Source organism: Pseudomonas sp. NPDC098740 (assembly GCF_044760065.1).
GTDB classification, from domain to species: Bacteria; Pseudomonadota; Gammaproteobacteria; order Pseudomonadales; family Pseudomonadaceae; genus Aquipseudomonas; species Aquipseudomonas rossensis.
Window position 1 is genome coordinate 453,635 of record NZ_JBIWAM010000001.1, and the last position, 56,022, is coordinate 509,656.

53 protein-coding genes and 1 pseudogene (1 of these 54 running past the window's edge) are annotated in these 56,022 nt (G+C 60.1%); 27 read left to right on the forward strand and 27 right to left on the reverse strand.

The features are described from left to right. Positions 1 to 33: 33 nt before the first annotated feature. Positions 34 to 1,842 (reverse strand): monovalent cation:proton antiporter-2 (CPA2) family protein, encoded by a 1,809-nt coding sequence (locus ACIQU2_RS02260; protein WP_403138169.1) that lies wholly within the window; start codon positions 1,840 to 1,842, stop codon positions 34 to 36. Positions 1,843 to 1,998: 156 nt separating this feature from the next. Between ACIQU2_RS02260 and ACIQU2_RS02265 the strand changes: the two genes are divergently transcribed. After that, positions 1,999 to 2,307, forward strand: a complete 309-nt coding sequence (locus ACIQU2_RS02265) for an RcnB family protein (protein ID WP_403138171.1) — start codon at positions 1,999 to 2,001, stop codon at positions 2,305 to 2,307. Between the two features lie 12 nt (positions 2,308 to 2,319). On the opposite strand, the gene ACIQU2_RS02270 is transcribed toward ACIQU2_RS02265, so the two are convergent. From ACIQU2_RS02270 to ACIQU2_RS02280, 3 genes are all read right to left on the reverse strand, one after another. Next, positions 2,320 to 3,393 carry a diguanylate cyclase domain-containing protein gene (locus tag ACIQU2_RS02270; protein ID WP_403138174.1) on the reverse strand — a complete coding sequence of 358 codons (1,074 nt, stop codon included), beginning with the start codon at positions 3,391 to 3,393 and terminating at the stop codon, positions 2,320 to 2,322. Between the two features lie 103 nt (positions 3,394 to 3,496). After that, entirely contained in the window at positions 3,497 to 3,820 is a 324-nt protein-coding gene (locus ACIQU2_RS02275) for a protealysin inhibitor emfourin (RefSeq protein ID WP_347805139.1), read from the reverse strand. Beyond that, positions 3,817 to 4,881 (reverse strand): M4 family metallopeptidase, encoded by a 1,065-nt coding sequence (locus ACIQU2_RS02280; protein WP_403138176.1) that lies wholly within the window; start codon positions 4,879 to 4,881, stop codon positions 3,817 to 3,819. The genes ACIQU2_RS02275 and ACIQU2_RS02280 overlap by 4 nt, the downstream gene beginning before the upstream one ends. Positions 4,882 to 5,027: 146 nt before the next feature. Between ACIQU2_RS02280 and ACIQU2_RS02285 the strand changes: the two genes are divergently transcribed. Next, positions 5,028 to 5,366 carry an FKBP-type peptidyl-prolyl cis-trans isomerase gene (locus tag ACIQU2_RS02285; RefSeq protein WP_347805141.1) on the forward strand — a complete coding sequence of 113 codons (339 nt, stop codon included), beginning with the start codon at positions 5,028 to 5,030 and terminating at the stop codon, positions 5,364 to 5,366. A gap of 104 nt (positions 5,367 to 5,470) precedes the next feature. Here the strand turns inward: ACIQU2_RS02285 and ACIQU2_RS02290 are convergent, their stop codons facing one another. The 3 genes from ACIQU2_RS02290 to ACIQU2_RS02300 all read right to left on the reverse strand — a co-directional run bounded on the left by ACIQU2_RS02290 (position 5,471) and on the right by ACIQU2_RS02300 (position 8,198). Further along, the gene (locus ACIQU2_RS02290; protein ID WP_347805142.1) at positions 5,471 to 5,806 is read right to left on the reverse strand and encodes a hypothetical protein; all 336 of its coding nucleotides are present in this window, start codon (positions 5,804 to 5,806) and stop codon (positions 5,471 to 5,473) included. Further along, positions 5,803 to 7,044: an S-type pyocin domain-containing protein gene (locus tag ACIQU2_RS02295; protein WP_403138180.1), complete on the reverse strand. Its 1,242-nt coding sequence runs from the start codon at positions 7,042 to 7,044 to the stop codon at positions 5,803 to 5,805. Before ACIQU2_RS02295 ends, ACIQU2_RS02290 begins: the two co-directional genes overlap by 4 nt. A gap of 122 nt (positions 7,045 to 7,166) precedes the next feature. Beyond that, entirely contained in the window at positions 7,167 to 8,198 is a 1,032-nt protein-coding gene (locus tag ACIQU2_RS02300; RefSeq protein WP_403138182.1) for a D-cysteine desulfhydrase family protein, read from the reverse strand. Positions 8,199 to 8,337: 139 nt separating this feature from the next. On the opposite strand from ACIQU2_RS02300, the gene ACIQU2_RS02305 reads away from it, so the two are divergent. Beyond that, the gene (locus tag ACIQU2_RS02305) at positions 8,338 to 8,820 is read left to right on the forward strand and encodes a LysR family transcriptional regulator (protein WP_347805143.1); all 483 of its coding nucleotides are present in this window, start codon (positions 8,338 to 8,340) and stop codon (positions 8,818 to 8,820) included. Between the two features lie 81 nt (positions 8,821 to 8,901). Further along, entirely contained in the window at positions 8,902 to 9,378 is a 477-nt protein-coding gene (locus ACIQU2_RS02310; protein WP_403138186.1) for an MEKHLA domain-containing protein, read from the forward strand. A gap of 133 nt (positions 9,379 to 9,511) precedes the next feature. Here ACIQU2_RS02310 and ACIQU2_RS02315 read toward each other — a convergent pair whose 3' ends face one another. Next, positions 9,512 to 10,666: a cytochrome P450 gene (locus ACIQU2_RS02315; protein WP_403138189.1), complete on the reverse strand. Its 1,155-nt coding sequence runs from the start codon at positions 10,664 to 10,666 to the stop codon at positions 9,512 to 9,514. Between the two features lie 82 nt (positions 10,667 to 10,748). Here ACIQU2_RS02315 and ACIQU2_RS02320 point away from each other — a divergent pair, with 82 nt between their 5' ends. After that, the gene (locus tag ACIQU2_RS02320; protein WP_403138191.1) at positions 10,749 to 11,513 is read left to right on the forward strand and encodes an ArsR/SmtB family transcription factor; all 765 of its coding nucleotides are present in this window, start codon (positions 10,749 to 10,751) and stop codon (positions 11,511 to 11,513) included. On the opposite strand, the gene ACIQU2_RS02325 is transcribed toward ACIQU2_RS02320, so the two are convergent. Beyond that, on the reverse strand, positions 11,510 to 12,118 hold the full coding sequence (locus ACIQU2_RS02325) for a LysE family translocator (protein WP_347805147.1): 609 nt from the start codon (positions 12,116 to 12,118) through the stop codon (positions 11,510 to 11,512). The genes ACIQU2_RS02320 and ACIQU2_RS02325 overlap by 4 nt on opposite strands. A 105-nt stretch (positions 12,119 to 12,223) precedes the next feature. On the opposite strand from ACIQU2_RS02325, the gene ACIQU2_RS02330 reads away from it, so the two are divergent. Then, positions 12,224 to 13,138 (forward strand): LysR substrate-binding domain-containing protein, encoded by a 915-nt coding sequence (locus ACIQU2_RS02330; protein ID WP_403138193.1) that lies wholly within the window; start codon positions 12,224 to 12,226, stop codon positions 13,136 to 13,138. Between the two features lie 100 nt (positions 13,139 to 13,238). On the opposite strand, the gene ACIQU2_RS02335 is transcribed toward ACIQU2_RS02330, so the two are convergent. The 5 genes from ACIQU2_RS02335 to ACIQU2_RS02355 form a co-directional block, all read right to left on the reverse strand. Further along, a complete protein-coding gene (locus ACIQU2_RS02335) occupies positions 13,239 to 14,258 on the reverse strand; it encodes a branched-chain amino acid aminotransferase (protein WP_403138195.1) in 1,020 nt (339 codons plus the stop codon). A 308-nt stretch (positions 14,259 to 14,566) separates the two neighbouring features. Next, on the reverse strand, positions 14,567 to 15,949 hold the full coding sequence (lpdA, locus tag ACIQU2_RS02340; RefSeq protein ID WP_403138198.1) for a dihydrolipoyl dehydrogenase: 1,383 nt from the start codon (positions 15,947 to 15,949) through the stop codon (positions 14,567 to 14,569). A gap of 17 nt (positions 15,950 to 15,966) precedes the next feature. Next, positions 15,967 to 17,238, reverse strand: a complete 1,272-nt coding sequence (locus ACIQU2_RS02345) for a dihydrolipoamide acetyltransferase family protein (protein ID WP_403138202.1) — start codon at positions 17,236 to 17,238, stop codon at positions 15,967 to 15,969. Next, complete coding sequence (locus ACIQU2_RS02350; protein ID WP_347805151.1) at positions 17,239 to 18,297, reverse strand: alpha-ketoacid dehydrogenase subunit beta; 1,059 nt, start codon at positions 18,295 to 18,297, stop codon at positions 17,239 to 17,241. 1 nt (position 18,298) lies between these two features. Beyond that, positions 18,299 to 19,534 (reverse strand): 3-methyl-2-oxobutanoate dehydrogenase (2-methylpropanoyl-transferring) subunit alpha, encoded by a 1,236-nt coding sequence (locus ACIQU2_RS02355; RefSeq protein WP_347805152.1) that lies wholly within the window; start codon positions 19,532 to 19,534, stop codon positions 18,299 to 18,301. A 185-nt stretch (positions 19,535 to 19,719) separates the two neighbouring features. Between ACIQU2_RS02355 and bkdR the strand changes: the two genes are divergently transcribed. Continuing rightward, positions 19,720 to 20,205, forward strand: a complete 486-nt coding sequence (gene bkdR / locus ACIQU2_RS02360) for a Bkd operon transcriptional regulator BkdR (RefSeq protein ID WP_046048920.1) — start codon at positions 19,720 to 19,722, stop codon at positions 20,203 to 20,205. Between the two features lie 115 nt (positions 20,206 to 20,320). Here bkdR and ACIQU2_RS02365 read toward each other — a convergent pair whose 3' ends face one another. Beyond that, on the reverse strand, positions 20,321 to 21,184 hold the full coding sequence (locus ACIQU2_RS02365; RefSeq protein WP_403138206.1) for an MBL fold metallo-hydrolase: 864 nt from the start codon (positions 21,182 to 21,184) through the stop codon (positions 20,321 to 20,323). 159 nt (positions 21,185 to 21,343) lie between these two features. Here ACIQU2_RS02365 and ACIQU2_RS02370 point away from each other — a divergent pair, with 159 nt between their 5' ends. From ACIQU2_RS02370 to nahK, 4 genes are all read left to right on the forward strand, one after another. Beyond that, positions 21,344 to 22,150, forward strand: coding sequence for a sulfite exporter TauE/SafE family protein (locus tag ACIQU2_RS02370; protein ID WP_347805154.1), 807 nt, complete (start codon positions 21,344 to 21,346; stop codon positions 22,148 to 22,150). A gap of 209 nt (positions 22,151 to 22,359) precedes the next feature. Next, positions 22,360 to 23,544, forward strand: a complete 1,185-nt coding sequence (locus ACIQU2_RS02375; RefSeq protein WP_403138209.1) for a porin — start codon at positions 22,360 to 22,362, stop codon at positions 23,542 to 23,544. 311 nt (positions 23,545 to 23,855) lie between these two features. After that, positions 23,856 to 25,019: a nitric oxide-sensing protein NosP gene (gene nosP / locus ACIQU2_RS02380; protein ID WP_403138212.1), complete on the forward strand. Its 1,164-nt coding sequence runs from the start codon at positions 23,856 to 23,858 to the stop codon at positions 25,017 to 25,019. Beyond that, positions 24,988 to 27,582 (forward strand): hybrid sensor histidine kinase/response regulator NahK/ErcS', encoded by a 2,595-nt coding sequence (gene nahK / locus ACIQU2_RS02385; protein ID WP_403138315.1) that lies wholly within the window; start codon positions 24,988 to 24,990, stop codon positions 27,580 to 27,582. Before nosP ends, nahK begins: the two co-directional genes overlap by 32 nt. A 113-nt stretch (positions 27,583 to 27,695) precedes the next feature. On the opposite strand, the gene ACIQU2_RS02390 is transcribed toward nahK, so the two are convergent. The 6 genes from ACIQU2_RS02390 to ACIQU2_RS02415 form a co-directional block, all read right to left on the reverse strand. Then, positions 27,696 to 28,358: a response regulator transcription factor gene (locus ACIQU2_RS02390; protein WP_008149733.1), complete on the reverse strand. Its 663-nt coding sequence runs from the start codon at positions 28,356 to 28,358 to the stop codon at positions 27,696 to 27,698. Positions 28,359 to 28,414: 56 nt separating this feature from the next. Continuing rightward, positions 28,415 to 28,972, reverse strand: coding sequence for a PQQ-dependent catabolism-associated CXXCW motif protein (locus ACIQU2_RS02395; RefSeq protein WP_403138215.1), 558 nt, complete (start codon positions 28,970 to 28,972; stop codon positions 28,415 to 28,417). Between the two features lie 115 nt (positions 28,973 to 29,087). Further along, on the reverse strand, positions 29,088 to 29,879 hold the full coding sequence (locus ACIQU2_RS02400; protein WP_403138218.1) for an ABC transporter permease: 792 nt from the start codon (positions 29,877 to 29,879) through the stop codon (positions 29,088 to 29,090). Next, complete coding sequence (locus ACIQU2_RS02405) at positions 29,876 to 30,607, reverse strand: ABC transporter ATP-binding protein (RefSeq protein ID WP_134421671.1); 732 nt, start codon at positions 30,605 to 30,607, stop codon at positions 29,876 to 29,878. The genes ACIQU2_RS02400 and ACIQU2_RS02405 overlap by 4 nt, the downstream gene beginning before the upstream one ends. Further along, positions 30,604 to 31,578: a YVTN family beta-propeller repeat protein gene (locus ACIQU2_RS02410; RefSeq protein ID WP_403138221.1), complete on the reverse strand. Its 975-nt coding sequence runs from the start codon at positions 31,576 to 31,578 to the stop codon at positions 30,604 to 30,606. Before ACIQU2_RS02410 ends, ACIQU2_RS02405 begins: the two co-directional genes overlap by 4 nt. Before the next feature lie 40 nt (positions 31,579 to 31,618). After that, on the reverse strand, positions 31,619 to 32,803 hold the full coding sequence (locus tag ACIQU2_RS02415) for an ABC transporter substrate-binding protein (protein ID WP_403138224.1): 1,185 nt from the start codon (positions 32,801 to 32,803) through the stop codon (positions 31,619 to 31,621). Between the two features lie 276 nt (positions 32,804 to 33,079). On the opposite strand from ACIQU2_RS02415, the gene pedF reads away from it, so the two are divergent. The 13 genes from pedF (at position 33,080) to ACIQU2_RS02480 (ending at position 46,706) form a co-directional block, all read left to right on the forward strand. Then, a complete protein-coding gene (gene pedF, locus ACIQU2_RS02420) occupies positions 33,080 to 33,541 on the forward strand; it encodes a cytochrome c-550 PedF (RefSeq protein WP_403138227.1) in 462 nt (153 codons plus the stop codon). 3 nt (positions 33,542 to 33,544) lie between these two features. After that, positions 33,545 to 34,420: a substrate-binding periplasmic protein gene (locus ACIQU2_RS02425; RefSeq protein ID WP_403138230.1), complete on the forward strand. Its 876-nt coding sequence runs from the start codon at positions 33,545 to 33,547 to the stop codon at positions 34,418 to 34,420. Beyond that, complete coding sequence (locus ACIQU2_RS02430) at positions 34,420 to 35,181, forward strand: quinoprotein dehydrogenase-associated SoxYZ-like carrier (RefSeq protein ID WP_403138233.1); 762 nt, start codon at positions 34,420 to 34,422, stop codon at positions 35,179 to 35,181. The genes ACIQU2_RS02425 and ACIQU2_RS02430 overlap by 1 nt, the downstream gene beginning before the upstream one ends. 16 nt (positions 35,182 to 35,197) lie before the next feature. After that, entirely contained in the window at positions 35,198 to 36,136 is a 939-nt protein-coding gene (locus ACIQU2_RS02435) for a quinoprotein relay system zinc metallohydrolase 1 (protein ID WP_403138235.1), read from the forward strand. A 315-nt stretch (positions 36,137 to 36,451) separates the two neighbouring features. Beyond that, complete coding sequence (locus tag ACIQU2_RS02440) at positions 36,452 to 38,230, forward strand: PQQ-dependent methanol/ethanol family dehydrogenase (RefSeq protein WP_403138239.1); 1,779 nt, start codon at positions 36,452 to 36,454, stop codon at positions 38,228 to 38,230. Positions 38,231 to 38,478: 248 nt separating this feature from the next. Then, entirely contained in the window at positions 38,479 to 39,999 is a 1,521-nt protein-coding gene (locus ACIQU2_RS02445) for an aldehyde dehydrogenase family protein (RefSeq protein WP_129444854.1), read from the forward strand. 259 nt (positions 40,000 to 40,258) lie between these two features. Next, positions 40,259 to 40,330, forward strand: coding sequence for a pyrroloquinoline quinone precursor peptide PqqA (gene pqqA, locus ACIQU2_RS02450; protein WP_003253598.1), 72 nt, complete (start codon positions 40,259 to 40,261; stop codon positions 40,328 to 40,330). A 55-nt stretch (positions 40,331 to 40,385) separates the two neighbouring features. After that, positions 40,386 to 41,300 carry a pyrroloquinoline quinone biosynthesis protein PqqB gene (pqqB, locus tag ACIQU2_RS02455; RefSeq protein ID WP_403138242.1) on the forward strand — a complete coding sequence of 305 codons (915 nt, stop codon included), beginning with the start codon at positions 40,386 to 40,388 and terminating at the stop codon, positions 41,298 to 41,300. Between the two features lie 145 nt (positions 41,301 to 41,445). Next, positions 41,446 to 42,198: a pyrroloquinoline-quinone synthase PqqC gene (gene pqqC / locus ACIQU2_RS02460; protein ID WP_403138246.1), complete on the forward strand. Its 753-nt coding sequence runs from the start codon at positions 41,446 to 41,448 to the stop codon at positions 42,196 to 42,198. Continuing rightward, complete coding sequence (pqqD, locus tag ACIQU2_RS02465) at positions 42,195 to 42,467, forward strand: pyrroloquinoline quinone biosynthesis peptide chaperone PqqD (RefSeq protein ID WP_403138249.1); 273 nt, start codon at positions 42,195 to 42,197, stop codon at positions 42,465 to 42,467. Before pqqC ends, pqqD begins: the two co-directional genes overlap by 4 nt. After that, positions 42,445 to 43,587, forward strand: a complete 1,143-nt coding sequence (gene pqqE / locus ACIQU2_RS02470; protein ID WP_403138252.1) for a pyrroloquinoline quinone biosynthesis protein PqqE — start codon at positions 42,445 to 42,447, stop codon at positions 43,585 to 43,587. Before pqqD ends, pqqE begins: the two co-directional genes overlap by 23 nt. A gap of 244 nt (positions 43,588 to 43,831) precedes the next feature. After that, complete coding sequence (gene ercA / locus ACIQU2_RS02475; RefSeq protein ID WP_283184275.1) at positions 43,832 to 44,995, forward strand: alcohol dehydrogenase-like regulatory protein ErcA; 1,164 nt, start codon at positions 43,832 to 43,834, stop codon at positions 44,993 to 44,995. Next, entirely contained in the window at positions 44,979 to 46,706 is a 1,728-nt protein-coding gene (locus ACIQU2_RS02480) for a NahK/ErcS family hybrid sensor histidine kinase/response regulator (RefSeq protein WP_403138256.1), read from the forward strand. Before ercA ends, ACIQU2_RS02480 begins: the two co-directional genes overlap by 17 nt. A gap of 80 nt (positions 46,707 to 46,786) precedes the next feature. On the opposite strand, the pseudogene ACIQU2_RS02485 reads toward ACIQU2_RS02480, so the two are convergent. The 3 genes and pseudogenes from ACIQU2_RS02485 to copC form a co-directional block, all read right to left on the reverse strand. Continuing rightward, positions 46,787 to 47,051 (reverse strand): annotated as a pseudogene (locus ACIQU2_RS02485) (SMP-30/gluconolactonase/LRE family protein); the annotation flags it as partial. A 320-nt stretch (positions 47,052 to 47,371) separates the two neighbouring features. Beyond that, positions 47,372 to 48,232, reverse strand: a complete 861-nt coding sequence (copD, locus tag ACIQU2_RS02490; RefSeq protein WP_403138259.1) for a copper homeostasis membrane protein CopD — start codon at positions 48,230 to 48,232, stop codon at positions 47,372 to 47,374. A gap of 3 nt (positions 48,233 to 48,235) precedes the next feature. After that, positions 48,236 to 48,601 carry a copper homeostasis periplasmic binding protein CopC gene (copC, locus tag ACIQU2_RS02495; protein WP_347805911.1) on the reverse strand — a complete coding sequence of 122 codons (366 nt, stop codon included), beginning with the start codon at positions 48,599 to 48,601 and terminating at the stop codon, positions 48,236 to 48,238. 140 nt (positions 48,602 to 48,741) lie between these two features. On the opposite strand from copC, the gene ACIQU2_RS02500 reads away from it, so the two are divergent. Then, complete coding sequence (locus tag ACIQU2_RS02500) at positions 48,742 to 49,362, forward strand: TetR/AcrR family transcriptional regulator (protein ID WP_347805912.1); 621 nt, start codon at positions 48,742 to 48,744, stop codon at positions 49,360 to 49,362. 107 nt (positions 49,363 to 49,469) lie between these two features. Here ACIQU2_RS02500 and preA read toward each other — a convergent pair whose 3' ends face one another. The 3 genes from preA to hydA all read right to left on the reverse strand — a co-directional run bounded on the left by preA (position 49,470) and on the right by hydA (position 53,722). Further along, a complete protein-coding gene (gene preA / locus ACIQU2_RS02505) occupies positions 49,470 to 50,744 on the reverse strand; it encodes an NAD-dependent dihydropyrimidine dehydrogenase subunit PreA (protein ID WP_403138262.1) in 1,275 nt (424 codons plus the stop codon). Beyond that, positions 50,745 to 52,112 carry an NAD(P)-dependent oxidoreductase gene (locus ACIQU2_RS02510; RefSeq protein ID WP_403138265.1) on the reverse strand — a complete coding sequence of 456 codons (1,368 nt, stop codon included), beginning with the start codon at positions 52,110 to 52,112 and terminating at the stop codon, positions 50,745 to 50,747. It abuts the gene before it with no gap. A gap of 170 nt (positions 52,113 to 52,282) precedes the next feature. Then, a complete protein-coding gene (gene hydA, locus ACIQU2_RS02515) occupies positions 52,283 to 53,722 on the reverse strand; it encodes a dihydropyrimidinase (RefSeq protein WP_403138268.1) in 1,440 nt (479 codons plus the stop codon). 552 nt (positions 53,723 to 54,274) lie between these two features. Between hydA and ACIQU2_RS02520 the strand changes: the two genes are divergently transcribed. Together ACIQU2_RS02520 and ACIQU2_RS02525 are read left to right on the forward strand one after the other, a co-directional pair. Continuing rightward, positions 54,275 to 55,759, forward strand: a complete 1,485-nt coding sequence (locus ACIQU2_RS02520) for an NCS1 family nucleobase:cation symporter-1 (protein WP_403138271.1) — start codon at positions 54,275 to 54,277, stop codon at positions 55,757 to 55,759. Between the two features lie 166 nt (positions 55,760 to 55,925). Further along, a protein-coding gene (locus ACIQU2_RS02525; RefSeq protein ID WP_347805916.1) for a Zn-dependent hydrolase crosses the window boundary here: on the forward strand, positions 55,926 to 56,022 show its 5' portion. The gene runs 1,187 nt beyond the window's last position; only the first 97 of its 1,284 coding nucleotides appear in the window; the start codon lies at positions 55,926 to 55,928; its stop codon lies beyond the right edge, outside the window.

Below are 56,022 nucleotides of genomic sequence, written 5' to 3' on the forward strand. Positions count from 1 at the left end.
ATCGTTCCCACGCAGAGCGTTGGGAACGATCAGTTACGCCTTGCCTGATTCTTCTTCCAACTGATCCGACTCAAACAGCCTCGCCAGTTCCGCCCGGGCTTCCTGCGCCGTCTGCAAGACCTTCGCCGCATCGTCATAAATCGCATGCTGGGCCTCAAGCACCTGCTCGTCGTGATGCTTGAAGCGCTTGATTCGCGCATCGGCCTGGGCCTGGGTCAGCCCCAGGCCGACCAGCGTGCGCCGGCTCATTTCCAGACTCGAATAATAGGTTTCCCGAATGGCCTCGGCGCCAAGGTCCACCAGCCGATGCACATGCTGACGGTTACGGGCCCGGGCGATGATTTTGATGTGCGGATAGAGTTTGTGCACGATTTCGGCGGTCTTGATGTTGGTGTCCGGGTCGTCGGTGGCGATGACAAAGTATTCCGCCTGCTCGACCTTGGCCGCACTGAGGATCTCCGGGCGCATCGGGTCGCCGTAGAACACCGGCACACCGCCGAAGCTGCGCGACAGTTCGATGGTTTCCACCGAGGTGTCGAGGGCGACGAACTTGATGTTCTGCGCGCGCAAAATCCGCGCAACGATCTGCCCCATACGGCCCATGCCGGCGATCACCACGCGCGGCGTGTCGGTATCGATCTCGCGGAATTTCTCCGGCACCACCACCGGTTGAACCTTGGGGCTGACCAGTCTTGCGCACACCAGCAACAGCAGCGGCGTCACCGCCATGGACAAGGTGATGGTCAGCACCAGCAAGTCGTACAGGCGCGGCTCGAACAGTCCCTGGTCGCGGCCGATCTTGAACACCACAAAGGCAAACTCACCACCGGCGGCCAGTACGATGCCGAGGCGAATCGCACTGACCTTGCCCAGGCCACCGGCCAGCCGACCGACAACAAACAGCAGCGGCAGTTTGATTGCGATCAGCAACAGGGTCAGGCCCAGCACCGTGATCGGCGCGCTCAGGAGCAGACTCAGGTTGGCGCCCATGCCGACGCTGATGAAAAACAGCCCCAGCAGCAATCCCTTGAACGGCTCGATTTGCGCTTCCAGTTCGTGGCGGTATTCGGAGTCCGCCAGCAGCAACCCGGCGAGGAACGCCCCCAGCGCCATGGACACGCCGACCAGGTCCATCAGCCACGCCGTGCCGATCACCACCAGTAACGCAGTGGCGGTCGAGACTTCCGGCAAACCAGTCTTGGCCACCACCCGGAACACTGGGCGCAGCAGATACCGCCCACCGATCACCACCACCGCGATGCTGCCCAGCACGCGCAAGCCGTGATTGAGGCCTTCGCCAGCGCTGCTGGTGTGATCGCCGCCCGCCAGCAACGGCACCATGGCGATCAACGGGATAGCGGCGATGTCCTGGAACAGCAGAATCGCGAACGCCAAGCGCCCGTGGGGGCTGGTCAATTCCTTGCGCTCGGCCAGGCTTTGCAAACCGAACGCCGTGGACGACAGCGCCAGGCCCAACCCCAGCACGATCGCGCTGCTCAACGGTTGGCCGAACACGAACAACGCCAGCACACCAATCACCGAGCCCGTCAGCAGCACTTGCGCCAGGCCGACGCCGAACACCGATTTGCGCATCACCCACAAACGTCGCGGCGACAGTTCAAGACCAATGATGAACAGCAGCAACACCACCCCGAGTTCGGAAATGTGGCTGACGCTTTGCGGATTGCCAATCAAGCCCAGCACCGACGGCCCGATAATCACGCCGGCAAACAGATAACCCAGTACCGCCCCCAGTTGCAGGCGCTTGGCCAAGGGAACGGTGAGCACGGCCGCGAACAGAAACACGACAGCGGCTTGCAACAGGTTGCCTTCATGGGGCATGGCTTACTCCAGAACTCGGTACGGCGGGGGCGCTCAGGATAAAGGCTTGAGATGCATGCGTCAGCCAATGCAATCGCAATCATCGCAGCAATAAGGAATGATTCAGCGCCAGCGTAGTCGGACTTCAGGTACCAAGACATTAATGGAGGTTCACCGATGAACAACAAGACCTTTATCGCCTGCCTCGCCCTTGTCGCAGGCATTGCCGGTATCAGCCCCATCGTTCAAGCGGATGACCCACCGCAAAAAACCGTTCAGCCTGGGGTCGACAACAACCGTCAGCTGGTGGTCGGTGACCGCGCCCCGGACGTTTACCAGCGCAGCGAAAAGGCCCTGGTCAACTGGAAGCAGAAAGGTCTGAAAGCCCCGAAGGGCCAGGCGCAGTGGGTGCAGATCAACGACAAGTACATGATGGTGATGATTACAAACGGGACGATTGTGGATATCACGCCGGTGGAGCGGTAAACCGTCGAAGGGCTATTCGCTGTGAGCGCGTACGGGGCTTTCAGTGCCCAACCGATACTGATTATTCCCACTGCGCTTCGCCTCATACATCGCCAGATCCGCAATATGAATCAACCGGTCCATGCTCGGCGCATGGTCCGGGAACACCGCGACCCCCAGGCTGGTGCCGATGTGGCGTTGATCATTACCGATGGTCACCGGTGGCGACAGTTCGACGAAGATTTTCTGGCAGATGCTGCGGGCTTCGTCCTGCAGGCTGTTGCCCTGGGTCAGGCCTTGAAGGATGACCACAAACTCGTCGCCACCGATCCGGGCGACGGTATCGGTTGAACGCAGGATTTTCTTCAGTCGGGTGGCGGTGGTGATCAGTACCCGGTCGCCGGCGGCATGGCCGTAATGGTCGTTGATTGCCTTGAAACCATTGAGGTCGACAAATACCAGCGCAACCCTCGTAGCGCTGATGCGCGCCTGTTCCAGCGCTTCGGACAGACGCTCTTCGAGCACCAGACGATTGGGCAGACCGGTCAGCGGGTCGAAGTGCGCCAGGTGTTGCAGGTAGCTGGCGGAGGCTTTTTCCTCGGTGATATCGCGGACCACGCCCATCATCTTGATCGTTGCATCTTGGTCGTTCTTGACCACATTGCCGGTTTCCCGAAGCCAGCGGATCGTGCCGTCGGGCCAGACCACCCGATATTCCTCGTCATGGTTGTCGCCGGTTTCCAGGCAACGCAATTCCCCGGCCCGGACCTTGGCCCGGTCGTCCGGGTGAACACATGAGCAAAACAGCGCGTAGGAAGGCGTTACTTCGTCGATCTTGAAGCCAAACATGCCGTAGATCGCGTCCGACCAGTAGAGCTTGTCGGTGTCGACATCCCAGTCCCACGTGCCGATACGGGCGAAGTACTGGCTGCGCTTGAAGCGTTCGGCGTCACCGTCCTGACGGATGTTTTGTCCGTCAGTCAGGCTGGTGATCAGCACGCGATACTCGGCCAGCTGCTTTTGTAGCGAGCGCTCGCGACAGATCAACGCGACGATCAGGGCAAGCATCACTGAGCCGATGGCGGCGCTGGTCCAGTCCACATTCATTCAGGTTTCGCCATCGTGGCGTATCAGCCGCATCGGGAGAGGTGTGCCTATGTTAGTTCACACGGCCCTCGATCATCAGCCTCTATTACGAGGGGCGCCAAACTTATAGCAGTTCACCTTTGTCCCACAGATGCACCAATTCCCCAGGCGCCTGATCTTCAGGCACCTTCATCACCATTCGGTCGTCCTGTTCGCCGCTGCGGTAGCGCACTTCGATTTGATAGAAGCGCTGATCGCCCCGACCGGCGGATGAACTCGTCATAAGCAGGCAACCCTCGAGCAACGAACAAATGCGGGTTCGTTGGTCGGCATTGCATTGGGCGAATTCGATCTCTCGGGGGCGGGTCAAGGTGTGGATCGCCGCCACGCCGCCCTGGCGGGAGACACAGACCACCGCGTTATCGTCCAGTGTTGGCAACGTTTTCATTGTTCCTCCGGCGTCAGGTCGACGCCCACTTCAGACCAGCCGTGTCGCACCGCCTCGACTGCCTTCGCGTCGAATCCTTGCCGGGCATGCTCGACGGTCAGTTGCGCGAAGGCACTGAATGTCGCTTCGCTACTCAGGCGTTTGTCGCACAGCGCGTCGTACCAGATGCGGCCGGTTCTTTCCCAGGCAAAGCCGCCCAGAGCCATCGCGGCCAGATAAAACGCCCGATTGGGGATGCCCGAATTGATGTGCACACCGCCGTTGTCTTCCTGGGTGATGACGAACTTGCGCATGTGATTCGGTTGCGGATCCTTGCCAAGCAACGGGTCGTCATAGGCCGTGCCCGGGTGGGCCATCGAGCGTAAACCGATACCTTTGATGCGCGGTGCCAGCAGGTCGGCGCCGATCAACCAGTCAGCCTCTTCGGCGGTCTGGCCCAGCACATGCTGTTTGATCTGTACCCCGAAAACGTCCGATATCGATTCATTCAATGCCCCGGACTGGCTGGCATAGACCAGACCGGCTTCGCTTTCAATCACACCGTGCGTCAACTCGTGGCCGATCACATCCAGAGAGCGGGTGAAGCGCTCGAAGATTTCGCCATCGCCGTCGCCGAACACCATTTGCGCGCCGTTCCAGAACGCGTTCTGGTAATCCAGGCCGTAATGCACGCTGCCGATCAGGGCAAAACCCTTGTTGTCGATGGAGTCCCGACCCAGCACCTTCCAGAAGAAATCATAGCTGGCACCCATTGCGTCGTAGGCCTCGTCGACCGCCGGATCGCCGGTTGCCGCCTGGCCTTCAAGTCGCACAGGCATACCCGGCAGAAGCATTTTGCCTTGCGCGTCATGAATGCTGCGTTGCGCCAGACCGGGGCGGCCGGGCTGCGACAGGATCGCTTTGGCGGGTGGGCGCGATGGCGGGCCGGGATTGTGCCGCAGACGGCGTACATGGATCAGCGTGGTCTGCGCGCTGGAGCGCTGACGGTCGGAACCGTGGGCGATGATTCGGTTGAGGATGTAGGGCGGGATGAAACTGTACAGCGGTGATGAGTCGGTCATCAGAGCATCCTTTCCTGAATACGAAGTCGTTATTCATGTGAGCCGGATGACGGTCTTTCGGTTCCGTGGATTGCCTTGCGCGCCGGTTTCTGCGAAAACCTCCGTCCGCGCCCCAATCACTGGGCGACAGTGAACGAGTAGGAATCATGAACGACGAGTTGCAAATCATTGACCTTGAGCCGGGCGACGGCAAAGCCGCCGTCAAAGGCGCGCTGATTACCACCCAATACCGCGGCTGGCTGGAAGACGGGACTGAATTCGATTCTTCCTACAGCCGGGGTAAACCTTTCCAGTGCGTGATTGGCACGGGTCGGGTGATCAAGGGTTGGGATCAGGGGATTATGGGCATGCAGGTCGGCGGCAAGCGCAAGTTGCTGGTGCCGGCGCATCTGGCCTATGGCGAGCGGACGATGGGAGCGATCACGCCGAATTCGAACCTGATCTTCGAGATTGAATTGCTGGAAGTGCTCACGCGAGATGATTGATTTGTTGGATGTGGGCTGAAATGGCGAACCCCGCCATCTCTGTTAGAAGAAATGGTGGGGTTTTTATTTGTTGGGAGGGTGATTTCTGGTTTTGATTTAGCGAGTCAGGTGAACATTTCAATATCGTCGAGCGTGTCAGCAACTGTGGCTTCAAGTGCAGGAAATTTTCCTTTTACGGAATCAAGGGCGGGCATCACGGCTTGCATTTCAAGCTCACCGAATCTGCGGGCTACATGGCCGAGTGCGGTGATTGCTGCCGCAGCCACCGACTGAGTACCACTCTCGAGATGTTTCAGGCAAATGGTCTGAGCCCAGGCACTGTCTTGCTCATTTAATCCGATGGAAATCAGCGCGGTGACAATGTTCCTTTCTAAGCCGCTATCAAAGAGATTGATTGCTTCGTCATGGCTAATCGACGGATCGTGGTAGATAAGACTCACTGTTTAGCTCCCAGGATGTTTCCCTTGGTGTCGGCTTTTTTTGCCTTGATCAATACATTTTTCATATCTTGATGGAGTTTGTTCCATGCTCTGACATGTCCGTGGTAGTCGTCCCCTCCCGTATGATCAAAGACGACAAACTCGTTGGTTTTGGGGTCAATACCAATCCTGCGTTCCGATGTAGGTTTTACCTGTACCGAATTATCCAATGCTTCCTGGCCATTCTCGGGACCCTTACTTTTAACTGGTGTATCCGTCTTTCCATGGTACCTGGCAGCATCGAATCGCAGGGAAAAGACAACGTAAAGAGGCTTGATACCGGAATCAGCCGGGAAAACAAGGATGAAGTCCTTGTACTCAGGCGGGTAAATCGGGTTGACGATGATGTTATCTGCCTGGTCGGTAGGCGGATAAATCCAGATGTGCGGGGCTTGTGGGGCACCTTCTAGCGGTGGGATTCCCGAAGTGCGGGACGGGTCAACGGCTGGCGTCCATATCAACGTTGTCCCATTGCCGAAGTCAGCCACTTGCTGAGTACCTTGAACTACGAACTGCACTACAGGAATCATTTCCCAATCGCTGCGCTTCTGGGTGTTGTATCCGTATCCCTTCAAGGTGCCATCGGCCTGTTGTTCGACATGCAATCGGACACGTGTACGGCCTTCCTTGATCGACTTGAGCTGTTCTTCGGTATACAGGGAACTGTCCCCCAGATTCGACGGCCAGAGTAGTGCAACCAATCCAGCCAATGCGCCTGCAGCAACACCTCCCGTTACTACGCCTGCACCACCAACAGCACTTGTGCCGGTGCCAGCAGCACCAACCCGACCTAAGAGAAGCGTTCCCAATGCAGCAGGTAACGCGTTACCACTGATTTTTTTGAGAGGGATGTTTCCCGCTGCATCCCTTTCGCGACCACCCAGCAGCGAGAATTTTCCGTAATCGGCCAGTTTCTCGGTAGGGACAAACCCGGCTGGGTTGTCGTGATTGATTACGCCGTCCGGGAGGTTGCAGCTTTTGGCGAACACGCACCCGCTGTAGCCGGGAGGGTCCTGTTGTTGAGGTTGTCTGACGAAACGGTCTTCATATGCCTGTTGTCGGGCCAACATGTCGTCATATTTTTTTTGTCTGGCGTCCCGCTCTGCCAGTTCGGTGGCGTTCATGTAGCGGCTGGTGACGTGGTGCCCGTCGCCTGACGGTGGGTTTTGAATCCTGGGTATGCCTGTTTTGCGAGCCATGAGCGTCCTTGTTTCATCTTTTGAAAACGATGCGGACGCTATATCAAAGGACATTTGATAGATGTAGGACGGGTCTGAAACTCTATGAGTTACTGGAAGTACTGCCCCGCGATGATTGATCGCTAAGACTGAAAGGTTTCCCGGTAGGCATAAAGGCCCGGTGTTCCACCAGTCATCACGAACAGCACATTGTCCCCGGAACGGACGCGTCCTTGCCTGAGATCGGCCAACAGTCCAGCGAACGCTTTGCCGGAGTACACCGGGTCGATCAACAGGCCTTCGGCGCGAGCCATCAGGCGCACCGCTTCCTGCATGGCTGGTGTCGGCAGACCGTAACCGTCGCCCAACTGACTGCCGTCAATGGCAATTTCTTCAGCCTGAACGACGGCGCTGCAGCCCAACAGCGCCAATGCGTCCTGGGTCAATTGCCGGGTTCTGGCCGCTGACGTGTCTCGATCGGACAAAACCGAATAGGATTTTACGATCGAGGTGCCTCGGCCCAGCAACTGGAAGCCGGCCGCGAGCCCGGCGTGGGTGCCGGCGCTGCCGTTGGGCACCACGACTTGATTGAAGGTGAGGTCGAGTTCCGACTCCTGCTGCGCGATCTCCGCCGCACAGCGCGCATAACCGAGACTGCCCAAAGGCGTTGAGCCACCGGTGGGAATCACCAGCACGTTGCGCCCCGAATCCCGAAGTTGCGCGGCCCGTTTCTCGGCCTCGGCGAGTGAGTCGCTACCGCCGGCAAGCACTTGTATGTGCGCGCCGAACAGCTGGTCGAGCAGGACGTTGCCGTTGAGTTCGTAATCTACATCGGTTTTGGGTACCACGCGGGTCAGGATCAGTTCGCAGGCAAGGCCCAGGCGCGCACACACCGCGGCGGTCAGGCGCGCATGATTGGACTGAATGCCTCCCACGGTGATCACCTTGTCGACTCCGGCCGCCAGGCCTACGCCGATATGGAATTCGAGTTTGCGCAGTTTGTTACCGCCACCGCCAATCAGCATATGATCGTCGCGCTTGAGAAACAGGCCGATTCCCTGCGGCTTCAAGCCCAGCAGTTGTTCGAGGCGTTCGGCGTGCTGAATGGGCGTGGGGCCTTGCAGGAGCTCTGCCCGCGCAAAAGAACTCAGTGACGTGTCCAGTAGGGTTTGCATCAATGGAGCCTCGTTGTTCACATTTATAATGTGACTCTATGGAGAACGCCCTTCGTGATAAACGCATTGCCGGTTATTACACCTTTAACCTGATGTACTTAATCAAGCGTTCCGTTTCCTCCCTTCACAAGGCATGGTCATGAGCAAACTCAGGCAAAGGGAAGTTTTCGTCGCCGTGGTCGAGGCGGGCAGCTTCGCCGATGCGGCCAGTGACATCGGGATGTCGGCGGTCATGGTTGGACGGCATATCCAGAGCCTGGAGAAAACCCTCAACACCCAGCTGATTCAACGCACCACCCGGCGGCAATCCATCATCGGGGAAGGGCGGTTGTTTTATGAAGAAGCCAAGCGGGCACTGGAGCAGGTGAAGTACGCGTTCAGCCGGGTGGAGGCGTCGAGCCCGGAGCCCAGTGGCCTGTTGCGAATCACCGCACCGATGACCCTTGGTGTGTCATTGGTCGGTCCTCTGGTGTCGGCCACGCTGGCCAACGGCGAACTCGTGCGGATCCTGGACGCCTATACTCCACCGACCAAGCCGGTACAGATGGTGTATCCGCGCTCGCGTAAATCACTGCCCAAAATGAAAGCCTTTATCGATTTTGTTGCGCAGCGACTGGCGTGACCGTTGCGGATGCGAATTTTTCAGCAGGGTTTCGATAGGCTACGGCGCATCAAAAACCAACGCCTTTGCGTGGGAGGGCGCGTGTCGTCAATCAACGAATATGTAGCTGCGGTTCAACTGCTGGACGAAGCTTACCGGCGCTGGACCGGCCAAAGCCTGCCAGCCCCTGAGTCGCTGAGCGGACCTGAGCGCTTGCACTGGTTGCACGCGCACGCGCCTTACAGCCTGCTGGCCCACGGCACTGAAGCCGATCCTTGCTTCTTCTACGCCAATGAACAGACGCTGGCCTGTTTCAAATACCCTCGCTCGCAATTCCTCGGCATGCCGTCACGGTTCAGCGCTTCGCCACTGGACCGAGCCATGCGCCAGACGTTGCTGGAGCAGGTCACGGCCAACGGGATTGCTCACGGCTACAGCGGTTATCGGGTGGATCGGGATGGCAATGCCTTCATGATTCACGAAGGCAAAGTCTGGACGCTGATCGATCAGCACGGTGAGCATCGGGGGCAGGTGGCACTGTTCTGGCCGGATGCGGAGCGTGTTGGTCGGGTTGATTGATTTGGATGTAGCCTGCTGGGCACGTAGGAAATGAAGCATCGTTTGTCAGGCCGCCTTCGTCGGATCGCCGCCCGGAGCAAGCTCGCTTCCACAGGGGATTCTTGTCGATCACGAATACTGTGTGCGACACCCATCAACTGTGGGAGCGAGCTTGCTCGCGATGAACGATGACGCGGTCGCTGAAGAGCGGAATGCGGCCGTTGAGGGAACGGCGGTAGTGCCATTCCAATTGGTCTAGCGCGGGTTTCATTGCCAGAATCTCCCTCAACGTGGCGCTGGCAATACTCAACGCCAACAACTGCCCCGGACATTGATGCCGTCCCGCACCAAAGGTGAAGCTACGCCGGTCTGGACGATCAAGAAGAAAGACGTCGGGATGGTCATTGAGCAGCGGATCACGATTAGCCGAAGCCAGCAGCACCAGAATCACGTCGCCGGGGTTCAGGCTCACCCCCTCGATTTCACAAGGTGCAGCGACAAACCGGCGGGTGTTCTGCACCGATGGGTCGAAGCGCTGAACTTCAGCGATCAAGTCTTCAACGGGTGTCGATTCGCTGTGCAACGACGGGTTTTGAATCAACGCCAACAGCGCATTGCCGATCAGCCCGGCGGTGGCTTCATAGGTCTGGGAAAACAACCCGATCAGGTTGGCGATCAACATTTCAGAGTCGCTAGAGGTTGCCGCGAAGCGCTCGCGGATCCCGGCGAGCAGGGCGCTCTGATTGCTAGGGTCATCCAGCAGCTCAACGAAATAGCCGCTCAAGTGTTCCGCCGCAATGTGCGCTGCATCCCATTGCGCCTGATCGCCAAGGGGCGACAGGCACGTGACGAAGTCCCCGGTCAGCTCGCTGATAGCCCGGCCCTGAGCCGCAGAGAACCCCAGCAATGCAGCCACCACGCAAACCGGCCCGCGGAACATCGCCTTGTACAACCCATCGGCGCCGGGAGTGATCAGACGCGCACCGACCAGCGCATTGACTTCAGCGACATCAATCAACGCCAACCCCGGTTTAATCGCCGACCTCGGGCAACGCTGTCGTTCGCCCTCATTCATCCGCATCAACTGACCAAAGACCTTGCCGGCCATCCCGCCAACAATCGCCTTGGGCACCGGTTCGTGGGACGGCCGGACATGACAGTCAGGATGCGCCAGCACGGCCGCAACGGCTCGGGCGCTACTCGCCACCCACACTTTCAGTCCTTGGTGAAAAACCAGCCCGCCCTCCGCGCGCAGTTGCGCGTAATAGGGATCAGGATCGGCATGAGTCGCAGCGATGATCGGGTCCATGGGTCGCAGCCTTGTTCGTGGTTGGAAAAGTGTTGCTACTATCTCCAGTCCGAAAGGGCCTTGATTCGTCCGGGAACGAAATATGAACGTAGAACAACACGACATCGGCATTTCTCAAGTCGCCGCGGCCATCGCGGAACCGGCCCGGACGAAGATCCTCTGTTCGCTGATGGACGGCCACGCCCGCACCAGCACCGAGCTGGCAGCGATTGCCGAGGTCAGCGCCTCCACCGCCAGCGCGCACCTGGCCAAACTCAAGGAACTGGCGCTGGTGCGTTTGCATGTGCAGGGCCGCCATCGCTATTACAGCCTGACAGACAAGCGTATCGCCCAGGCGTTGGAGGCGTTAATGGTGATCGGCCAGAACGCCGCACCCACCTTCAACCCGCGCACCCCGGATCGCCTGCAATTCGCCCGCACTTGCTACGACCACATGGCCGGCACGTTGGCGGTGCTGCTGCATGACCGGATGATCGAAGCGGGGTGGCTGCTGGAAACCGATGAACAGGTCTATCAACTGAGCGACAGCGGGGAGGTGTTGTTTGAAGGGTTGGGTATCGAGGTCAAGGACTTGAGCACGCTGCGTCGCCGCTTCGCCTGCCCATGTCTGGACTGGAGCATGCGTCGGCCGCATCTGGGCGGTTCGTTGGGGGCGGCGTTGTTGCAAACGGCGATCAAGCGCAAATGGGTGACTCAGGACCTGGACAGCCGCGCGCTGGCGTTGACGGCGACGGGGCGAAAGGAACTCAGCAGCCGGTTTGCCGTTGAACTGCCGGTTCAGGTATCGACAACACAACCCGCTTCCACCGAGATCAGACGCCGAGTGGTCGCCAGTTCTGCGCCTTAGCGACTGGCCGAGGCCATCAGCACGCCGAAACCGGCGAAGGTCACGCCCGAGACTTTCGCCGCCAGCCAGGAACCCTTCGGGCTCGACAACCAGCCTTTGGCAGCATTGGCGAGCAACGCATAGCTGCCATGCACCAGAATCACCAGTACGCCGTAGGAGGCGACCAGCTTGAAAAACTGGGTGGAGAAGTGCGCCGAGGTGTCGATGAATTGCGGGAACACCGCCAGAAAGAAAAACACTGCCTTGGGGTTCAAAAACTGGATGGAAGCCGCTTCAAGAAAGCGATAGCCTGGGCTTGAGGGGCGCGTTTCAAGCCGCGTGCTGAAACCAGCCGAGCGCCAGCTTTTGTAACCCAGGTACAACAAATAGGCAGCCCCTGCGTATTTCAATGCGGTAAAGGCGTTGGCGGAGGTGCTGAGAATCAGGCCGACACTGGTGGCGCTGATGGCGGCGACGATAAACGCTCCCGACGCGATCCCCAGAATGCCCGGCACGGCCCCCGTCCAGCCGTGGCGCACCGCGTTGGACAGGGTCAGGACCACGCCAGGCCCTGGACTCAAAATGGTCAGGGTGGCAAACAGTAGAAAGAGTCCGTAGCTGTTCATGTCTTGCTCCGTCAGGTGGCGCTGGCTGCATGCGGGCAGATTGGCGTGACGACGTGGGCGTGACAAACGCTTTAATTGCGGCGCATAGGTGACTAAATTAGACGCATGATGAATCCACTACCGCCGCTTAATGCTGTTCGCGCCTTCGCTGTTGCTGCTCGTCATCAGAGTTTCAGCCTGGCGGCCGAAGAGCTGCATGTCAGTCACAGTGCCGTCAGCCGGCACATCAAATTGCTTGAGGAGCACCTGGGTGTGCTGCTGTTCGAACGGCGTATCCGTCAATCGGTGCTGACGCCGGCCGGTCAGCGTTTTTATGAGCAGGTCAGTGCCGGGCTGGCGCAGATCGCCAACGCCGCTGCTGCGCTTAAGCAACATGCCTCGCTGCCGACCGTGAAGATCAATGTCCGTCCGTCCTTTGCCATGCTTTGGCTAACGCCCAGGCTGGCGGATTTCATTGCGCAGCACCCGGACATCAAACCGCAAGTGATTACCCAAACCCAGGCACCCGATCATGCACGCGACGGGTTCGACATTGTCATTCGCCGTGGTCGTGACGACTGGGCACCGGCAATTGAGGCGCGAGCCCTCTTCGAAGACGAACTGTTGCTGGTCGCGGCACCCTCGCTGATCGAGCGCCTGGCCCTTGAAGACCTCGCGTCCCTGAGCCGGCACACGTTACTGACCGCCAAGGCGCGTCGCGAAGATTGGCACAACTGGGCCCTGCATTTTGGTCAAACCCAGTCAGCCACTCAGGTCTCCCGGCAGTTTGATCACATGCACCTCGTGCTTGAGGCCGCCGTGGAAGGACAGGGCATTGCCTTGTGCCCGACCTCTTTGCTGGGCACCCACCTCTCGAGCGGTCGCCTGATCTGCCCGTTGCCCGAATTGCGAATGCCGTTGCCGCGTTATTACTACGGTGTTGCGCCGGACGTCACGGTGCAGACACAGGTGTTTGTGGAGTGGTTGTTTGCCCGGATCGAAGTGGATGCTGGTCAGGAGGGGCGGTTGATCGCAAGGTGATTCGCCTGCAAGTGACCGGCGCTGAAAAACGACCGGCCAACAAAAAGCCCACCCGACGCATTCGCGAGGGGTGGGCTTTTTTAGTGCCTGAAGCGCTGGATCAAACCTTGACGATCCAACCCGCTGGCGCTTCGATGTCGCCGGTCTGTACACCTGTCAGCTCTTTGTAGAGCTTCTGGGTGACCGGGCCGACTTCGGTTTCGCTGTGGAACACGTGCAGTTTGTCGTTGTAGCTGATGCCGCCGATCGGTGTGATCACCGCGGCAGTACCGCAAGCACCGGCTTCCTTGAAGTCGGACAGCTTGTCGATGAACACGTCGCCTTCGACCACTTCCAGGCCCAGACGCGATTTTGCCAGCTCGATCAACGACAGACGGGTGATGCCCGGCAGGACCGACGGCGAGTTCGGGGTCACGAACTTGTTGTCGTGGGTGATCCCGAAGAAGTTGGCCGAGCCGACTTCTTCGATTTTCGTGTGGGTCATCGGGTCCAGGTAGATGCAGTCGGCGAAGTGGGCTTTCTTGGCCTGGGAACCTGGCATCAGGCTGGCCGCGTAGTTACCACCGACTTTGGCTGCACCGGTGCCTTGTGGGGCGGCGCGGTCGTAGCTGGAGATCAGGAAGTTGTGCGGGGTCAGGCCGCCCTTGAAGTAAGCGCCGACCGGGATGGCGAAGATCGAGAAGATGAACTCGGGGGCGGTACGCACACCGATGTTGTCACCCACGCCAATCACGAACGGACGCAGGTACAGCGCGCCGCCGGTGCCGTAAGGCGGGATGAAACGCTCGTTGGCGCGGACCACTTTCTTGCAGGCTTCGACGAACTGTTCGGTGGACACCTGTGGCATCAGCAGGCGCGCGCAGCTGCGTTGCATGCGTGCGGCGTTCTGGTCCGGGCGGAACAGGTTGATCGAACCGTCCTTGCAACGATAGGCCTTCAGCCCTTCGAAGCATTGCTGGCCATAGTGAAGGGCAGTGGAACCTTCGCTGATGTGCAGCACATTGTCTTCGGTCAGGGTGCCTTTGTCCCACTCGCCATTACGCCAGTGCGACAGATAGCGCTTGTCTGTCTTGATGTAGTCAAAACCCAACTTGTCCCAATTGATGCTTTCGTTACCCATGACACCCTCTATCACTTAACAACCGCCGAAACGGTTCAAGGCTTCTGACGTTTTTCTGGATGGGGACAACAATACTTCATTCCGCGGCGATTTCGCAGCCGGAATTCAATCTCTGCGACCATCGATGCACCCGATGCACCCGATGTAGCAGCTGTCGAGCACCGCGAGGCAGCGTTCGGCGGCGAAGCCGTCGTATTCCGGCTGACTCGCTACGCCTGAAAGCACGCGGTGGCAGGTTTTGCGACGACTTCGTCGCCGAACGCTGCCTCGCGTTGCTCGTCAGCTGCTACAAGGGTTTGCGTCTGGTTTTAGAGGTGCAGCGCATGACCAAGGGCCCGCAACGCCGCTTCCTGCACAGCTTCGCCCAAGGTCGGATGCGCGTGGATGGTGCCGGCAATGTCTTCCAGCCGGGCGCCCATTTCCAGGCTCTGACCGAACGCCGTCGACAATTCCGACACGCCCACACCGACTGCTTGCCAACCGACAATCACATGATTGTCACGCCGCGCCACGACCCGCACGAAGCCGCTTTTCGATTCCAACGTCATCGCTCGACCATTGGCCGCAAACGGGAAACTGGAAACGATGCAGTCCAGACCCGCCGCCTTGACGTCGTCCGGTGTCCTGCCGACCACCACCAGTTCCGGGTCGGTAAAGCACACGGCGGCGATGGCGGTCGGGTTGAACTCGCGGGATTTACCGCTGATCAGTTCGGCAACCATCTCGCCCTGAGCCATGGCCCGGTGGGCCAGCATCGGTTCGCCGCTCAGGTCGCCGATGGCATACACGTTGCGCATGCTGGTCTGGCAGCGGTTGTCGATCTTGATCGCCGAGCCGTTCATGTCCAGGTTCAAACCTTCGAGGTTCCAACCCTGGGTGTTCGGTTTGCGGCCGACGGCCACCAGCACCTGATCGGTTTCCAGGTTCAGGGTGTCACCATTCGGATCAAGCACTTGCAGTGTGTTGCTAGCAGAATCAAAGCCTTGGACGCTGTGCTTCAAGTAAAGCTTTATACCGAGCTTCTTCAGTTCGTCATGCACAGGCTGCGTCAGTTCGGCGTCGTAGGCCGGCAGGATGCGATCCTGGGCCTCGACCACGCTGACCTCGGCACCGAGCTTGCGATAGGCAATCCCCAGCTCCAGACCGATGTAACCGCCACCGACCACGATCAGCCGTTTCGGCACGGACGTCGGCGCCAGGGCTTCGGTGGAGGAGATGATCGGCCCGCCAATCGGCAGCATCGGCAGGTTCACGCTTTTCGAACCGGTGGCCAGCACCAGGTGCTCGCACTGAATGCGCGTGTCGCCGACGTCCACGGTCTTGCCGTCAACGACTTTGGCCCAGCCTTGAATGACCTGGACTTTGTTCTTTTTCAGCAATGCCGACACGCCGGTGGTCAGGCGATCAACGATGCCGTCCTTCCACTCGACACTCTTGCTGATATCGAGCGTCGGCGCCGACACGCTGATGCCCAACGCCGAATGCTGGCTGTGATGCTGCGTCTGGTGAAACTGTTCGGCGACGTGGATCAACGCCTTGGACGGAATGCAGCCGATGTTCAGGCAAGTGCCGCCCAGTGATTCGCCTTCAACCAGAATGGTCGAGATCCCCAGCTGACCGGCACGAATCGCCGTCACATAACCGCCAGGGCCGCCGCCGATGATCAGCAGCGTGGTGTTTAAAGTTTGCATGCCTGCTCCACTCATAATCAGTCCACAAACAGGGTGGCGGGTTGTTCGAGCAAGCCACGAATGGCCTGGATGAATTGCGCCGCGTCCATGCCATCGACCACGCGGTGATCGAAGGAGCTGGAGAGGTTCATCATCTTGCGAATCACGATCTGGCCTTTGACGACCATCGGGCGTTCGACGATTTTGTTGACGCCCACGATCGCCACTTCCGGCAGGTTCAGCACCGGGGTGCTGACGATACCGCCCAAGGCGCCGAGGCTGGTCAGGGTGATGGTCGAGCCGGACAGCTCATCGCGGCTGGCCTTGCCATTACGGGCAGCGGTAGCGAGGCGAGAAATTTCCTGAGCGCTGTCCCACAGGCTGCGGGTTTCGGCGTGACGGACTACCGGCACCATCAAACCGATGTCGGCTTGGGTGGCGATGCCCACGTGCACGGCGCCGAGGCGGGTGATGACCTGGGCTTCGTCGTCGTAACGGGCGTTGATCTGCGGGAAGTCGCGCAGGGCAACGACCAATGCGCGGACCAGGAACGGCAACAAGGTCAGCTTGCCGCGGGTCGCGCCGTGTTTTTCGTTCAGATGAGCGCGCAGTTCTTCCACGGCGGTGACGTCGATTTCCTCGACGTAACTGAAGTGAGCGGCGCGCTGAGTGGCGTCCTGCATACGCTGGGCGATCTTGCGGCGCATGCCGATGACCGGGATTTGTTCTTCGTCATTACGCTGGGCGTAAGCGGCGGCAGCGGTGGATTGCGGCTGCTGACCCTGGGCCAAATAGGCGTCGAGGTCTTCGTGCAGCACCCGACCGGCAGGGCCGGTGCCACGCACCAGACGCAATTGAATGCCGAGGTCCAGCGCATGTTTGCGCACGGCCGGGGAGGCCAGCGGACGCTCATCAGCCTCGCGAGCAACCATCGGGCCTTGGCATACGGCAGCTCGTGGCGCTGCAGCGGCGACCGGTTTGCTTTCAACAGCGGCTGCAACTTTCGGCGCCGCAACCGGCGCTTCTTTAACAGGTGCAGGCTGAGCCGACTCTTTAACGTTGCCCGCGCCTTCGACTTCAATGCTGATCAGGATGCTGCCAACCGCCATGACTTCGCCGGGCACACCGCCCAGCGCGATCACCTTGCCGTTCACCGGTGACGGAATGTCGACCATCGCCTTGTCAGTCATGACATCAGCCAGTACCTGATCTTCGACGACCATGTCGCCGACTTTGACGTGCCAAACCGACAGTTCAACTTCTGCAATGCCTTCACCAATGTCCGGCATTTTAATAACGTGCGTGCCCATTCAGACCTCCATAACCCGATGCAAAGCCGCGCCCACTCGGGACGGACCAGGGAAATACGCCCACTCTTGTGCGTGCGGGTAGGGAGTGTCCCAACCGGTGACGCGTTCGATAGGCGCTTCCAGGTAGTGGAAGCAGTGCTCTTGCACCAGGGCGACCAGTTCGGCGCCGAAACCGCAGGTGCGGGTCGCTTCGTGAACGATCACGCAGCGGCCGGTTTTCTTCACCGACTTGACGATGGTGTCCAGGTCAAGCGGCCACAGGCTGCGCAGGTCGATGACTTCAGCGTCGATACCGGTTTCTTCAGCCGCCACTTGCGACACGTAAACGGTGGTGCCGTAAGTCAGGATGGTCACGTCCTTGCCCGGGCGGGTGATGGCGGCCACGTCCAGCGGCACGGTGTAGTAACCGTCCGGCACTTGCGCGGCCGGGTGTTTCGACCACGGGGTAACCGGGCGTTCGTGGTGACCGTCGAACGGGCCGTTGTACAGGCGTTTTGGCTCGAGGAAGATCACCGGGTCATCGTTTTCGATGGAGGCGATCAACAAGCCTTTGGCGTCGTAAGGGTTGGACGGCATGACCGTGCGTAAACCGCAGACCTGGGTGAACATCGCTTCGATGCTCTGGCTGTGCGTCTGGCCGCCGTAGATGCCGCCGCCGCAAGGCATGCGCAGGGTCATCGGCGCGGTGAACTCGCCGGCCGAGCGATAACGCAGGCGGGCGGCTTCGGAAATGATCTGGTCCGACGCCGGGTAAACGTAATCGGCGAACTGGATCTCGGCAACCGGCCGCAGACCATAAGCACCCATACCGACGGCGACGCCGACGATGCCGCTTTCGGAGATCGGTGCGTCGAACACCCGGGAGGTGCCGTACTTGCTCTGCAGGCCTTCGGTGCAACGGAACACGCCGCCGAAGTAGCCGACGTCCTGGCCGAACACCACGACGTTGTCGTCACGCTCAAGCATCACATCCATGGCCGAGCGCAGGGCCTGGATCATGGTCATGGTGGTCGTGGTCATGGCGGTTTCCAACTCGATTTTGTTGTTGTGATCGTTCATGTCAGATCCCCAACTCTTGACGCTGGCGCTTCAAGTGCTCCGGCATCTCTTTGTAGACGTCTTCGAACATGGTCGCGGCGCTCGGAATCTGGCCGCCGGCGAGGGTGCCGTACTGCTCGGCTTCTTTCTGCGCGGCGATCACTTCGGCTTCGAGTTCGGCGCTGACGGCGACGTGTTCCTCTTCGGACCACTGACCGATTTTCACCAGGTGCTGCTTCAGACGCACAATCGGGTCGCCCAACGGGAAGTAGCTCCAGTCGTCGGCAGGACGGTATTTGGATGGATCATCAGAAGTCGAGTGTGGACCGGCGCGGTAGGTGACCCATTCGATCATGGTCGGGCCGAGGTTGCGGCGGGCGCGTTCAGCAGCCCAGGCAGAGGCGGCGTAGACCGCGACGAAATCGTTGCCATCGACCCGCAGGGAGGCAATGCCGCAACCGACGCCACGACCGGCAAAGGTAGTCGCTTCACCACCGGCAATCGCCTGGAACGTGGAGATCGCCCACTGGTTGTTGACCACGTTGAGGATCACTGGTGCACGGTAAACGTGGGCGAAGGTGAGGGCGGTGTGGAAGTCGGATTCAGCGGTAGCGCCGTCGCCGATCCAGGCCGAGGCGATTTTGGTGTCGCCCTTGATCGCCGAGGCCATGCCCCAACCCACACCCTGTACGAACTGGGTGGCGAGGTTGCCGGAAATAGTGAAGAAACCGAAGTCTTTGACCGAATACATGATTGGCAACTGACGTCCCTTGAGCGGATCACGCTCGTTGGACAGCAGCTGGCAGATCAGGTCCACCAGCGGCACTTCGCGCGCCATCAGGATGCTTTGCTGACGGTAGGTGGGGAAGCACATGTCGTCGATGTTCAAGGCCAGGGCCTGGGCGCTGCCGATGGCTTCTTCGCCAAGGCTCTGCATGTAGAACGACATTTTTTTCTGACGCTGGGCGACGACCATGCGGTTGTCGAAGATCCGCGTCTTGAGCATGGCGCGCATGCCTTTACGCAAGATCTCGACCGGCACGCCTTCGCCCCAAGGACCGAGGGCATTGCCCTCGTCATCGAGCACGCGAATCAGGCCCTTGGCCAGATCAGCCGTGTCGGCCGGTTCAACGTCGATTGGGGGTTTGCGCACCGTGCCCGCGTCGGTCAAACGCAGGTAGGAGAAGTCGGTTTTGCAGCCAGGACGGCCCGATGGTTCGGGAACGTGCAGTTGCAGCGGTTCGTACGCTTGGTTCATGGCTTCTACGCTCGATCTTGTGAATTTCTTGTAGTGAGCTGACGGTCATTCTTCGATGAAAGAAATCTTGTCCTACAACAATCATAGGCCGGGCCAAGAAGAATATTTCTCTCTGTTTCGTTGCGTTGGCGATCATTTGAGGATAAAAAATCTGCATAAACATAAAAAACAGGTGGTTTTGTCTCATGCGCAAACTGGACCGTACCGATATCGGCATTTTGAACAGCCTTCAGGAGAACGCGCGCATCACCAACGCCGACCTCGCACGCTCGGTCAACCTGTCGCCAACCCCGTGCTTCAACCGGGTCAAGGCGATGGAAGAATTGGGCCTGATTCGCGAGCAAGTGACCCTGCTGGATGCCGAGCTGCTGGGGCTGCACGTCAACGTGTTCATTCACGTCAGCCTGGAAAAACAGGTGGAGGAGGCGTTGCAGCATTTCGAGGAGGCGATCTCGGATCGCCCGGAAGTGATGGAGTGCTATTTGATGGCCGGCGACCCGGACTATTTGATTCGGGTGCTGGTGCCGACCATTCAGTCGCTGGAGCGCTTCATGATGGACTTCCTCACCAAAGTCCCCGGCGTCGCAAACATCCGTTCGAGCTTTGCGCTCAAGCAGGTGCGCTATAAAACGGCGCTGCCGTTGCCGGCCAACGGATTGACCCTGGCCTGACGGCAAGATCAAAAGATCGCAGGCTTCGCCAGCTCCTACCGGGTTTGGACCATCCGCAAGATCACGGTCGTACCCGGTCAATGTAGGAGCTGCCGCAGGCTGCGATCTTTTGATCTTAAAGTTTGTTTAGGGGGATTTTCAGATAGGTCACGCCATTGACCTCGGCCGGCGGCAAATTCCCCGCCCGCACATTCACCTGAATCGCCGGCAGTAACAGCGTCGGCATGCCCAACCCCGCATCGCGCTGGGTGCGCATGGCGACGAACGCGGCTTCGTCGATACCGTCATGGATATGAATGTTGCTTTTGCGCTGCTCGCCCACCGTACTCATGCACTGCGGTTCACGATCCTCGGGCGGGTAATCGTGGCAGACATAAAGTCGAACGCCGGCAGGGAAAGCCAGCAGCTTGTGAATCGAAGCAAACATCTGATTGGCGTTACCGCCGGGGAAGTCGCAGCGCGCGGTGCCCACGTCCGGCATGAATAGCGTATCGCCCACCAGAATCACATCGCTGTCGATCAGATAAGCCATGTCCGCTGGCGTGTGGCCGGGCACGTGCAGCGCCGTGGCTTTCAGATTGCCGATGCGGAACGATTCATCTGGCGCGAACAGGTGATCGAACTGCGAACCATCGATACAGAATTCCGGCTCAAGGTTGAACAGGGTCTTGAACACGCCCTGAACCTTGCTGATCGACTGACCAATCGCAATCTTCCCGCCCAGTTCCCGACGCAGATAAGGCGCGGCGGACAGGTGATCGGCATGGGCGTGGGTTTCCAGCAGCCATTGCACCTGCAGCTGATGTTGGCGAACGAAGGCGATGATCTTGTCGGCCTGGGTGGTGGCGGTTCGCCCGGCGGCGGGGTCGTAGTCGAGCACCGGGTCGACGATTGCGCATTGGCCGCCATCGTTTTCATAGATCACGTAGCTGAAGGTCGACGAGGCAGGGTCTAAAAAAGCTTCAATCAAGGCGGGCATGGTGGCCGTTTCTTTCTGGACAAGCTTGAGGGTAGTTTCATTTTCCCTACGCTGACCAGCCCGTATCAATTCAATTAATGAAAAAAGCTGCGCGGCCTCTATCCTGTCAGTCATCGATACCGGGCGCTCCCGGCTTTTTTTGCAAATCACGAGTGTTTTATGTTGCTGGCAAGTTTCTTTGGCGTGGTGATGGGGTTGGTCCTCGGTTTAACCGGGGCCGGTGGCGGGATTCTTGCGGTGCCGGCGTTGGTGTTGGGGCTGGGTTTGACCATGACCCAGGCCGCGCCGGTCGCGCTGTTCGCGGTGGGCAGTGCGGCGGCTGTCGGCGCCATTGACGGGTTGCGCCATGGTCTGGTGCGTTATCGCGCAGCCTTGCTGATCGCCCTGCTGGGGGCGGTTTTTTCGCCGGTCGGCATCTACTTCGCCCATCAGTTGCCGGAAAAAATCCTGATGATCCTGTTCAGCCTGCTGATGGTCATGGTGGCCTGGCGGATGCTGCGTCGTGAGCGCCAGGACGAAGGTCCAAGCGACCACGGGCACGCCAACTGGGGCCAGAAGAACTGCATGCTCGATCAGCAGACCGGGCGCTTTTCCTGGACCGCCAAGTGCACCGCGACCCTCGCAGCACTGGGCGCGGTGACCGGTGTGGTCTCCGGGCTGCTCGGGGTGGGCGGCGGCTTCCTGATCGTCCCGGCATTCAAGCAACTGACCGATGTGCAGATGCGCGGAATCGTCGCCACGTCGTTGATGGTGATCAGCCTGATTTCCGCCATCGGCGTGATTGGCGCGTTTCAGGCCGGGGTGCGAATCGACGGTTTGGGCGCGGCGTTTATCGTCGCGAGCATCGTCGGCATGATCATCGGCCGAAGACTTTGCGCGAGAGTACCGGCCCGGGGTTTGCAGATCGGCTTCGCCAGCATCTGTGTCGTGGTCGCCGCTTACATGCTGTTTAGAGCGGGTGGCTAGCGAGTACCAATTCTTGTGGACGCCAGTCCGTCCCACAGGCGTACACCCAAAGTTCCGAGCCTCGTCGACGGACGGTCTTACACCGAACTTGCCGCGCATAACCTGCCACTCCAAAGCACTTCAAAACCGCCTCCAAGGCAGCGTATGACGCCGCCGGTCAGCTTTCGATAATCGCCTCCGACATCCAGTCCCCCGCTGCGGAGCGCGTCATGCACAACAATAAGAACATCAAGCATCGTTTCTTGCCTGCCTTCATCGCCAGCCTGTCGACCCTCGGTTTGAGCTCGATGGCCGAGGCCGAGATCATGCTGTACGACAAGGACCAGACCACGTTTTCCACCGACGGCTACATCAACGCCTTCTATGTGAACAGCGATGTGGACCGTGCCGGCGACCAGTTCGACCGGAAGCAGGCGCGGGTCAAAATGGGTTTTCTGCCCAACTACCTGGGCTTCAACATGAGCAAGCAGGTCGATGACCTCAAGCTCGGCGCCCGGTCCTCCTTCTGGGTGACCATCAACGACAGCGAAACCAACGGCACCGATACCGCCATCGACGTGCGGCAGTTCTACGGCACCGTGGCCAACCCGGAGTGGGGCGAAGTGCTGATCGGCAAGGACTTCGGCCTGTTCGCCCGCTCCAACATCCTGCTGGATGAAATGCTCGCCGGTTACGGCCAGGTCAGCGATTCCCTGGGGCTGGTGGACGGTGGCGGTGTGTCGTTCGGCAACATCGGCACGGGCTATCCGTATCCGTTCCCGACGTCGCAGATTACCTATCGCACGCCGGTGATGGAGGGCTTGCGGGTGGCGGTGGGGATCATGGATCCGGTGGACACCAACGACAGCAGTCCATTGGGCAAGGCGTATCAGGAGAATCCGCGCACCGAGAGCGAGATCACCTATCAGTTCGACGTTGCCGGGGCGAAGATCTACAGCTGGGTCAACGGCAGCTACCAGACGTCGGACAATACCGATTCCACCGTCGAGTCCGTCACCTCCAAAGGCGTCGGCTATGGCGTGCAGGCGAAAATGGGCGGCTTGTCCCTCACCGGCTCCGGCTTCCAGGCCAAGGGCATCAACCCGTTCTTCACCAACAACGCCGGCGAACCGACCCTGCGCAACGTCGACAGTGACGGCTACTTGCTGCAGGGCTCTTACAAACTGGGCAAGAACCGGTTGGCCTTGTCTTACGGCAAGACCAACGACGACGGCAATGGCGTGGTCGGCAGCGGCGCGGACTACGAAACACGCGGCATTGCGCTGTTCCATGACGTCAACGACAACCTCAAGCTGGTGGCCGAGTACAACCAGTTCGCAATCAACGGCCACGACACCAGCGACCAGAACGAAGACACCGACACCTTTGCGGTGGGGGCGGTGCTGACCTGGTAACCCCTCGACCAGAGCCATACCCGATCTGTAGCAGCTGTCGAGCACCGCGAGGCAGCGTTCGGCGGCGAAGCCGTCGTAAAACCTCCAACCTGGTTTTTTCAGGCAAACCGCGTCAGCCGGGATGACGACGGCTTCGCCGCCGAACGCTGCCTCGCGGTGCTCGACAGCTGCTCCAGAGTTTGAGTCGTCCTTAATGACCTTACAGACTCTCATCCCATCGAAGCGGCTACCCGCTACCCAAGTAGCATACGTAGCAGCTCACAGGCTTCGTACACTCGAACCTCATACATGCGCACCTGCGGGAGGCGACGATGCAGCAGGTCCAGAATGAAGGTGTGGTCAGTGCAATGTCCCAGGCCACCGATGCCCAGCAGGTGGCCCAGGAGCTGGCGCGACAACTGTTGCATCCGCACTTGGGCTTCGTGCTGTTCTTCTGTTCCGCCGAGTACGACTTGCAGGCGCTGGGCCAGGCCTTGCAACAAAGCTTCGGCGGAATTCGCCTGGTGGGTTGCACCAGCGCCGGGGAAATCACGCCCTTGGGCTACGGTCGCAACTGCGTGACCGCGGTGGGCTTCGACCATCGGCATTTCTCCATCGACGCCGAACTGATTTCCGAGATGGAGCGCTTCAGCCTTATCGACGCCCAGCAAATGGTCGAGCGACTGGTCAGTGGCTGTCGCAGCAACACCCTGGCGCCGATCAAGGGCAACAGCTTTGCGCTGACCCTGCTCGATGGTTTGTCCAGTCGTGAAGAAATGGTCCTTGCGGCCCTGAGCGCGGCGTTGGGCGACATTCCGCATTTCGGCGGTTCGGCCGGCGACGACAATTACCTGACCCACACCCACGTCTATTTTAATGGCGGGTTCCACAGCGGCGCGGCGGTGGTGGTGCTGGTCAACACCTGGCTCGACTTCGAAGTCTTCACCACCCACCACATCTTGCCTCGGGCGGAAAAACTGGTGGTCACCGGGGCTGACAGCGCCTCGCGCCGGGTCTTTGAACTCAATGCCGAGCCGGCCGCCGAGGAGTACGCCCGGCACATCGGTGTGCCGGTGGCCGAGCTCGATCATCGGATCTTCGCCGCGCACCCCTTGGCCGTGCGGATCAACGATCAGTATTACGTGCGGGCGATCCAGCAGGTTCATCCGGACCTGAGCCTGAGTTTCTACTGCGCGGTGGAAAACGGCATCGTCCTCACCGTCATGACGCCCGGCCCGATGCTGCCGAACCTGCAAACCCTGTTCGAAGGCTTGCAGGAGCGCCTCGGCGACCTGTTGCTGACCATCGGCTGCGACTGCTTTCTCAGGCGTCTGGAACTGGAAGACGGCGGCAGTCTGGAGCAGATTGGAACGTTTTTGCGTGACCAACGGGTTATGGGTTTCAACACCTACGGAGAACAGTTCAATGGCATGCATATCAACCAGACCTTCACCGGGGTTGCCATTGCCCGAGGCCGGTCCCCTGGACACCGTTGATCTTCAAGCGCAGATCGCCAGCCTGCAGCGCGACAACCACAAACTGCAGCGCATCAATGGCGCGCTGATCGAGCGGATCGAGTCCGGCATCACCCGCGGCAACGACCCCTACGCGGCGTTCCAGCATTCGGTGGTGCTGGCCGAGCAGGTGCGTGAGCGCACCGACGCCTTGAACCAGGCCATGGCCGAACTCAAGTCGGGCAATCACTTGCTCAGCGAGGCACGGCTGCGCGCGGAAACCGCGCATCAGCATTTGATCGATGCGATCGAGAGCATTTCCGATGCGTTTGTGCTGTTCGATGCGGACCAGCGAATCGTCTTGTTCAACAGCCGCTTCAAGGCCTTCTGGGGCAACAGCCGAGTGCGGATCAACGCCGGTATGCGCCTGGCCGAGGTCAAGCGATTGATGTCCGCCACCGGGCTGTTTACTGAAGAGCCGCGGGGTCACGCCGACGAAAACCTGCTCTATCGCCTGCAAGACGGTCGCTGGTTGCAAGTCAGCGAACGGCCGACTCAGGAAGGCGGGCGGGTGATCCTGTTCACCGACATTACCGACGTTAAACTCAGCGAAACCGTGCGCCGCGAGCAGGCGGTCGCGCAGAAATCCCATTTGTTGCAACGGGCGGTCGACAACCTGTCTCAAGGGGTGGCGATGGTCAACGCCGAGGGCATTCTGGAGTTGTGGAACCGACGTTTCCTCGAACTGAGTGGCTTGGCGCCGGTGGCGGCTCATCGACCGTTCGCCGAGGTGATCGGCGACAGCGAGTTGAACCTGCTGACCCCGGCCAGTCGCGATGCAAACGGGCGGCACGTGCAGGAATGCGAGCAGCGCCTCTACGATGGCCGGGTGCTGGAAATCCGCACCCACCCGTTGCCCACCGGCGGCTTCGTCAACACCTTCACCGACATCACCGAACGCTACCAACACGCCGAAGCGCTGAGCGAAAGCGAGCGCTGGATTCGCCTGATCACCGACCATGTGCCGGCGTTGATTGCCTACCTGAATGCCGATCTGGTCTACGAGTTCACCAACAAGGTGTATGAAGAATGGTACTGCTGGCCTCGGGGCGTGATGCTTGGGCAGAGCCTGCGCGAAGTCCACAGCGAACAGCATTACCAGCGCCTGGAAGCCTACGTGGCCCGGGCCTTGGCCGGTGAGAGCGTGACGTTCGAGTTCGCCGAAACCAACATCAACAACCAGGAGCGCTACATGCTGCGCTCCTACGTACCCAATCGCCTGGCCACCGGGGAAGTGGTGGGGATCTTCGTGCTGATCCGCGACATCACCGAACGCCGCCGCACTGCCGAGGCGCTGCACCAGGCCTATCAGAATCTTGAGTTGCGGGTGCGCGAACGGACGGCAGAACTGACCACGCTCAACGACCAATTACTGCGTGAGATCGACGAGCGTCGGCGGGCGGAATCTCGCCTGCGTGAAGCCAAACTCGAGGCCGAGCAGGCCAACCTGTCGAAGACCAAGTTTCTCGCCGCCGTCAGTCATGACCTGCTGCAACCGCTCAACGCCGCGCGGCTGTTTACCAGCGCGTTGCTCGAACGGCGGGAGCCGGTGGCCAATGCGATTTTGGTGCGTAATGTCAGCAACTCCCTGGAAGATGTGGAGAGCCTGCTGGGTACGCTGGTCGACATCTCCAAACTGGATGCCGGGGTGATCAAGGCCGACATTGCGCCGTTTGCCCTGAGCGAATTGTTGGAAAACCTCGCGGCCGAGTACACCCAGGTGGCCTGCAGCGAAGGCCTGGAGCTGCATTTCATCCCTTGTTCCGCGCTGGTGCGCAGCGACATTCAGTTGCTGGCGCGGATTCTTCGAAATCTGCTGAGCAACGCCATTCGCTACACCTACAGCGGTCGTGTGGTGCTCGGTTGTAGGCGTCATCACCAGCGCCTGTCGATCGAGGTCTGGGACAGCGGCATGGGTATCGCCGAAAACCGCCTTGAGGAGATTTTTCAGGAGTTCAAACGCGGTGATGTACAGCGTCCAGATCAGGATCGCGGGTTAGGTCTGGGGCTGGCGATCGTGGAGAAGATTGCCGGGATTCTCGGTCACCGCATTCACGTGCGTTCGTGGCCGGGCAAGGGCTCAGTGTTTTCCGTCGAAGTACCTTTGAGTACTACGGCACCCAAGGCGCTACCGAGTCTGCTGATGAGTGAACCGATGCTTGAACGTCTGCGTGGGGCGCGGGTGTGGGTGCTGGATAACGACGCGGCCATATGCGCCGGCATGCGCACGTTGCTCGAAGGGTGGGGGTGTCTGGTGGTCACGGCACTGTCGGAGCAGGACTTGGCGCGGCAAGTGGACAACTATCACGAAGAAGCCGATTTGCTGATTGCCGACTATCACCTGGACGACGATCAGAACGGCGTCGATGCCGTGGCCCGGATCAACGCCCGTCGCGGCTCGGCCATTCCGGCAATGATGATTACTGCCAATTACAGCAATGAACTCAAGTTGCAGATCCGTGAGTTGGGGCACACCTTGATGCATAAGCCGGTGCGGCCGATGAAGCTGAAGACGGCGATGAGTCATTTGCTCGGTAGGCCTTGAGTTTTCTGGTGTCAGTGCTGGCCCCATCGCGAGCAAGCTCGCTCCCACACTAGATCTGATTCGACTCGGTCAATTGTGGGAGCGAGCTTGCTCGCGATGGAGTCGACGCGGTCTCAACGCCGTAAGTAAGACCCGAAATCAATATCCCCGGCACTCAAAATCGCCTGCACCCGATTGTGCACATTGAGTTTGCGCAGGATTGCCGAGACGTGGGCCTTGACCGTGGTTTCGGCGATTTCCAGGGTGTAGGCGATCTGTTTGTTCGACTCGCCCTTGGTCATGCGTTCGAGCACCAGCAACTGCTTGCGGGTCAAGGCCTGGAGCAATTCAGGTGGGAAGCTCGGGGCATCGTTCATGCGCCTTGTACCGCATTTTTGTGTGCGGATGATGTCCGGCGGCAAGTAGACATTGCCGTTGAGGATCTGCTGGATGGCCTCGGTCATCTGCACCCGTGGCGAGGATTTGGTGATGAAACCCACCGCGCCATAAGTGATGGCTTGCAGCACGACTTGTTTGTCCTGTTCGGCCGAGACGATCACCACCGGAATGGTCGGCGCCTCGTTGCGCAGGTTGATCAGGCCATTGAGGCCGTGCATGCCGGGCATGTTCAGGTCGAGCAGGATCAGGTCCAGGTCGTCGTGTTCCTGCGTCAGCACCAGGGCGCTGTCCAGGTCGGCGGTTTCCATCACCTCGCTGCCGGGGAAACCGTCGCTGATGACGTTATGAATGGCTTCGCGAAACAGCGGGTGATCGTCGGCAATCAGAATTTTGTACATAGCCTTTCACCTCATTATTTTGATTAGGGTGTGGCAACAACTCGCAAGCGTAAAGGTCAGGGAAAGGGCTCGGGCTGGGCCGGCGTTACGGGCAGGTTGGCTGCCTGCCAGGCGTCCAGGCCGTCGCGATACCAATACAGCGTCTTATAGCCCATGGCGGCGGCGCGCTTCACGGCGTTCCAGCTCAGCCAGCAATCAGAGCGGCAGTAGAAGACCAGCGGTTGCGCGAGATCACCTGCGGTCAATGAGTTCAGCTTACGCGCAAAATAGTCCTGCCAGCCGGGCGTCAGGTCACCGTCGCCGGTATTGGCCAGCCAATGGCTGCCGGGGAGGTTTTCGTGGGGCTGGTCCTCGATGAAACGTCCTTGCAACCACTGGCGGCGGTAGACGTCGATCAGCACCGGACGCGGTGTCTGGGTCAGCAGGATTTGCAGGGCCGCGGTATCGATGATGCCGGCCCCTTGTACTTGATTCGGGGTCGGACTGCGGTACAGACCGATGCGATAGCCGTCGGCGGAAAACAGCGGTGTTTCGGCCTGCGCGGCGCCCAGCAACAGGCTCAGCGATAGCGCAGCGAGAGAAGGGCGCAGCAGACGACGTCGGGCACGCGGCATGGGGTTCAATCCTTATAGTTATGAACCTATTACATGCCAGTCTCGGTGCGATTGGAATGCGACGATAGACAGGTAAAGCAGTACTAAAGTAGTAATTTCACCCTGTTCTGTGTTGTTAGCTGGATTTGCGCAATGCCGCATGTTGCGGGTTGAAGGTGAGCACCGCCAGCAATGAAAACACCAGCGTCAGCCCCACGCACACCGCCAGCGCCAACGGATTGAAGCGTTCATACAGGGCAAACCGCACCAGTTCCACCGCATGGGTGAACGGGTTCAACGCGCACAACCAGTACAACCACTCGCTGGACTCGCGCATCTTCCACAGCGGATACAGCGCCGACGACAGGAAAAACAGCGGGAAGATCACGAAATTCATCACCCCGGCAAAGTTCTCCAGCTGACGGATTGCGTTGGACAGCAACAAACCCAGCGCGCTGAGCATCAACGCCACCAACAGCAACGCCGGCAAGGCGATCAACAGCCCCATGGCCGGTGGCTGCACGCCGTACATCCAGGCAATCGCCAGAAATGCGTAGACCTGCAACAGCGAGATCAACGAGGTGGCCAACAATTTGCTGCACAGCAGGAAAGTCCGGGGCAGGGGGCTGGTCAGCAGCACGCGCATGCTGCCCATTTCCCGGTCGTAGACCATCGACAGCGAACCTTGCATGCCGTTGAACAGCAGGATCATGCAGGCAAGGCCAGGGATGATGTAGACCTCGTAGGGAATGTAGGTGTCGTAGGGCTCGATGATCGCGATCCCGAGTGCCGCGCGAAAACCGGCGGCGAACACCAGTAGCCACAGCAACGGCCGCACCAGTGCACTGAGAAACCGCGTGCGCTGCAACACAAAACGCAGCCATTCGCGTAGCACGATTCCGCTGAAACATTGCCAGTAGGCATTCATTGGGCGGCTCCTGAAGTCGTCAGTCGAGTGAAGGCCGAACCAAGGTCGCCGCCGTGTTCCAGGCTCAGGGCGTCGGCTTGTCCGCTGGCGACCAATCGGCCCTGATGAAGGATCAACAAGTCGTCGCTGGGCTGCACTTCATCCAGCAAATGGGTGGTCCAGAGCACGCTGATGTTCTGCTCGCGGCACAAACTGCGGATGTGCTGATTGAGCGCCAGCCGACTGGCCGGGTCGAGGCCGACGCTGGCCTCGTCGAGCAGCAGCAGGCGCGGTTCATGCAGCAACGCGCGGGCGATTTCCACCCGGCGACGGTGGCCGCCATTGAGTTCGCGAACCCGCTCGCGACGGCGTTCGGTCAAGGCCTGACGTGCCAGTTCGGCGTCGACCCGCAGGCTGGTCTGACGTCGGGACATCCCATGCAGTGCGGCGTGATAGCGCAGGTTCTGCTCGACGCTGAGGTCCAGATCCAATGTGCTTTGCTGAAACACCACACCCAATTGCTTGAGCGCCGGACGCGCCGCGTTGCGCAACGAACAGCCGCCGACCCGGATGTCTCCGCGCTGCACATCGTAGAGCCGGGTGAGCAGGGCAATCAGCGTGGATTTCCCCGCGCCGTTTGGCCCCAGCAATGCAGCGAAACGGCCAGGCGCCAGGCTGAAACTCACCTGACGCAATGCCTCTTTCGCACCATAAGCGAAACTCAGCTCGCTGACTTCCAGTGCGTTCATGGGGTCACCACCACGCCCCACGGATAACGCCCGACCTTGATCGACTTGGTGACCTTGAGGCTGTCGACATCGATCACCGACACGTCGCCGCTGACGCCGTTGGTGGCCAGCAATTGTTTTTGATCCGGGGTAAACGACATCTGCCAGACACGCCGGCCGACCAGCAGGTAATCAAGAATCTCGAAGGTCTTGGCGTCGATCACCGCCACATGATTGGCCGGGCCGAGCGCGACGAAGCCGTACTTGCCGTCGGCGCTGAGCTTGATCCCCACCGGCTGGACTTTGTCCGGGTGGACACCCTTGATCTGGAAGGTCAGGGTCTTGAGGATCTTGCGGGTGGCGACGTCGAGAATGGTCACCGTGCCGCCGATTTCCGCCGAGGCCCAGAGCTTCGAGCCATCCGGCGTGAACTCGACGAAGCGCGGTCGTTGATCCACCAGGGTGCTGTCGCCCAGGGTCTGGGTGCTGGTGTCGATCCAGTGCAGCATGTTGGTGGTTTCGCTGGTGTTCACCGCCCACTTGCCATCCGGGCTGACGGCCATGCCTTCGGGCTCGACGCCGACGTTGATCTGGCTCAGCACCTTGGAGGTTTCGGTGTCGATCACCGTCACCAGCGCATCGTCTTCGTTGGAAACGTACAGCCAGCGATTGTTGGGGTGCAGGGCGAACTGCTCAGGATCCTTGCCCGAGGGCAGTTCCTTGATGATCTTGCGGGTGGCCACGTCCATCACCTGGACCCGGTCCGAGTCGCTGGCGCAGATGTACAGCAGCTTGTTGTCGTGGGACAACAGCAGACCGCGGGGGCGCTGGCCGACGGGCAGGGTGTCGTTGACTTGCAGGGTCTGCAGGTCGATCAGGCTCAGGCTGTTGTCCTTTTCGTTGGAAACCCAGGCGGTGCTGGCCGCGGCCTGCCCGGCGGCAAGCAGCAGGGCCCAGAAAAGCAGGGAGCGGCAGAGCAGGGTGCGGCGCATGGTGGATTCCTTTTTGTTGTAGTTCTTGTGGAAAGTTGGATCAGGGAAAGCGGCAGCTGACCTCGGGCTTGTCGTAGCCGAGGCTGTCCATCTCGTTGAAGGGGTGCAGGAAGCCGTCTTGCGGCGAAGTGCTGACCAACGCACGGGGCTGCACGATGGGAATGGGTTGGCGCAACTGGCCGTTCCACGGCCGATAACTGAGCTTGCGACCCTTGAAACCGTCTAGCGGCAATTGATCGCTGATCTCAAGCGTACGGATCGCCATCGGATCGACCTGACGCAGTTTGCTCACCGCACTGGCGATGCTGCGCACGGCGATCCAGGCGGCGAAATCGCGGTCATTCATCCAGCGCCCGGCCAGGGCTTCGAAGCGTTTCTGCAACTGGGCGGCGCCGTAGGTTTCCACGGTTTTGTGCCAGCCCACCGGGGTCAGGCCTTGAGTGCCGGCGACCGGCCGTGGGTACCAGGTCTGGTAGGGCACGTATTCGCCGAAATCACCGCGTTCATCTGCCACCAGCACCACGTCGTACTCGGCGGTCTGGGTGAACAGCGGCATGTCGGCCTGGGCGCTGCGGCGCTGATCGTTGTCGAAACTCCAGGCTTTTTCCGCGACCAGTTTCAACCCGAAGCGTTTGGCGGCGCGGCGCAGGGCGGCGGCGTAGGCCTGATCGTCCGGCGTCGGGCCGACGATCAGCAGCGCCCGTTGCCATTTGCGCACCACCAGAAACTGCGCCAGCGCATCGGCGAGCATCGCCCGACTCGGCAGGCTGTGAAGAACGTTCGGCAAGCAATCGGTGCTGCGCAGGCTGTCATCGGGACTGCCGGCATTGAACAGCAAGCTGTCGGGTAACACCGCGCTGAGCCGGCGCAGGCTCTGCGCCGGTGCATTCACCACAAACAGGCGCAGACCTTGTTCATGCTGGGCCTTGGCCGCTTCGACCAGGGCATCCGGATTGTCGACGTTGGCGCTGACCAGGCTGTAACTCTGGTTGAGGAAACGCCCGGTGCTGTTGCTGTCAGTGATCGCCAGTTCGGCGCCACGCAAACCGGCATCGACCGGCTCGGAAATGACGTTCGACAGCAACGGGCCCGGATCAGGGCGATAACCCAGGTAGCCGATCTGCACCTGCAACGGCGCGTCCGCAGCCTGACTCTGGGTCGCCAGCCCGGCGGCGCAGGCAATCGCCAACAGATAGATCAGGGCGTAAGGGGCAAGCTGGCGCATAAGGCACTCCATTACAGGTAGCGCCAGCATAGGAACGCTGTGAGGCAGAAGGAAATATGCAGAAAGTACCAGTGAGCCAGTACCAAGGTAGTAACTCGCCCGGGGCGGCGCGGTTTTAGCGATCCGCGGCTGTATTTGGATGTGCGCCACACGCCCTACTACCAAGGAACTAGACGGCGGCCACCAAAGCAGCATGGGGCTTGCGCGAAGCCCTTCCTAAGATGGGTGCCATAGCCTCTTCAAAGAGGTTTTGCGTGCAATCAAGAGGGCATAACAATGACAACAAAACGCAACGCCTTACTCGTTGCCGGTCTGCTGGCCGGCATTATCAGCGCAGGTTCCGTCTGGGCCCACGGCAACGTGGTCCCCCAGGCTGTCGCCACCCCGGGCCTGACCCCGATCAAGGACGCTGGCGTACCGGTCGATGCCGATGGTTGGGCATCGGTGAACCCTTATCGTGCAACCCCGGAACACGATAAGGCCGTGGAAATCGGCTCTTCGGCCTACAACCAGAACTGCGCGGCCTGCCATGGCCTGGAAGCCAAATCCGGCGGCATCGCCCCCGATTTGCGCATGCTGGATGTCGCCGAGGCGGGTGATGAATGGTTCGTCGAACGCGTGCGCCACGGCGCCGTGCGTGACGGCCGGGTCTACATGCCGAAGATGGCCGACTACCTGAGCCAGGAAGCCTTGTGGGCGGTACGCACTTACCTGGACACCGTTCACGTCGAGGAGTAACCCATGCGCCTGCTCGCTGTGTTGATCAGTGCTGTGTTGCTCTGCTGCCAGGCAGTGCAGGCGCAGGTTCGTACCTATGACGAAATGATCGCCGCCAGGGAGCTCAAAGTAGCGGTCTACAAGGACTTCGCCCCCTACAGTTTTGAAGACGCCGGCCAGGCCCGTGGCGTTGATGTCGAACTCGCCGAAGCGTTGGCCAAGGCTCTCGGCGTGCGGCTGACGTTGATTTGGGCGCCCGCCGGCGAGAAGCTCGACGACGACCTGCGCGATTACATCTGGCGTGCCAGTCAGTTGCACGATCTGCAACTGGCCGACCTGATGATGCGCGTGCCGTACGATCGCGATTACGCGCAGAAGCGCAATGAACTGGGTGAGCTGGAAAACGGCCATGTGGTGATGTTCGGGCCGTACCAGAACGAACAATGGCAGGTCGCCTATGACCGCCGCCGGCTGGAGTCGGTGGGCAGCGTCGCCGTGTTCGAGCACCACCCGATCGGGGTCGAAGTCGACAGCGTGCCGTCGTTCTACCTGACCTCGGTGTTCAGCGGCATGCTCGCTGGAAAAACCCATCACTACCCTGGTGTGGCACAGGCTTTCGCGGCCATGAAGGCCGGTGAAGTCGACGCAGTCATGGCCATGCGCGGCGAGATCGACTGGCAAGTGCATGAAGCGGCGGACCCGCAAGTGGCGCTGGCGGAAAACGCCTATCCGAACATGGGCAAGCAGCTCTGGGAGATCGGCATGGCGGTGCATGAAAGCAACCGTCAGTTGGCCTATGCAGTGGAGGAGGCGCTGGAAACCTTGATTCGCGAGGGCGCAGTCAAAACCATTTATGGTCATTACGGCCTGCGCTATGACGTGCCCGAGATGTATCAATAGTGAACTGGCGAGCGAGTTGTCTGTTGGCCTGTTGGTTGCCCATCGCCGCGCACGCCGTGGACATCGACCCGGGCAAAGACCCGGTACCCTCGGTGATGTGGGCCTTCTATCACAAGCAAATGCTCGGCGATGCGCCGTTCGTGTTCGACGACCGGGTCAAGCTGCTGGCACCGCCGTTCGCCGAAGATGCCCGGCAGGTACCGCTGGAAATCGACGCCCGGGCGTTCAAGGGCGAGGTGGTGAAAATTCTCGCCTGGGCCGAACTCAATCCCTTGCCAAAAATCGTCGATTTCCAGCCGCTCGACCGCGTACTGCCCTGGCTGTCGATCCGCATCCGTATCGAACAGGCTACGCCGTTGCGCGCGGCCGTGCTGACCCGTGACGGGTTGTGGCATGTCGGCTCGACTCTGATCGATGCGGCGGGCGGCGGTTGCACGGCGCCGAGTGTGGTGCGCACTCAGCCGGGCTGGGAGGACCACATCGGCGAAGTGCTGGGCGGTCGATATCCCCGTGGCGAATTCAGTCGCGTGCGCTTGCAGGTGGCGCATCCGATGGACAACGGCATGGTCAGCGGCATTCCAGAGTTCTTCATCAACCACGCCGAACTGCGGGATCAGAACGATCAGCTGTTGGCTCGTTTGGAGTTGTTTCCCGCTGTCAGCGAAAACCCCAACCTGACCTTCGACATCGAAGGGGCAGGGCAGACGCGCCTGTTGCTGCGCGACAACAGCGGCAATCAATTCGATGCGGCCATACCCTGACCCAAAGGAGCGCGTGATGCGCTGGATGCTGCTGTTGTTCATCGGTTTTAGCCTGCCGGCCCTGGCCGAACTCGACTACTCACTCAAGCCCCGACAGATCGCCGAAGACACCTGGCTGCTGGAAGGCAGCACCGACAATTTCGCCAAGGCCAACGGCGGCAACATCGTCAATACCGTGTTCATCGTCACCGAGCGTGGCGTGGTGGTGATCGACACCGGGCCGTCGAAACGCTACGGCGAAGCGATGCGCAAGGCGATTGCCGCGATCACTGAAAAACCGGTGATTGAGGTGCTGCTGACCCATCATCATCCTGATCATGTGCTCGGCAACCAGGCCTTCAGTGACGTGCCGATTGGTGCGCTGGCCGGCACTACTGAGCTACTGCATCAGCAGGGCGATGCCATGGCCGAGAACATGTATCGCCTGGTGGGCGACTGGATGCGCGGCACCGAAGTGGTGTTGCCGACCCGGACGCTGACGCCCGGCGTGCGAAGTTTTGGGAATCACGATCTGCGTCTGCTGGGCCTGGGTGGGCACACGGGCGCGGATCTGGCTATTCTCGACCAGAAAACCGGCGTGCTGTTTGCCGGGGATCTGGTGTTTTACCAACGGGCGCTGACCACGCCCAACAGTCCGGGGCTGGCGGTGTGGCTGGCGGACATCGCCACCCTTCAAGGCTTGCCGTGGAGGCTGATCGTCCCCGGCCATGGACCGGTGGCCAGCGATCAACAGCCCTTCGAGCAAATGCGTGACTACCTCAGCTGGCTCCACCAGTTGATGCGCGATGGTGCCGCCAATGGCAGCGACATGGCCGAGATGATCCGCAGTCCCATTCCCGAGCGTTTCGCCGGGATCACTCTGAGCCGCTACGAGCTGATCCGCAGCGTCAGCCATCTGTATCCGCGTTACGAACGCGCACAGATGAACCGAGTCGATTCCGCCGCGAACAAGTGACCCAGCGGCGACGCAACCCTTTGTAGCAGCTGGCGAAGCCTGCGTTCGGCTGCGCAGCAGTCGTAAAATCAGCGCTCGCGGTGCATCAGGAAAACCGTGCAAACCGGATTTACGACTGCTACGCCGCCGAACGCAGGCTCCGCCAGCTGCTACAGGTCGAGGTGAGACTTAACGGGTTGGCATCACCCGACCCGCTACTAAGGAACTAGCAATCTCAGCACTGCGGGCAATTGTTCCAAGGGCGGCGGCGCCCAAGAATCTGCACCAGACCGGGAAAATTTCCCGGGTATAACAAAAACTGCAGAGGTAGCCGTCATGACCCAACCCGCACGTCGCCAACCCTTCGTCTTGAGCGTGCTGCTCAGTGCCATGCTGTTGTCCGGCTCGGCATTGGCCGGCGTCACCGATCAAGACATTCTCCAGGACCCCAAGAACCCGGAGCAGATCGTCACCAACGGTCTGGGCGTCCAGGGTCAACGCTACAGTCCGCTGGATACGCTCAACGTCAACAACGTGAAGGACTTGCGGCCGGTCTGGGCATTCTCCTTCGGCGGTGAGAAACAACGCGGTCAGCAAGCACAGCCGATGATCAAGGACGGCGTGATGTACATGACCGGTTCCTACTCGCGGGTGTTTGCGGTGGATGCGCGCACTGGCAAGAAGCTCTGGCAATACGACGCGCGCCTGCCCGATGACATCCGTCCTTGCTGCGACGTGATCAACCGTGGTGTCGCGCTGTACGGCGACCTGGTGATTTTCGGCACCCTCGACGCCAAGCTCGTGGCCCTGAACAAAGACACCGGCAAAGTCGTCTGGAGCAAGAAAGTCGCTGACCACAAGGAAGGCTACTCCATCAGTGCCGCGCCGTTGGTAATCAACGGCAAACTGATCACTGGTGTCGCCGGTGGCGAGTTCGGGGTGGTTGGCAAAATCGAAGCCTACGACCCGAAAAACGGTAACTTGTTGTGGACCCGTCCCACCGTCGAAGGCCACATGGGCTACACCTACAAGGACGGCAAAGCGGTGGAGAACGGCATCTCCGGCGGTGAAGCCGGCAAGACCTGGCCCGGCGATCTCTGGAAAACCGGCGGCGCGGCGCCTTGGCTCGGCGGTTACTACGACCCGGAAACCAATCTGCTGCTGTTCGGCACCGGCAACCCGGCGCCGTGGAACTCGCACCTGCGTCCTGGCGACAACCTCTACTCGTCGTCGCGCCTGGCGCTCAACCCGGACGACGGCACCATCAAGTGGCACTTCCAGAGCACGCCTCACGACGGCTGGGACTATGACGGCGTGAACGAGCTGGTCTCGTTCAACTACACCGATGGCGGTAAAGAGATCAAAGCCGCGGCCACCGCTGACCGTAACGGTTTCTTCTACGTGCTGGACCGCACCAACGGCAAGTTCATTCGCGGCTTCCCGTTCGTGGACAAAATCACCTGGGCCACCGGCCTGGATAAAGAGGGCCGGCCGATCTACAACGAAGCCAGCCGCCCAGGCGCGCCAGGCGCCGAAGCCAAAGGCAGTTCGGTATTCGTAGCACCGGCATTCCTCGGCGCGAAAAACTGGATGCCGATGGCCTACAACAAGGACACCGGACTGTTCTACGTGCCGTCGAACGAATGGGGCATGGACATCTGGAACGAAGGCATCGCCTACAAGAAAGGCGCGGCATTCCTCGGTGCCGGTTTCACCATCAAACCGTTGAATGAAGACTACATCGGCGTGCTGCGCGCCATCGACCCGAAAACCGGCAAGGAAGTCTGGCGCCACAAGAACTTCGCGCCGTTGTGGGGCGGAGTGCTGACCACCAAGGGCAACCTGGTGTTCACCGGTACGCCGGAAGGTTTCCTGCAGGCGTTCAATGCCAAGACCGGCGAGAAAGTCTGGGAATTCCAGACCGGCTCCGGCGTACTTGGCTCCCCTGTGACCTGGGAAATGGACGGCGAACAGTACGTTTCGGTCCTCTCCGGTTGGGGCGGTGCCGTACCGTTGTGGGGCGGCGAAGTGGCCAAGCGCATCAAGGACTTCAACCAGGGCGGCATGCTCTGGACCTTCAAACTGCCAAAAGACCTTGTAGTGGCCAAGCACTAACTCTGAGTCCACCGCATAACCCCTGTGGGAGCGAGCTTGCTCGCGATAGCGGTATGTCAGTCAAAGCCGTTCTGACTGAACAGACGCCATCGCGAGCAAGCTCGCTCCCACACTGGATTTGTGCAAAATCTACTACCAAATAACGAGAGTCCTCCTGCCAACGGCGCATTCGTCTGACGCGCGGGGCTCTCTACTATCGGTTCATCGCCTGTTTGCCCGACAGGCATCGACCCAGACAGAGGCCCACCATGATCTACGCACAACCTGGCACACCTGGCGCCGTCGTTACGTTTAAACCGCGCTACGGCAATTTCATCGGCGGCGAGTTCGTCGCCCCGGTCAATGGTGAGTACTTCACCAACTCTTCGCCGGTCACCGGTGAAGTGATCGCCGAGTTCCCTCGCTCCAGCGCCGCCGACATCGAAAAAGCCCTCGACGCAGCGCATGCCGCCGCCGATGCCTGGGGCAAGACCTCAGCGCAGGACCGCTCCCTGGTGCTGCTGAAAATCGCCGACCGCATCGAGCAGAACCTGGAAATCCTCGCCGTCACCGAAACCTGGGACAACGGCAAAGCCGTGCGTGAAACCCTGAACGCCGACGTGCCGCTGGCCGCCGACCATTTCCGTTACTTCGCCGGTTGCATCCGCGCTCAAGAGGGCGGTGCCGCCGAGATCAACGAGCTGACCACGGCCTATCACTTCCACGAGCCGCTGGGCGTGGTCGGACAGATCATTCCGTGGAACTTCCCGCTGCTGATGGCTGCCTGGAAACTCGCCCCGGCCCTGGCTGCCGGTAACTGCGTGGTACTCAAACCCGCCGAGCAGACGCCGCTGTCGATCATGGTCTTTGCTGAGCTGATCGCCGATTTGCTGCCGGCCGGTGTGCTGAACATCGTCCAGGGCTTCGGTCGCGAAGCCGGTGAGGCGCTGGCCACCAGCAAGCGCATCGCCAAGATTGCCTTCACCGGTTCCACCCCGATTGGCGCGCACATCATGAAATGCGCGGCCGAGAACATCATCCCGAGCACTGTCGAACTGGGCGGCAAGTCGCCGAACATTTTCTTCGAAGACATCATGCAAGCCGAGCCGCAGTTCATCGAGAAGGCCGCCGAAGGTTTGGTGCTGGCGTTCTTCAACCAGGGCGAAGTCTGCACCTGTCCATCGCGAGCGCTGGTGCAGGAGTCGATCTACGACGACTTCATGAAAGTGGTGATGAAGAAGATCGTCAAGATCAAGCGCGGCAACCCGCTGGATACCGAAACCATGGTCGGCGCCCAGGCGTCCGAGCAGCAGTACGACAAGATTCTCTCGTACCTGAAAATTGCTCAGGAGGAGGGCGCCGAGCTGCTCACCGGCGGCGCGGCCGAGCGTCTTGAGGGTGATTTGTCGACGGGTTATTACATCCAGCCGACCCTGCTCAAGGGCCACAACAAAATGCGCGTGTTCCAGGAAGAAATCTTCGGCCCGGTGGTGGGTATCACCACCTTCAAAGACGAAGCCGAAGCCCTGGCGATTGCCAACGACAGCGAGTTCGGCCTCGGCGCCGGTCTGTGGACCCGCGACATCAACCGTGCCTACCGCATGGGCCGGGCGATCAAGGCCGGGCGTGTCTGGACCAACTGCTATCACCTGTACCCGGCTCATGCCGCGTTCGGTGGCTACAAGAAATCCGGTGTCGGCCGTGAAAACCACAAGATGATGCTCGACCACTATCAGCAGACCAAAAACCTGCTGGTCAGCTACGACATCAATCCGATGGGGTTCTTCTAACCTCCGCAAGAACACTGAAGAACCTGTGGGAGCGAGCTTGCTCGCGATGAGGCCAGTACATTCAACATCACAGTTGACTGATACACCGTCATCGCGAGCAAGCTCGCTCCCACATTGGTTTCTGGGTGTGCTTGAAAATTGCGCAACACCCCCTACCAATGCACGCCGCCACCTCGTTCGAAAGTAGCATTCGGGCGCCTGGCCCCCCGTGCATTAATGGCTTTACCGGAATCGCCCGGCACAAAAAGAGGATTGACCCATGTGGACTAAACCCGCGTTTACCGATCTGCGCATTGGCTTCGAAGTGACGATGTATTTCGCCAACCGCTGACTGTTCACCCGGCCAGCTGTTGCGTTGGCCGGGCCTGACTTCTGGAGCATTGCCCATGCACATTCGCGTTCTCGGATCCGCCGCTGGCGGTGGTTTTCCGCAATGGAATTGCAACTGCCGCCAGTGCGCCGCGATGCGCAATGGCAGCCTGCGGGCCCAACGGCGCACACAGTCCTCGATTGCCCTGAGCGACAACGGTGTGGATTGGGTGCTGTGCAATGCTTCACCGGACATTCGCGCGCAACTCGAGAGTTTCGCGCCGCTGCAACCGGCGCGCCGGGTGCGTGATTCCGCGATCGCTGGCGTCGTCCTGCTGGACAGCCAGATCGACCACTGCACCGGCCTGTTGAGTCTGCGCGAAGGCTGCCCGCATTCGGTCTGGTGCACCGAACGGGTCCGTGAAGACCTGAGCAGCGGCTTCCCGTTGTTCACCATGCTCAAACACTGGAACGGCGGGTTGCAGTGGCAACCGGTCGGGCTCGACCGCGAGCCGTTCAGCATCACCGCTTGCGCACACCTGCGATTTCGCGCGATCCCCTTGGTCAGCAACGCACCGCCGTATTCGCCCAATCGCGGCAATCCGCAGCCGGGCGACACCATCGGACTGTTTGTCGAAGACCGGCGCAGCGGCGCTTCGCTGTTCTACGCGCCAGGCCTGGGACAGGTCGACGACGAGGTTCTGAGCTGGATGCAACGCGCCGATTGCCTGTTGCTGGACGGCACCTTGTGGCGCGACGACGAGATGCGAGTCTGCGAAGTCGGCCAGAACCTGGGCAGTGAAATGGGTCACCTGTCGCAAAGCGGCCCTGGCGGCATGCTCGACATCCTTGAAGGCTTCACCCGCCAGCGCAAGGTGCTGATCCACATTAACAACACCAACCCGATCCTCGATGAAGACTCGGCCGAGCGGGCGCTGCTGGAGCGGCGCGGGATTGAAGTGGCGTTTGACGGCATGAGTATTGAGTTGTAGCGGGTGGCCTCATCGCGAGCAAGCTCGCTCCCACAGTAGTCCGGTGTGAGCATAGATTTTGTGTACACCAACAATCCCAATGTGGGAGCGAGCTTGCTCGCGATGAGGCCAGACCAGACACAGCAGAGCTTCCAGGAGAACCGCAATGACCGACACACCCATGTCCCCCATCGAATTCGAAGCGGCCCTGCGCGCCAAAGGCGCCTATTACCATATTCATCATCCGTTCCACCAAGCCATGTACGCCGGGCGCTCCAGTCGCGAGCAGATTCAGGGCTGGGTCGCCAATCGCTTCTACTACCAGGTGAACATTCCCCTGAAGGACGCGGCGATTCTCGCCAACTGCCCGGACCGCGACGTGCGCCGGGAATGGCTGCAACGAATCCTCGATCACGACGGTGCACCCGGCAGCGAAGGCGGGATCGAAGCCTGGCTGCGGCTGGGCGAAGCGGTGGGGCTGGATCGCGAGCAAATCCTCTCGCAGGAATTGGTGCTGCCCGGTGTCCGTTTCGCCGTCGACGCCTACGTCAATTTCGCCCGTCGCGCCTGTTGGCAGGAAGCCGCCAGCAGTTCGCTGACTGAGCTGTTTGCGCCACAGATCCACCAATCCCGGCTCGATGCCTGGCCAACCCATTACCCGTGGATCGACGTCGGCGGTTACGACTATTTCCGCACTCGCCTGAGTCAGGCGCGACGGGATGTCGAGCATGGTTTGCGCATCACCCTGGCGCACAACGTCACGGTCGAAGGCCAGCAACGCATGCTGGAAATCCTGCAATTCAAGCTCGACGTGCTGTGGAGCATGCTCGACGCCATGAGCATGGCCTACGAGCTGGAGCGCCCGCCGTATCACAGCGTCACCACGGAGCAGGTCTGGCACCGGGGGATTGCCCTGTGAGCCTGATCAACCGCGAGCAATCACCGTCGCTGCGCCAGGGTTTTCGCTTGCAATGGGAACCTCGTCAGGACTGTCACGTGCTGCTGTACCCCGAAGGCATGATCAAACTCAACATCAGTGCCGGGCAGATCCTTGATCTGGTGGACGGCCAGCGCAGTGTCGCGGCGATCATTGATCGACTGTCTGCGAGTTTCCCCGGCGTACCGGGGATCGACGAAGATGTGCTGGCGTTTCTGGAGGTGGCCCATGCTCAATTCTGGATTGAGTGACTCGCGTCCGGGGCCGCCGCTGTGGCTGTTGGCGGAGTTGACCTATCGTTGCCCGCTGCAATGCCCGTATTGCTCCAACCCGCTGGACTTTGCCCAATCAGGCGAAGAGTTGAGCACCGAAGAATGGATCCGGGTGTTCCGCGAGGCCCGGGAAATGGGCGCCGCGCAACTGGGTTTTTCCGGCGGCGAACCGTTGGTGCGTCAGGACCTGGCCGAACTGATCAAGGCCGCGCGGGACATGGGTTACTACACCAACCTGATCACCTCGGGTATCGGCCTGACCGAGCAGAAGGTGCGCGATTTCAAGGTCGCGGGGCTGGACCATATCCAGATCAGCTTCCAGGCCGTCGACGAAGCGGTGAACAACATGCTCGCCGGTTCGCGCAAGGCCTTCGCCCAGAAACTCGCGATGGCCCGTGCGGTGAAGGCCCAGGGCTACCCGATGGTGCTGAACTTCGTCACCCATCGGCACAACATCGACCAGATCGCGCAGATCATCGACTTGTGCCTGGAGCTGGAAGCGGATTTCGTCGAATTGGCGACGTGCCAGTTCTACGGCTGGGCCGAGCTCAACCGCGTCGGCCTGTTACCCACGCGCGAACAATTGCAGCGTGCCGAGCGCATCACCCACTCATATCGCGAGCGGCTTGAAGCGCAGGGCCACCCGTGCAAGCTGATCTTCGTCACCCCGGATTACTACGAAGAACGCCCCAAGACCTGCATGAACGGCTGGGCCAATCTGTTTCTCGATATCACCCCCGACGGCACGGCGTTGCCTTGCCACAGCGCCCGACAGTTGCCGGTGCAGTTTCCCAATGTGCGCGAGCACAGTATCGAGCACATCTGGACTGATTCTTTTGGTTTCAATCGCTTTCGTGGCGATGACTGGATGAAGGAGCCGTGCCGCTCCTGCGATGAAAAGCACAAGGATCTGGGCGGCTGCCGCTGCCAGGCATTCATGCTGACCGGCGACGCCGCCAACGCTGACCCGGTGTGCAGCAAATCCCCGCACCACGGTGTGATTCTCAAGGCCCGCGAGGAAGCCGAGGCACCGGGGCTGGGCATGGAACACCTGACGTTGCGTAACGAGAAGGCTTCGCGACTGATCTATCGCGGGTGAATCGAAAAGGTGCGTCCGACTCAGATCCCTGTGGGAGCGGGCTTGCCCGCGATTGCGATCTGACAGTCAGCATCGATTTTGAATGTACTGGCCTCATCGCGGGCAAGCCCGCTCCCACAGGGAACACCAGCGCATACAAAATCCGGGACACCTCGGGCGAGGCTACCCATTGGTCTGATTGCATTCACAGCCGGATGCTTTAGTGTGGACGTTACCTTCCAATACAATAAAAACAGGCTTTCCAATGAGCCAGAGTCTCAGCCAGCTGCGTAAATTCGTTTCGCCTGAAATCATCTTTGGTGCCGGCTGCCGGCACAACGTCGGCAATTGCGCCAAAACCTTTGGTGCCCGCAAGGTGCTGCTGGTCAGCGATCCCGGTGTGATTGCGGCCGGTTGGGTCGCTGATGTCGAGGCCAGCCTGCAAGCCCAAGGCATCGAGTATTTCCTGTACAGCGCGGTCTCGCCCAACCCAAGGGTCGAAGAAGTGATGCTCGGCGCCGATCTGTACCGGGAAAATCATTGCGATGTGATCGTGGCCGTCGGTGGCGGTAGCCCGATGGATTGCGGTAAAGGCATCGGCATTGTTGTCGCCCATGGGCGCAGCATCCTCGAATTCGAAGGCGTGGACACGATCCGTGTCCCCAGCCCGCCGCTGATCCTGATTCCGACCACCGCCGGCACCTCGGCCGATGTCTCGCAATTCGTGATCATCTCCAACCAGCAAGAACGCATGAAGTTTTCCATCGTCAGTAAGGCGGTGGTGCCGGACGTGTCGTTGATCGACCCGGAAACCACGTTGAGCATGGACCCGTTCCTGTCGGCCTGTACCGGCATCGATGCGTTGGTGCATGCCATCGAAGCGTTTGTTTCCACCGGGCACGGGCCGTTGACCGATCCCCATGCGCTGGAGGCGATGCGCCTGATCAACGGCAACCTGGTGCAGATGATCGCCAACCCGAACGATATCGCCCTGCGCGAGAAAATCATGCTCGGCAGCATGCAGGCCGGGCTGGCGTTCTCCAACGCGATCCTCGGCGCGGTGCACGCCATGTCCCACAGCCTGGGTGGATTTCTCGACTTGCCTCATGGCTTGTGCAACGCAGTGCTGGTGGAACACGTGGTGGCGTTCAACTACAGCTCCGCACCTGAGCGCTTCAAGGTGATCGCCGAGACCTTTGGCATCGATTGCCGGGGCTTGAATCACCGGCAGATTTGCGGACGTCTGGTGGAACATCTGATCGCTCTGAAACACGCCATCGGCTTTCACGAAACCCTCGGACTGCACGGGGTCAGCACTGCGGATATTCCGTTCCTGTCGCAACACGCCATGCACGACCCGTGCATCCTGACCAACCCGCGCGAGTCCAGTCAGCGTGATGTCGAGGTCGTCTATGGCGAAGCCCTCTGACGAACAGCAACGGGCGCTGGCGGGGTTACTGGGATTAGGCAGCCAGTCGGCGCGCAAGAGTCATTACCCGGAATTGGCCGCGCGCCTTGACGAGCTGGAAGCCGAGCGCAATCGCTATAAATGGCTGTTCGAAAACGCGGTCCACGGGATCTTTCAGGCTAGCCTCCTGGAAGGCATGCGCGCCGCCAACCCGGCACTGGCGCGGATGCTCGGCTATCAGGACCCTCAGGAGGTGCTGTTTTCGCTGGCCGATCTGGCGAGCAACCTGTTTGTCGGCGGCGCTCAAGAGTTGGAAAACATCGGTGAAATGCTCAAGCGTGAGCGCAGCTTGCTCGGTTACGAAACCCAATTGCGGCGCAAGGATGGCAGCAGCCTCGACGTGCTGATGAACCTGTTGCTCAAGCCCGATCAGGAAGGGCTGGTGGAGGGGTTTGTCGCCGACATCACCGAACGCAAACTCGCCCAGCAGCGCCTGCAGCAACTCAATGACGAGCTGGAGCAACGGGTCACCGCGCGCACCGACGAGTTGCTGGAAGCCAACCGCAACCTGCAGCAGCAGATCACCCAGCGTAAACAGATCGCTCAAGCCTTGCGCGATGCCCGGGACGCCGCCGAGGCCGCCAACCGCAGCAAGGACAAATACCTCGCCGCCGCCAGTCATGACCTGCTGCAACCGCTCAATGCCGCGCGTTTGCTGATCTCGACCCTGCGCGAACGCAAGCTGCCCGACGTCGAACAGGTGCTGGTGGAGCGTACTCACCAGGCGCTGGAAGGAGCAGAAGATTTGCTCACCGATTTGCTGGATATTTCCCGGCTCGATCAGGCGGCGGTCAAACCGGACATTGCGCTTTACCGCCTCGATGAATTGCTCGCGCCGCTGGTGTCGGAGTTCCAGTCAGTGGCCCAGGCTGAAGGATTGAACCTGCGGGTGCACATGGGCGATTACGCCATCAGCACCGACTTGCGCCTGATGACGCGGATCCTGCGCAACTTCCTCAGCAACGCCTGCCGCTACACCGACAAGGGCAGCATCTTGCTGGGTGCCAGACGCCGGGGTGAAATGCTGCGCCTGGAAGTCTGGGACACCGGGCGCGGGATCGCGGCGGACCGACTGGATTCGATTTTCCTCGAGTTCAACCAACTGGACGTCGGACGCGCCGCCGACCGCAAGGGTGTGGGCCTGGGGCTGGCCATCGTTGAGCGCATCGCCAAGATCCTCGGCTATAAAGTCGGGGTTCATTCGTTGCCGGGGCGCGGTTCGATGTTCAGCATCGATGTGCCGATTTCCCATGAGGTTCCGCTGCCGATCAGCCTGGCGGCACCACAACCCGGCGCCGGCAATCCATTGCCGGGCCGGCGTTTGCTGGTGCTGGACAACGAAGTGAGCATTCTCGAAAGCATGAGCGCGCTGCTTGGGCAGTGGGGCTGCGAGGTGGTCACGGCCACTGATGAATTTTCCGCACTGGCCGCCTTGCAGGGGCGACCTCCGGAACTGATTCTGGCGGACTACCACCTCGATCACGGCGTGGTGGGTTGTGATGTGGTCAGGCATTTGCGTGAGCATTACCACCAGGTAATTCCGGCAGTCATCATCACTGCCGACCGCACGGATCAGTGTCGGCGCTCATTGCAGCGACTCGACGCACCGCTGCTGAACAAACCGGTGAAACCCGGCAAATTGCGCGCGGTGCTGAGTCAGTTGCTGGGGTAGCAGCGGCAGACCCGTGCCGCGCACGCTCCAGTTGACGATGCTGCCACCGAGTTGCGGGGCGAGGGTGAGGTGGGTGAGTTCGGCTCCGGTAAGCCTTTCACCCCGGGATTGAGGGCAAACACACCGCCGGCCAGTGACTGTTCGTCATGGTCGTCGCCGGGGCGTATCGAGGTCACGAACAGGGTGTCCAGGCGACTGCCGCCGAAGGCGCACATGCTCGGTTTTTTTTACCGGTACGGCGAGGGAACGGTCCAGGAGTTGATGCATGTCGACAAACAGCCGCCGGTTGGACGGTGTGCCGCTGTCGATGTCGTAATCAAAGGCCCAGATTTGCCGGGATGACGGAGCGCGAAGGTTGGGCGAGGGGTACAGACGGAGGAATTGCGGACGAGCTTGCTCACAGTGACGCTCCCGTGTTTCTTGGTTGTTTTTATTTTTGTTATGCATCGTCGTACAACGTCGAGGCGGATTATTTGCAAGTGTTACGGGGAATCTCAATCAGAAGTTGTACGAAGACTTGGCGCGATTTTGTAGTATGTCGAAGAACCCTGTGGGAGCGAGCCTGCTCGCGAATAGGCTCTGACAGGCAACATTGATGTTGAATGACACACCGCTTTCGTCGGAACGCCGCCCGGAGCCGGCTCGCTCCCACAGGGATTGGCGTTTTAGCCGGTGATCATCGGCGGCATCGTGCCGAGTAAAGAAACGGCAGCCACCGCTCCCATCCCCAGCAACCATTCGAAGATGACGCTGCTTTTCAGAGCAGTCGGACGCTGCTCGCAGTCGTTGATCCGCAGCCGATTGAACAGTGCCAATCCCAGCATCGCGGCGACCAGCACAACCTTGATCAACAGAATCAGCGCAAACCCGGACAGCAACGGCGTCGGCCAGAACTGCCCGGTGAGTACCCGCACGTTGATCAAACCGGTCATCACCAACCCCGCCACCCATACGTAACCAACGCCGCTGAAGCGTTGCAATGTCGCTTTGATGGAATGCTCTGTCGGCTGCCGCAGGATCATCACCAACAACATCAAACCGCCGAGCCAGGCGCCGACGCAGGTCAGGTGAATGATTTGATTGAGGATCAGCAATTGGCCATTGAGGCCGTCGAGCATGGCACCGTGGCCGACCGGGGCGAGGGTGGCCAGCAGCAGGCTGGCGAGGCCGATTCGCAGGGGCAGGTTTGCACGCAAGGGCGTCATCAGCAGCGCGACCAACAACGCATTGAGCAGCAAGTGCCAGCGCCAGACCTGGCCGAAAAATGTATTGCCCAGCACCAGTCGCAGGGTCGATGGATCGAATGCCGCGTCCCACGAACCGGCCATGCTGGCGGTGATCAGCAGCAACCAGCTAACGCCCGTGACCAACGCCACCGCCGCCAGCCAGCGGCTTGTTCTGGCCAATCGCCGATCCAGCTGTTCAGCGGCGCCATTAAGCAGCAGAGGCCTGAACACCCAGGCCCCGAACAGCATCAGCACAACGGTGAAATGCAGAAAGCGGCACAGCACCATCGCACTCGTCATGAATTACTGGCCAACCTTGAAGCTATAGGCGCCTTCGCTTTTGTGGGTATCGACCGACACCGCGTGCCATTCGACTTTGTAGGCACCCGCTGCCAACGGTGCGGCCGGGGTGACGATCAGGGTTTTCTTGTCGCTGCCTTCGGTGGCGAGGCTCTTCATCGGCACGTTGCTGCCGTCCTTGCTGATCGTGACCTTGGAAAAGGTCGCTTCAACACCTTCGGAAAACACCAGGCGCAGTTCCGACGGAGCGCTCACCGTGCTGTCGGCGGCCGGGGTCTGGTCTTTCAGATGGGCATGGGCAAACACCGACGAAGCGGCGAACAGCGAGCCGAGCAGGGCGACGGAGGTCAGGGTTTTCTTGAGCAGCATCGTGGAATACCTCTGAGGCGGGTTCGAAAAGGCGGTCAGTTTACCTGCGAGAAGCTGGGTGTACGAAGTTTCGTTTTCCCTTGTCGCCGCGAGGTAGAGCGGATGCTAGTCTTGACCAACGCTGTTGTCAGGGAGCCCTCATGGGCAATCACAAGATCGAGATTCGTCGCAGTAACGTCGAGAAAATTCTGTTGGGGGCCGAAAAGGTTTTCGCCGAAAAAGGTTTCGGCGGCACCGCCATGGCCGACATCGCCGCCGAAGTGCAACTGCCGCGTTCCAACCTGCATTACTACTTCAGCACCAAGGGCGAGTTGTACAGCGCCGTGCTGCTGGGTTTGCTGGACGTGTGGAAACAGGACGCCCTGTGCTTCGAGATGTTCGACGACCCGCGCGTGGTGCTCAGCAGCTACATCCGCGCCAAGATGAACCACTCCCGCAGCCGGCCTTACGGCTCCAAGGTATGGGCCAACGAAATCATCCATGGTGCGCCGACTCTGGGTGAGAAACTGGACGTCAGTCTGTACGACTGGGCCAAGATGAAAGAAGCGAAAATTCGCCAGTGGGTGGATGACAAACGCATCCTGCCGGTGGAACCTTCGAGCCTGCTGTACATGATCTGGGCGTCGACCCAGCACTACGCCGACTTTGATCATCAGGTGAATATTCTGAATGACCACCAGCCGTTGTCGGACATGCAGTTTGAGCGGGCGGTGCAGACGGTGACGAGTGTGATCTTGCGGGGAATCGGGTTGGAGCCGTGAATCAAAAGATCGCAGCCTCGTTTCACTCGACAGCTCCTACGAGGGATTGTGTAACCCTGTAGGAGCTGTCGAGTGAAACGAGGCTGCGATCCCTTGATCTTCAACGATCAAACAGCGACGTGGTAAGGATTGCGCGGATCATGATTCCAATCCAGAAACGGCTTCCCGTTCTCCATCGGCACCATCTCAATACAATCCTGCACCGGGCACGTGATCTGACACAGATTGCACCCCACGCACTCATCATCAATCACTTCATATTTATGCGTCCCGTCCGCCTGCTTCAGGCTGGCAACTGCCTGGTGCGAAGTGTCTTCGCAAGCGATATGGCAACGACCGCAACCAATGCAGGCCTCCTGGTCAATCCTGGCAATCACTTGATAGTTAATGTCCAGGTACTTCCAGTCCGTGGTGTTGCCCACCGCACGCCCGGAAAACTCTGACACGCTGGCGTAGCCCTGACTGTCCATCCAGCGCGATAAACCGTCCTTCATCTCCTCGACAATCCGGAAACCATGCAGCATCGCCGCCGTGCACACCTGCACCGAGCCGCTGCCCAGCGCAATAAACTCCGCGGCGTCGCGCCAGCTGCCGATGCCGCCAATGCCAGAGATCGGCAGGCCTTGCGTCAGTGGATCGCGAGCGATTTCAGCGACCATATTCAGGGCAATCGGCTTCACCGCCGAACCGCAATAACCACCATGAGTGCTTTGGCTGCCCACGGCGGGATTGGCGACCATGCGCTCCAGGTTGACGCTGGTGATCGAGTTGATCGTGTTGATCAACGACACCGCATCGGCACCGCCGCGATGGGCCGCGCGGGCGGCGACGCGAATGTCGGTGATATTCGGCGTGAGTTTGACGATCACCGGCAGCGAGCAGTACGTCTTGCACCAACGGGTGACCTGCTCGACATACTCCGGCACCTGGCCGACTGCCGCGCCCATGCCGCGCTCCGGCATCCCATGCGGGCAACCGAAGTTCAGTTCGATGCCGTCGGCGCCGGTGGCTTCCACCAGCGGCAAGATGAATTTCCAGGATTCTTCGACGCAGGGCACCATCAGCGACACGATCAGCGCGCGGTCCGGCCAGTCCTTTTTGACCTGAGTGATTTCCCTCAGGTTGATCTCCAGTGAGCGATCAGTGATCAGCTCGATGTTGTTGAAACCCACTACTTCGCGGTTGGCACCGAAGTGCGCTGAGTAACGCGACGACACGTTGACCGCCGCCGGGTCTTCACCCAGGGTTTTCCAGACCACGCCACCCCAGCCGGCCTCGAAGGCGCGGACCACGTTGTAGGCCTTGTCGGTCGGTGGCGCGGAGGCCAGCCAGAACGGATTGGGGGCTTTGATGCCGGCGAAGACAATCGAGAGATCGGCCATTTACGCAGCCTCCACGTTGAGCATGAGTTGGGCGTTGATGGCCTCGGCGGCCCGTTTGCCGTGCTGCACGGCCTGTACGGTGAGGTCCTGATCGAGGCTGGTGCAGTCGCCGCCGGCGTACACGCCGGGGATGCTGGTGCGCAGGTTTTCGTCCACTTGAATTCGCTCGCCCTGGCGCTTGAGTTCACGGGCCAGTGGATCGGCGAGGGCACTGGCGTCGAAGGCCTGGCCGATGGCTTTGAAGATCGCATCGGCGGCCAGTTCGAAGGTGTCGCCGGTGGTTTGCAGGCGACCGTCTACCAAGTGGGTGCGGGCGAAGCGCATGCCGCGCACGTTGCCTTGATCATTGAGTAGCACTTCTTCAGGTTGTGCCCAGGTCAGCAGCCGCACCTGATTGGCTTTGGCGATGTCCTGTTCGTGCCCGGTGGCACCCATTTCCTCAACGCCGCGGCGGTACACCAGATTCACGTCGCGTGCCCCGAGGCGAGCCATTTGCACGGCCATGTCGATGGCAGTGTTGCCGGCGCCCAAAACGATACAACGGTCAGCGAGGGGGAGTTGGGTCAGGTCATCGGCCTGACGCAGTTCGCGGATGTAATCGGTGGCGGCCAGCAGGCCGGGTGCATCTTCATGAGCAAGCCCCAGCTGTTTGCTGGCGGCCAGACCGAGGCCGAGGAACACCGCATCGAATTGCTGATGCAGCTCGCTTAAGGTCAGGTTCTCTCCAAGTTTTTGCCCGTGGCGGATTTCGATCCCGCCGATTTCCAATAGGAATTCAAGCTCCTTCTGCGCGTAGTCGTCCACCAGTTTGTACTTGGCGATCCCGTATTCGTTGAGGCCGCCAGCCTTTTCCCGTGCCTCGAAAATCACCACGTCATGACCGTGCATGGCACTGCGGTGAGCGCAGGACAAGCCGGCCGGACCGGCGCCGACCACGGCGATGCGCTTGCCGGTTGATGCCGCACGCGTGAAGGGGTGTTCGCTGAAGTGTGCGTTGTCGACAGCGTAACGCTGCAACAGGCCGATCAGCACCGGTGCGCATTCATGGTCGTTGTTGCGCACGCAGGCTTGCTGGCAAAGAACCTCCGTCGGGCACACCCGGGCGCAACTGCCACCGAGGATGTTCGCCGAGAGGATTTTCTGCGCGGCGCCCTGGACGTTTTCCTGGTGGATGTTGCGGATGAATGACGGAATGTCGATCTCGCTCGGACAGGCATTCACGCAGGGCGCGTCGTAGCAGTACAGGCAACGCGAGGCTTCCAGATGGGCCTGACGGTCGTTGAGCGGCGGTGCCAGATCGGTGAAATGGCCGGCGAGGGCGGCCGCATTCTCGTGCGGATGCGGGAGGTGGTTCAGGGTCTTGATCACGGTGTTGGCCTCACGGTTATTGAGGTACTGCCTCTGATGGGCATTGGTTTTTGTGTTGCCTGGGCAGACGCCTTCGCGAGCAAGTCGAATCGTCGCACCGCCGCTCCCACATTTGAAATGCATTCCCCTGTGGGAGCGTGGCTTGCCCGCGATGGCCGAAGGCCTCGATCTCAGCGTTTCACGGCAACAGGCCTGTTCAACTCAGCCCGCTTGCTCAGCAAATCAAACACCGCCGGATACGCCGGACGCTCGACATACCGCCCGGCACCACGCTCGGCGCGCAAATCACCATCGGCCCATACCACCCGGCCCTGGCTGACGGTGTGGCTCGGTACACCGCGCACGGTCTTGCCTTCGAAGATGTTGAAGTCCACTTGCTGATGGTGAGTTTTCGCCGAAATCGTCCGCGTACCTTCCGGATCCCACAGCACCAGATCCGCGTCCGCACCGACGCGAATCGCCCCTTTGCGCGGGTAGAGGTTGAAGATTTTCGCGGTATTGGTGGAGGTGAGTGCAACGAAGTGCTGCATCGACAAACGCCCGGTGTTCACCCCTTCATCCCAGAGCACCGCCATGCGGTCTTCGATACCGGCCGTGCCATTGGGGATCTTGCTGAAATCGTCACGGCCAGCCGCTTTTTGTTCGGCACAGAAGCAGCAATGATCGGTGGCGGTGGTGTGCAGGTTGCCCGATTGCAGGCCGTGCCAAAGTGCTTCTTGATGGCCGCGCGGACGGAAGGGCGGGCTCATCACGTAACCGGCGGCGGTCTGCCAGTCCGGGTGTTGATAGACGCTGTCATCCAACAGCAGATGCCCGGCCAGGACCTCGCCGTAGACTTGTTGGCCCTTGCTGCGGGCGTAGGTGATTTCGTCGAGGGCTTCCTTGGTCGAGACATGCACCAGGTACAGCGGCGTGCCTAGGGTTTCGGCGATGCGGATCGCCCGACTGGCCGCTTCACCTTCCACTTGCGAAGGGCGCGACAACGGATGCGCTTCCGGGCCGGTCATGCCCTGGGCCATCAACTTGCGTTGCAGGTGATAGACCAGCTCACCGTTTTCCGCATGCACGGTCGGCACCGCGCCCAATTCCAGGCAGCGCTCGAAACTCGCCACCAGCGTGTCGTCGGCGGCCATGATCGCGTTCTTGTAGGCCATGAAGTGCTTGAAGCTGTTGACCCCGTGCTGGCTGACCAGCTCAGCCATTTCCTCGCGGACTTGTTCGCTCCACCAAGTGATCGCGACGTGGAAACCGTAATCCGACGCCGATTTCTCGGCCCAGCCGCGCCACTGATGAAAGGCTTCCATCAAGGATTGCTGCGGATTGGGAATCACAAAGTCGATGATCGACGTCGTGCCACCGGCAAGCCCCGCTGCGGTACCACTGAAAAAGTCTTCACTGGCCACGGTGCCCATGAAGGGCAGCTGCATGTGGGTGTGCGGATCGATGCCGCCGGGCATCAGGTATTGGCCGCTGCCGTCGAGCACTTCGGCACCCGCCGGAACATCAAGATTTTCGCCGATGGCTTTGATCACGCCGTCGGCGCAATAGACGTCGGCGCGATAACTTTCATCATGGGTAATAACGGTGGCGCCACGGATCAGCAGAGACATTTCCGAGTTCCTCGCAGGCAATGACCGACTTGTGCCGGTTCTAAATGTTTTATATGAAGCCGACGCAAACAGGTGTATTCCTGTCAGCGCTGTCAGGAATAAACGCTAGTCTGAGTTTAAGGATTGAGCAAGAATATTTTTTATAAGCTTATAACTTTATTAAGTTATTGATAAATAACGTTTAAAACTGAAAATCACCAAAATGGTGAGGCCTCTCACCATTTTGACGCACTTGACAGGTTCCAAAAATAGACGAGATTTCTTATGTGGAATCAGCCGCTTGAGGATGGTCTATGGTTGATGCGCGACGTTGAAAAAAAGTGGTATGCACCAGATTGAGTCCTGACTGTTCGGACAACTTGCCTGGCATTCGGCCTGAGTGAACAAGCAAGTAACCGGTGACTCATCGGCTATATAAATAAAACTGATCAACATCAGTTGGTTACAAAGTTTTTATGGAACTGCCCGATGCGCAAACGGGGTGCCCGGCACGTTTATTGATGCCGCCAGCCCCTGATGAGCAACAATAATCAAAAGAACAGTGGAGCGGCCATGCAACAGATCAGATCGCAAGTGACCGAGCGCAACGGCTTGTTTGAGCTCGAAGCCGGCAGTGACGTCCTCGACAGCCCCCGTTACAACCACGACATGGCACCGACCAAGGTGCGCGAACGAACCTGGAACAAATGGCACATCACCGCGTTGTGGGTCGGCATGGCGATCTGCGTGCCGACCTACACCCTCGGCGGCGTGCTCACCGCGCATTTCGGCCTGAGCGTCGGCGAAGCGCTGCTGGCGATTCTGTTCGCCAACATCATCGTACTGATCCCGTTGACCCTGAACGCCTTTCCCGGCACCAAGTACGGCATTCCGTTTCCGGTGTTGTTGCGTTCGTCCTTCGGCATCCTCGGCTCCAACATTCCGTGCCTGATCCGAGCGCTGGTGGCGTGTGGCTGGTTCGGCATTCAGACGATGTTCGGCGGGCTGGCCATTCACCTGTTTCTCGGCTCGGTGTTCGAGGATTGGAAAGCCCTTGGCGGTACCGGTGAGGTGATCGGGTTCATGGTGTTCTGGGCCTTGAACCTGTGGGTGGTGATTCGTGGCGCGGACTCGATCAAATGGCTGGAAACCCTCTCGGCACCGTTGTTGGTGCTGGTGGGCGCGGGGCTGCTGATGTGGGCGATGCCGAACGTATCGATGAGCGAATTGATGGCGATCCCGGCCAAGCGTCCGGAAGGGGCCAGCGTGGTCAGTTATTTTGCCGCCGGGCTGACCGCCATGGTCGGATTCTGGGCCACCTTGTCCCTGAACATTCCGGATTTCAGCCGCTACGCGAAAAGCCAGAAGGATCAGATCGTCGGGCAGATTATCGGCTTGCCCCTGACCATGTTTCTGTTCGCCTCCCTCGGCGTGGTGATGACCGCCGCCTCGGTAAAACTGGTGGGCGTCACCGTCTCCGATCCGGTCACCCTGATCGGCCATATCCAGAGCCCGGTCTGGGTCGCACTGGCCATGGCGCTGATCATCATCGCCACGCTGTCGACCAACACCGCGGCCAACATCGTTTCGCCGACCAACGATTTCCAGAACGTCGCGCCCAAGTTCATCAACCGCACCAAAGCGGTGTTGCTCACCGGCCTGGTCGGTTTGGCGCTGATGGCCCATGAGCTATTGAAAAAGCTCGGTTTGATCGTCTCGGATTTAAGCCTGGAGACGGTGTATTCCAACTGGTTGCTGGGCTATTCGAGCCTGTTGGGCCCGATTGCCGGGATCATGGTGGTGGACTATTTCCTGATCAAGAAACAGCAACTGGACCTGGCCGGACTTTACCGCGACGACGTTTATCCAGCGTGGAACTGGTTCGGGTTTATTGCGTTTGGTGTGCCGGTGGCGCTGACGCTGCTGTCGCTCGGCAGCGATGCATTCAGCTGGTTCTACGACTATGGCTGGTTCACCGGATCGGCACTGGGCGGACTGATTTATTACGGGTTGTGTTCGATGCGGTCCAGCCCGTCAATCGCGAAATCTGCGGTGTGATTGATGGCCTCATCGTCGGATCGCCGCCCGGACCAAGCTCGGCTCCCACAAGGGATCTTCAGCGTTCACAAAACCCTGTGGGAGCCGAGCCTGCTCGCGATGACGGCCTCAATTTCACCGATGCATTGCCTGAAGAAACCTATAGCAACTGCCTGAGGAGATCATCATGAACGCTGCCGTAGACGTTCTGCAGTCCACCCATCAGCACATCAACCGCGACCGCTTGTGGCAGTCGCTCATGGACCTGGCCAAGCTCGGCGCCA

Excerpts from the sequence above, each read along its gene's own strand:
- ACIQU2_RS02375 (WP_403138209.1), top strand. The coding sequence starts at position 22,360 with ATGCACAACAATAAGAACATCAAGCATCGTTTCTTGCCTGCCTTCATC.
- ACIQU2_RS02270 (WP_403138174.1), bottom strand. The coding sequence starts at position 3,393 with ATGAATGTGGACTGGACCAGCGCCGCCATCGGCTCAGTGATGCTTGCC.
- ACIQU2_RS02345 (WP_403138202.1), bottom strand. The coding sequence starts at position 17,238 with ATGGGCACGCACGTTATTAAAATGCCGGACATTGGTGAAGGCATTGCA.
- ACIQU2_RS02410 (WP_403138221.1), bottom strand. The coding sequence starts at position 31,578 with ATGCGCCGCACCCTGCTCTGCCGCTCCCTGCTTTTCTGGGCCCTGCTG.
- copD (WP_403138259.1), bottom strand. The coding sequence starts at position 48,232 with ATGACGAGTGCGATGGTGCTGTGCCGCTTTCTGCATTTCACCGTTGTG.
- pqqB (WP_403138242.1), top strand. The coding sequence starts at position 40,386 with ATGCACATTCGCGTTCTCGGATCCGCCGCTGGCGGTGGTTTTCCGCAA.
- ACIQU2_RS02275 (WP_347805139.1), bottom strand. The coding sequence starts at position 3,820 with ATGAAAACGTTGCCAACACTGGACGATAACGCGGTGGTCTGTGTCTCC.
- ACIQU2_RS02390 (WP_008149733.1), bottom strand. The coding sequence starts at position 28,358 with ATGTACAAAATTCTGATTGCCGACGATCACCCGCTGTTTCGCGAAGCC.
- bkdR (WP_046048920.1), top strand. The coding sequence starts at position 19,720 with ATGCGCAAACTGGACCGTACCGATATCGGCATTTTGAACAGCCTTCAG.
- ercA (WP_283184275.1), top strand. The coding sequence starts at position 43,832 with ATGAGCCAGAGTCTCAGCCAGCTGCGTAAATTCGTTTCGCCTGAAATC.
- ACIQU2_RS02280 (WP_403138176.1), bottom strand. The coding sequence starts at position 4,881 with ATGACCGACTCATCACCGCTGTACAGTTTCATCCCGCCCTACATCCTC.
- ACIQU2_RS02365 (WP_403138206.1), bottom strand. The coding sequence starts at position 21,184 with ATGCCCGCCTTGATTGAAGCTTTTTTAGACCCTGCCTCGTCGACCTTC.
- ACIQU2_RS02425 (WP_403138230.1), top strand. The coding sequence starts at position 33,545 with ATGCGCCTGCTCGCTGTGTTGATCAGTGCTGTGTTGCTCTGCTGCCAG.
- ACIQU2_RS02350 (WP_347805151.1), bottom strand. The coding sequence starts at position 18,297 with ATGAACGATCACAACAACAAAATCGAGTTGGAAACCGCCATGACCACG.
- ACIQU2_RS02415 (WP_403138224.1), bottom strand. The coding sequence starts at position 32,803 with ATGCGCCAGCTTGCCCCTTACGCCCTGATCTATCTGTTGGCGATTGCC.
- ACIQU2_RS02260 (WP_403138169.1), bottom strand. The coding sequence starts at position 1,842 with ATGCCCCATGAAGGCAACCTGTTGCAAGCCGCTGTCGTGTTTCTGTTC.
- ACIQU2_RS02435 (WP_403138235.1), top strand. The coding sequence starts at position 35,198 with ATGCGCTGGATGCTGCTGTTGTTCATCGGTTTTAGCCTGCCGGCCCTG.
- ACIQU2_RS02395 (WP_403138215.1), bottom strand. The coding sequence starts at position 28,972 with ATGCCGCGTGCCCGACGTCGTCTGCTGCGCCCTTCTCTCGCTGCGCTA.
- ACIQU2_RS02335 (WP_403138195.1), bottom strand. The coding sequence starts at position 14,258 with ATGGGTAACGAAAGCATCAATTGGGACAAGTTGGGTTTTGACTACATC.
- pqqC (WP_403138246.1), top strand. The coding sequence starts at position 41,446 with ATGACCGACACACCCATGTCCCCCATCGAATTCGAAGCGGCCCTGCGC.
- ACIQU2_RS02405 (WP_134421671.1), bottom strand. The coding sequence starts at position 30,607 with ATGAACGCACTGGAAGTCAGCGAGCTGAGTTTCGCTTATGGTGCGAAA.
- pqqE (WP_403138252.1), top strand. The coding sequence starts at position 42,445 with ATGCTCAATTCTGGATTGAGTGACTCGCGTCCGGGGCCGCCGCTGTGG.
- ACIQU2_RS02265 (WP_403138171.1), top strand. The coding sequence starts at position 1,999 with ATGAACAACAAGACCTTTATCGCCTGCCTCGCCCTTGTCGCAGGCATT.
- ACIQU2_RS02320 (WP_403138191.1), top strand. The coding sequence starts at position 10,749 with ATGAACGTAGAACAACACGACATCGGCATTTCTCAAGTCGCCGCGGCC.
- nosP (WP_403138212.1), top strand. The coding sequence starts at position 23,856 with ATGCAGCAGGTCCAGAATGAAGGTGTGGTCAGTGCAATGTCCCAGGCC.
- ACIQU2_RS02400 (WP_403138218.1), bottom strand. The coding sequence starts at position 29,879 with ATGAATGCCTACTGGCAATGTTTCAGCGGAATCGTGCTACGCGAATGG.
- hydA (WP_403138268.1), bottom strand. The coding sequence starts at position 53,722 with ATGTCTCTGCTGATCCGTGGCGCCACCGTTATTACCCATGATGAAAGT.
- preA (WP_403138262.1), bottom strand. The coding sequence starts at position 50,744 with ATGGCCGATCTCTCGATTGTCTTCGCCGGCATCAAAGCCCCCAATCCG.
- ACIQU2_RS02520 (WP_403138271.1), top strand. The coding sequence starts at position 54,275 with ATGCAACAGATCAGATCGCAAGTGACCGAGCGCAACGGCTTGTTTGAG.
- ACIQU2_RS02330 (WP_403138193.1), top strand. The coding sequence starts at position 12,224 with ATGATGAATCCACTACCGCCGCTTAATGCTGTTCGCGCCTTCGCTGTT.
- ACIQU2_RS02440 (WP_403138239.1), top strand. The coding sequence starts at position 36,452 with ATGACCCAACCCGCACGTCGCCAACCCTTCGTCTTGAGCGTGCTGCTC.
- ACIQU2_RS02315 (WP_403138189.1), bottom strand. The coding sequence starts at position 10,666 with ATGGACCCGATCATCGCTGCGACTCATGCCGATCCTGATCCCTATTAC.
- ACIQU2_RS02305 (WP_347805143.1), top strand. The coding sequence starts at position 8,338 with ATGAGCAAACTCAGGCAAAGGGAAGTTTTCGTCGCCGTGGTCGAGGCG.
- ACIQU2_RS02445 (WP_129444854.1), top strand. The coding sequence starts at position 38,479 with ATGATCTACGCACAACCTGGCACACCTGGCGCCGTCGTTACGTTTAAA.
- pedF (WP_403138227.1), top strand. The coding sequence starts at position 33,080 with ATGACAACAAAACGCAACGCCTTACTCGTTGCCGGTCTGCTGGCCGGC.
- ACIQU2_RS02325 (WP_347805147.1), bottom strand. The coding sequence starts at position 12,118 with ATGAACAGCTACGGACTCTTTCTACTGTTTGCCACCCTGACCATTTTG.
- ACIQU2_RS02355 (WP_347805152.1), bottom strand. The coding sequence starts at position 19,534 with ATGAACCAAGCGTACGAACCGCTGCAACTGCACGTTCCCGAACCATCG.
- ACIQU2_RS02300 (WP_403138182.1), bottom strand. The coding sequence starts at position 8,198 with ATGCAAACCCTACTGGACACGTCACTGAGTTCTTTTGCGCGGGCAGAG.
- lpdA (WP_403138198.1), bottom strand. The coding sequence starts at position 15,949 with ATGCAAACTTTAAACACCACGCTGCTGATCATCGGCGGCGGCCCTGGC.
- ACIQU2_RS02285 (WP_347805141.1), top strand. The coding sequence starts at position 5,028 with ATGAACGACGAGTTGCAAATCATTGACCTTGAGCCGGGCGACGGCAAA.
- ACIQU2_RS02480 (WP_403138256.1), top strand. The coding sequence starts at position 44,979 with ATGGCGAAGCCCTCTGACGAACAGCAACGGGCGCTGGCGGGGTTACTG.
- copC (WP_347805911.1), bottom strand. The coding sequence starts at position 48,601 with ATGCTGCTCAAGAAAACCCTGACCTCCGTCGCCCTGCTCGGCTCGCTG.
- ACIQU2_RS02370 (WP_347805154.1), top strand. The coding sequence starts at position 21,344 with ATGTTGCTGGCAAGTTTCTTTGGCGTGGTGATGGGGTTGGTCCTCGGT.
- ACIQU2_RS02500 (WP_347805912.1), top strand. The coding sequence starts at position 48,742 with ATGGGCAATCACAAGATCGAGATTCGTCGCAGTAACGTCGAGAAAATT.
- ACIQU2_RS02295 (WP_403138180.1), bottom strand. The coding sequence starts at position 7,044 with ATGGCTCGCAAAACAGGCATACCCAGGATTCAAAACCCACCGTCAGGC.